The following is a 57,671-nucleotide window of genomic DNA, read 5'->3' as shown; positions in this document are numbered from 1 at the left end:
GAGCTGGACGCGTTCGTGCTGTTCTCCTCCGGCGCGGCCGTGTGGGGAAGCGGCGGGCAGGCCCCGTACGCGGCGGCCAACGCGTTCCTGGACGGGCTGGCCGCCCGCAGGCGGGCGCGCGGGCTGGTGGCCACGTCGGTGGCGTGGGGCGGCTGGGGCGGTGGCCTGGGCATGATCGGCGACGGGGACGCGGAGCGGTGGAGCCGCCTGGGCATCCGCACGATGGACCCGGAGGCGGCGCTGCGCGGGATGGCGCTGGCGGTCGGTTCGGGGCGGGCGGCGAGCGTGGTGGCCGACGTGGACTGGGCGCGGTTCGCCCCCGGCTACGCCCTGGCCAGGGAGCGACCGCTGCTGCGCGGGCTGCCCGAGGTGGTGGCGCTGCTAACCGAACCGGATGAGCCTGCCGCGGCAGCGGTGGACGCGCGGGGCGCGCTGGTGGCGCGGCTGACCGGGCTGGACGCGGCCGGGCAGGACGAGCTGCTCGCGGACCTGGTGCGAGCGCAGGCGGCGGCGGTGCTCGGGTTCGCCGACCCGGAGGCGGTGGCGGCGGACCGGGCGTTCAAGGACGCCGGGTTCGACTCGGTGACCGCCGTGGAGCTGCGGAACCGGTTGAACGCGGCCACCGGGCTGCGGCTGCCGCCGACGGTGGTGTTCGACCACCCGAAGCCGCTGGCGCTGGCGCGCGTGCTGCGCGCCGAACTGGCCCCCCGGCGGGGGAACGGGGTGACGGCGGCCCAGGTCGCGCACCGGGAGGACGCGATCCGGCGGGTGCTGGCGTCGGTGCCGCTGGCCCGGTTCGAGGAGCTGGGCGTGCTCGGCGCGCTCGTGGACCTCGCGCCCGCCGACAGCGCGGCGCGAGTGGCGCAGGACGACCAGGTGGACCTCGCGGACCTGGACCTGGACGGTCTGGTCCGCAGGGCGATGCGCGGCGCCGCCGCGGGGAACGACTGAGGTTGTCGATGATGCGGAGCGGAGAGAGCATGAGCGCGGGCACCTCGCCGGAGAGCGTCGTCCAGGCCCTGCGGACCACGCTGGTGGACAACGAGCGGCTGCGGCGGGAGAACGAGCGGCTGGTCGCCGAGGCCGGGGAGCCGGTGGCGATCGTGTCGATGGCGTGCCGGTTGCCCGGCGGCGTCACCGACCCGGAGTCGCTGTGGGAGCTGGTGCGCGAGGGGCGGGACGCCATCGGGCCGTTCCCGACCGACCGGGGCTGGGACCTGGCGTCGCTGTTCGACGACGACCCGGACACCACCGGGACCTCGTACGTGCGGGAGGGCGGGTTCCTGGCGCGGGCGGGTGGGTTCGACGCGCCGTTCTTCGGCATCTCCCCCCGCGAGGCGCTGGCGATGGACCCGCAGCAGCGGCTGCTGCTGGAGGTGGCCTGGGAGGCGGTGGAGCGGGCCGGGATGGACCCGCGCGCGCTGGAGGGCCGGGACGTCGCGGTGTTCGCGGGCGGCAACCCGCAGGGCTACGGCGGCGGTCCCGGTGACGCCCCGGAGGGGCTGGAGGGGTTCCTCGGGGTCAACGCGTCGTCGTCGGTGATCTCCGGGCGGGTCTCCTACGCGCTCGGGCTGACCGGCCCGGCCGTCACCGTGGACACGGCGTGCTCGTCGTCGCTGGTGGCGATCCACCTGGCGGTGCGGTCGCTGCGCTCGCGGGAGTGCTCGATGGCGCTGGCGGGCGGGGTGACCGTGATGGGGCAGCCGACCGCGTTCGTGGAGTTCTCGCGGCAGCGCGGGCTGGCCCCGGACGGGCGGTGCAAGTCGTTCGGCGACGGCGCGGACGGCACGGCGTGGGCCGAGGGCGTCGGCGTGCTGCTGCTGGAGCGGCTCTCGGACGCGCGGAGGAACGGGCACGAGGTGCTGGCGGTGATCCCCGGCTCGGCGGTGAACCAGGACGGGGCGTCGAACGGCCTGACCGCGCCCAACGGGCCGTCCCAGGAGCGGGTGATCCGGGCGGCGCTGGCCGACGCCGGGGTCGGCCTGGCGGACGTGGACCTGCTGGAGGCGCACGGCACCGGCACCAGGCTGGGCGACCCGATCGAGGCGCGGGCGCTGCTGAACACCTACGGCCGGGGCAGGCCGGGTGAGCGACCGCTGTGGCTGGGGTCGGTGAAGTCGAACCTGGGGCACGCCCAGTCGGCGTCCGGGGTGGCGGGCGTGATCAAGGTGGTGCAGGCGATCCGGCACGGCGTGCTGCCGCGCACGCTGCACGCCGAGCAGCCGAGTTCCCACGTGGACTGGGCGGCCGGGGCGGTGGAGCTGCTGGCGCGCGAGCGGGAGTGGCCGGAGACCGGGCGGGCCCGGCGGGGCGCGGTGTCGTCGTTCGGGGTGAGCGGCACGAACGCGCACGTGATCGTGGAGCAGGCGCCGGAGGCGGTCACGGCCGGGACCTCGGCGGTGGCCGGGCAGGCCGCAGCGGGGGCGGCGAACGGGCGGATCACGGGATCGGCGGCGGCCGGACGAGCCGCGCCCGAGTCGGCGAGCGGGCGGGCCACCGGGTCTGCGGCGGCATCCGGGCGAACCGCGCCCGGTTCCGCAGCCAACCCCACGCCCACGTCGGCGGCGGCGGCCTCCGCATCAGCCTCCGCGTCGGCCCCCGTGCCAGTGGCCGGTGTCGAACCCGGACCCGTCGCCACCGGCGGGGTCGTGCCGTGGGTGCTGTCCGGGCGGACCGCCGCCGCGCTGGCCGCCCAGGCGGCCCGGTTGCGCGCGCACCTCGCCGCGCACCCGGCGGCCCGCCCGGTGGACGTGGCCTGGTCGCTGGCCACGACCCGCTCGGTGCTGGAGCACCGGGCCGTCGTGCCCGCCACCTCCCTGGACGAGGCGCTGGCCGGGTTGGACGCGCTGGCCTCGGGCCGCGCGGACCGGTCGGTGGTCGTCGGCGAGGCGGCGCCCGGCCGGGTGGCGGTGCTGTTCACCGGGCAGGGCAGCCAGCGGGCCGGTGCGGGGCGCGAGCTGCGGGAGCGGTTCCCGGTGTTCGCGCGGGCGTTCGACGCCGCGTGCGCCGCCGTGGGCGAGCTGCCGACCGGTGACGGCGGGACGATCCCGCTCGCCGACGTGGCGCTCGCCGACCCCGGCACGCCCGCCGCCGCGCTGCTCGACCGGACCGCGTTCACCCAGCCCGCCCTGTTCGCGCTGGAGGTCGCGCTGTTCCGGCTGGTGGAGTCCTGGGGCGTGCGCCCGGCGGCGCTGGCCGGGCACTCGGTCGGCGAGATCGCCGCCGCGCACGTGGCCGGGGTGCTCTCCCTGGCCGACGCCGCCGCGCTGGTGCGCGCCAGGGGCGGGCTGATGCAGGAGCTGCCAGGGGGCGGCGCGATGGTGGCGGTGGAGGCGGCCGAGGACGAGGTCGTGCCGCTGCTCGGGGACGGGGTGTCGCTGGCCGCCGTCAACGGGCCGACCTCGGTGGTGCTCTCCGGCGACGAGGAGGCCGTCACCGCCGTCGCCGCGCGGCTGGCGCGGCGGGGCAGGCGCACCAGGAGGCTCGCCGTCTCGCACGCCTTCCACTCGCACCGCGTGGACCCGGCGCTGGCCGACTTCCGCGCCGTGGCCGAGAAGCTCGCCTGCTCCGCCCCCGCGATCCCGGTCGTCTCCACCCTCACCGGCCGCCCGGTCACCCCCGACGAGCTGCGCTCCCCCGACTACTGGGTGCGGCACGCGCGCGGCGCCGTCCGGTTCCTGGACGCCGTGCGGGCGCTGGGGGACGCGGGCGCGCGCACGTTCCTGGAGCTGGGCCCGGAGGGCGTGCTCACGGCGGCGGGCGCGGACTGCCTGCCGGACGCGGTGTTCGCGGCGACCCTGCGCGCCGACGTGCCCGAGGCGCGGGCCGTGCTGGCCGGGGTCGCCGGGCTGCACGTGCGCGGCGCGACGGTCGACTGGGGGGCGCTGTTCGCGGGGACGGGCGCGCGGCGGGTCGGGCTGCCGACCTACGCGTTCCAGCACGAGGACCACTGGCTGGTGCGCCGCGCCACCGCCGCCGACGTGGGCGCGGTCGGCCTGCGCGAGGCCGGGCACCCGCTGCTGGGCGCCGTCGTCGCGCTGCCGGAGACCGGCGGGGTGCAGCTGAGCGGCCGGTTGTCGGCGGCGGCGCAGCCGTGGCTGGCCGAGCACGTGGTGTCCGGGACCGCGCTGGTGCCCGGCGCGGCCCTGGTGGAGCTGGCGGTGCGGGCGGGCGACGAGACCGGCACGCCCGTGCTGGAGGAGCTGGTGATCGGCCGCCCGATGCCGCTGCCGGACGGGGCCGCGCTGAGCGTGCAGGTCGTCGTCGGCGCGGACGAGGGCGGGCGGCGGTCGGTGCGCGTCTACTCGCGCGCGGACGGTGCGGTGGACTGGGTCGAGCACGCGGCGGGCGCGCTGACCGCGCCGGAGGCCGCGCCGACCGGCGAGGCCGGACCGTGGCCGCCGGAGAACGCCGAACCCGTGGACGTGGCGGGGTTCTACGACGTTCTCGCCGAGGGCGGCTACGCCTACGGCCCGCTGTTCCGGGGCCTGACGGCGGCGTGGCGCGGCGACGGCGAGGCGTGGGCGGAGGTGGCGCTGCCCGGTGACGCGACCGGGTTCGGCATCCACCCCGCCCTGCTCGACGCCGCGCTGCACACCGCGCACTTCTGCCTGCCCACCGGGACCGGGCGGCGGGCCGGGCTGCTGCCGTTCGCCTGGACCGGCGTGCGGCTGCACGCGAGCGGCGCGACGACCGTGCGGGCGCACGCCCGCGCCACCGGCGGCGACGGCGACGGCGTGACCGTGCGCCTGCTCGACGGCGCGGGCAGGCCGGTCGCGGACGTGGCCGCCCTGACGTTCCGGGCCGCCGCCGACGTCCCGGCCGGCGAGGTCCCGGACGCGCTGTGGGCGGTGGAGTGGACCGAGCACCCGCTGCCCGCGCCCCCCGAGACCGGGGCCCTCGCGACTGCGGACTCCACGACCGAGGACTCCACGACCGCGCCCCTCACGACCGCGGCCTCGGCGACCGCACCCCCGACGACCGCGGTTTCCACGACCGCAGCCGCCGCGCAGGCGACCTTCGCCACCGCGGCCTCGGCGACCGCGCACCCCACGACCGCAGCCGCCACGCCCGCAGCCGCCACACCCGACACCACCCCGGCGACCGACACCCGTGCGACAGGCGCGATCGGGACCACCACAGGCGTGGTGGTCGTGGACACGCGTGCCGTGCCCGCCCCCGACGACGCGCCAGGTCGCGCCCGCGCGCTGACCGCCCACGTGCTCGCCGCCCTCCAGCGGCACGCCGACGACGACCGCCCGGTCGTGGTCGTCACCTCGGGGGCGGTCGCCGTGCACACCGACGGCGAGGTCACCGATCCCGCTTCCGCCGCCGTGTGGGGCCTGGTGCGGGCGGCGCAGGTCGAGCAGCCCGACCGGATCCGGCTGGTCGACGTCGAACCCGGCGTCGACCCCGTGCTCACCTCCCCCGAGCCGCAGCTGGCGCTGCGCGGCGGGACCGCGCACGTGCCCCGGCTGACCCGCGCGCGCCGCGCCCTCCCCGCGCCGAGCGCGACGGCGTGGCAGCTCGGCTCCACCCGTTCTGGTGTCCTGGACGCCCTCGCCCTGCTCCCGGACGACTCCGGCTCCGCCCCGCTCGCCCCCGGCGAGGTGCGGATCGAGGTCCGCGCGGCGGGACTGAACTTCCGGGACGTCCTGGTGGCGCTGGGCGTGCACCCCGGTCGCGCGGTGATCGGCGCGGAGGGCGCGGGCGTGGTCGTGGAGGTCGGCCCCGACGCGGGCGACCTGGCGGTGGGCGACCGGGTGATGGGCCTGTTCCCCGGCGCGTTCGGCCCGCTGGCCGTCGCCGATCACCGCATGGTCGTCCGGATGCCGCGCGGCTGGTCGTTCACCACCGGCGCGGGCGTGCCGATCGCGTTCCTCACCGCCCTCTACGGGCTGCGCGACCTCGGCGGCCTGTCCGCCGGGGAGACCGTGCTCGTGCACGCGGCGGCGGGCGGCGTCGGCATGGCGGCCGTGCAGCTCGCGCGGGCGTTCGGGGCCGAGGTGCTGGGCACCGCGCACCCGGCCAAGCACGCCGCCGTGACCCGCCTGGGCGTCGCCGCGTCCCACCTGTCCTCCAGCCGCGACACCGCCTACGCCGACCTGTTCGGCCCGGTGGACGTGGTGCTGAACTCGCTGACCGGCGAGCACGTCGACGCCTCGCTGGGGCTGCTGCGCTCGGGCGGCCGGTTCCTGGAGATGGGCAAGACCGACCTGCGCGCCGCCGACGAGGTCGCGCGGGCGCGCCCCGGCGTCCACTACCGCCCGTTCGACCTGGGCGGCGAGGCCCCCGCCGAGCGCGTCGCCGAGCTGCTGGCCGAGCTGGTCGAGCTGTTCGAGGCGGGCCGCGTCCACCCGCTGCCCACCACCGCGTGGGAGATCACCCGCGCGCCGGAGGCGTTCGGCTGGATGAGCAGGGGCAGGCACGTGGGCAAGATCGTGCTGACGATCCCGCGCCGCCCCGACCCGGACGGCACGGTGCTGATCACCGGTGGCGCCGGCTCGCTCGGCGCGGTCGCGGCCCGGCACCTGGTCGCCGCGCACGGGGCCAGGAACCTGCTGCTCGCGTCGCGCCGGGGCGAGGAGGCCCCCGGCGCGCCCGAGCTGGCGGCCGAACTCCGCGCGCTGGGCGCGGACGTGCGGGTCGCGGCGTGCGACGTCGCCGACCGGGACGCCCTCGCCGCGCTGCTCGCCACGATCCCCGCCGGGCGCCCGCTCACCGCCGTCGTGCACGCGGCGGGCGTGCTCGACGACGGCGTGCTCGCCGCGCAGACCCCCGAGCGCCTGGACTCGGTGTTCCGCCCCAAGGTCGACGCCGTCGCGAACCTGCACGAGCTGACCGACGACCCTGCCCTGTTCGCGGTGTACTCGTCGGCCTCGGGCGTGCTCGGCGGCGCGGGCCAGACCAACTACGCCGCCGCGAACGCCTGGCTGGACGGCCTGGCCCACGTCCGGCGCGCGGCGGGCCTGCCCGCGACCTCGCTGGCCTGGGGCCTGTGGGCGCGGGACGACGGCATGGCGGGCGGACGGGCGGGCCGGGGCGCCATCGCGCCGCTGTCCGCGACCGAGGGCATGGCGCTGTTCGACGCGGCGGTGGCGTCGGGTCGCGCGGTCCTGGCCCCGATCCTGCTCGACCCGGCCGCGCTCACCTCGGGTGGCGCGCAGCCGCCCGCCCTGCTGCGCGGCCTCGCCCGGCCCACCCGCCGCACCGCCGTCGCGGCCACCACCGACGACGGGCTGGTGGGCAGGCTCGCCGCGCTCGACGGCCCCGGCAGGCAGCGGCTCCTGGTGGAGCTGGTGCGCGAGCAGGCCGCCGCCGTGCTGGGCTTCGCCACCCCGGACGCGGTGTCGCCGGGCCGGGCGTTCCGGGACCTGGGGTTCGACTCGCTGACGGCCGTGGAGCTGCGCAACCGGCTCGCCGCCGCCACCGGGCTCACGCTGCCCGCGACCACGGTGTTCGACCACCCGACGCCCCTGGACGCGGCGGCCCACCTGCTCGACGCGCTGGGCGTCGCCCCCGCGCAGGCCGCACCGGTCACCCCGGTCGCGCCGCCCGCCGGGGAGGACGACCCGATCGCGGTCGTCGGCATGGGCTGCAGGCTGCCCGGCGGCGTGGCCTCCCCCGAGGACCTGTGGCGGCTGCTCGACGGCGGCGTCGACGCGATCGGCCCGTTCCCGGACGACCGGGGCTGGGACCTGGCGTCGCTGTTCGACGACGACCCGGACGCGGTGGGCAAGTCCTACGTGCGCGAGGGCGGGTTCCTGGCGGGCGCGGGCGGGTTCGACGCCGCGTTCTTCGGCATCTCCCCCCACGAGGCGCTCGCGATGGACCCGCAGCAGCGGCTGCTGCTGGAGGTCGCCTGGGAGACCGTGGAGCGGGCCGGGATCGACCCGACCTCGTTGCGCGGCGCGGACGTCGGCGTGTTCGCGGGCGCGGGATCGCAGAACTACGGCAGCGGCCCCGGCCCGGTCCCCGACGGCCTGGAGGGCTACCTGGGCGTGGGCGGCGCGACCAGCGTGGTGTCCGGCCGGGTCTCCTACGTGCTCGGCCTGACCGGTCCGGCGCTGACCGTCGACACCGCGTGCTCGTCGTCGCTGGTGGCGGTCCACCTGGCGGTGCGGTCGCTGCGCTCGGGCGAGTGCTCGATGGCGCTGGCGGGCGGGGTCGCGGTGATGGGCGAGCCGGGCGCGTTCGTGGAGTTCTCCCGGCAGCGCGGGCTGGCCCCGGACGGGCGGTGCAAGTCGTTCGGCGCGGAGGCGGACGGCACGACGTGGGCCGAGGGCGCGGGGCTGGTGCTGCTGGAGCGGTTGTCGCGGGCTCGGGCGCGCGGGCACGAGGTGCTGGCGGTGCTGCGCGGGTCGGCGGTGAACCAGGACGGGGCGTCGAACGGCCTGACCGCGCCGAACGGCCCGTCCCAGGAGCGGGTGATCAGGGCGGCGCTGGCGGACGCGCGGCTCACCCCGGACGGGGTGGACGCGGTGGAGGCGCACGGCACCGGCACCACGCTCGGCGACCCGATCGAGGCGCAGGCCGTGCTCGCCGCCTACGGGCAGGACCGCGAGCAGCCGCTGTGGCTGGGGTCGCTGAAGTCGAACATCGGGCACGCGCAGGCGGCGGCGGGCGTGGCGAGCGTGATCAAGTCCGTGCTGGCGCTGGGCCGGGGCGTGCTGCCCCGCTCCCTGCACGCCGCCAACCCGACCCCGCAGGTGGACTGGTCCTCGGGGGCGGTGGAGCTGCTGGCGCGGGCGCGGGAGTGGCCGGAGACCGGGCGTCCGCGCCGGATCGGGGTGTCCTCGTTCGGGGTGAGCGGCACCAACGCGCACGTGGTCCTGGAGCAGGCCCCCGACCCGGAACCCGCCGGGGAGTCCACGCCTGGGCCGGAGTCCGCTCCGCCGCTGACCGGCGCCACGCCGTGGCTGCTGTCCGCCCGCTCCCCGGAGGCGCTGGCGGACCAGGCCGCCCGGCTGGTGGACGCCGTGCCCGCCGAGTGGCGGGCCGCCGACGTCGGCTGGTCGCTGGCCACCACGCGGGCCGCGCTGGAGCAGCGGGCCGTGGTCGTGGCGCGGGACACCGCGCACGGGCTCGCCGCCGCCTCGGCGCTGGCCGCCGGGCGGCCCGACCCGCACGTGGTCACCGGGACCGCCGACGTGGACGGCCGGACCGCGTTCGTCTTCCCCGGCCAGGGCGCGCAGTGGGCGGGCATGGGCCGCGAGCTCCTGGACGCCTCGCCCGTGTTCGCCGAACGCCTGCGCGAGTGCGCGGCGGCCCTGCGCCCGCACACCGACTGGGACCTGGTCGAGGTGGTCACCTCGGGCGGCGCGCTGGACGACGTGGACGTCGTGCAGCCCACCAGCTGGGCGATCATGGTGTCGCTGGCCGCGCTGTGGCGCTCGCTCGGCGTCCACCCAGACGCGGTGATCGGGCACTCGCAGGGCGAGATCGCCGCCGCCACCGTCGCGGGCTGGCTCAGCCTCCAGGACGGCGCGAAGATCGTCGCGCTCCGCAGCCGGCTGATCGACGAGCACCTGACCGGGCTCGGCGGCATGATGTCCGTCGCCCTGCCCGCCGAGGACGTCGACCTGACCGGCTACCGGGGGCGGCTGTGGATCGCCGCCCACAACGGCCCCACCGCGACCGTGGTCGCCGGGGACGCCGACGCCCTGGCGGAACTGCGGGACGCGCTGGAGGGCGAGGCCCGCACCCGCGTGATCCCCGTCGACTACGCCAGCCACACCGGGCGCGTCGACGCCATCCGCGACCAGCTCGGCCGGGTGCTCGCCGACGTCACCCCGCAGCCCGGTGACATCCCCTGGCTGTCCACCGTCACCGGCGAGTGGATCACCCCCGGCGACGGCGCCCCCGGCTACTGGTTCGACAACCTGCGCCGCACCGTCCACTTCGCCGACGGGATCACCACCCTGCTCGACACCGGGCACCGGGCCTTCGTCGAGGTCTCCACGCACCCGGTGCTCACCCCGGCCGTGCAGGAGGCCGCCGAGGCGAACCCGGCGCTGCGCACCGTCGCCGTGGGTACCCTGCGCCGCGACGACGGCGGCGCGGAGCGGGTGGTGGCGGGCCTGGCCGAGCTGCTGGCGCGCGGCGTGGCCGTGGACCCGGCGGCGGTGTTCCCGAACGCCCGCCGGGTGGCGCTGCCGACGTTCGCGTTCCGGCACGAGACGTTCTGGCTCTCGCGGGCGCTGCCCGACGCGCGGCAGGCGCCGCAGGGCGGGCACCCGCTGGCCCCGGTGGTGGTGAGCGATCCGGGCACGGGCGGGGTGATCCTGTCCGGCCGGATCTCCACCGCCACCCACCCGTGGCTGCTCGACCACGCCGTCGCGGGCGCGGTGCTGCTGCCCGGCGCGGCGCTGGCTGAGCTGGCGGTGCGGGCAGGCGACGAGACCGGGACGCCCACCCTGGAGGAGCTGGTGATCGGCAGGCCGGTGGTGCTGCCCGAGGACGGGGAGCTGCGGCTCCAGGTGGTCGTGGGCGCCGAGGACGGGGCGCGCCGCGAGGTGCGCGCCTACTCCCGCGCCGACGACGCCGCGCCGTGGACCGAGCACGCGAGCGGCACGCTGTCGGCGAAGTCCTCGCTGCCCGCCGACGTCCCGGCCGCGCCGTGGCCCCCGGTGGGCGCGGAACCGATCGCGCTGGACGGGTTCTACGAGTCGATGGCGCAGGCCGGGTACGGGTACGGGCCCGCGTTCCGGGGACTGCGCGCGGCCTGGCGGGACGGGGACGACGTGGTCGCCGAGGTGGCCGTCCCGCAGGCGCAGGCCGAGGTGGCGAGCCGGTTCGGCATCCACCCGGCGCTGCTGGACGCCGCCCTGCACGCCGGGAACTTCTGCTTCCCGGCCCAGGACGGCGAGCGGGCCACGATGCTGCCGTTCAGCTGGAACGACGTGCGGCTGCACGCCACCGGCGCGACGTCGGTGCGGGTGCGGGCCCGCGCGGCGGGCGGCCCTGGCGCGCCCGCGCTGACCGTGGCGATCACCGATCCGAGCGGGGTGCCGGTGGCCGGGGTGGGCGCGCTCGGGATGCGCGCGGTCAGCCCCGAGCAGCTGGGCGCGCCGGTCACCGGCGGTGGCGCGCTGCGGGTGCTGGAGTGGGCGGGGGCTGCGGTCGAGCCCGCCGACCGGTGGGCCGTGCTCGGCTCCGGGCGGCACCCGGACGTGGACGCCTACGCGGCCGACCCCGACCGGCCGGAGGTGCTGCTGGTCGACGTGGCCGCGTGGCTGGACGGGGACGGCGCGGTCGCCCGCGCCCACGCACTGACCAGCGCGGCGCTCGCGCTGGTCCAGGACTGGGTGACCCGCGCGGACCTCGGCGGTGAGCGGCTGGTGCTGGTCACGACCGGGGCCGAGGACGTGCGCGACACCGCGCCCCGCGACCCGGCGCAGGCCGCCGTGTGGGGCCTGGTGCGGTCGGCCCGCTCGGAGCACCCGGACCGGCTGGCGCTGGTGGACGCCGACGACCGGGAACCGGCGACGCTGGCCCTGGCGGCGGGCGGGGCGGCCCCGGAGCTCGTGCTGCGCGGTGGTCGGGCGCACGCGCCGAGGCTGGCGCAGGCCACCCACGGCGAACCCGTGGCACTGGCCGCGGGGGGCACGGCGCTGATCACCGGCGGCACCGGTGCGCTGGGCGCGCTCGCCGCCCGGCGCCTGATCACCCGGCACGGCGTGCGGCACGTGGTGCTGGCCAGCCGCCGGGGACCGGACGCCCCCGGCGCGGCGGAGCTGGCCGAGGAGCTGCGCGGGCTGGGCGCGGACGTGCGGGTCGCGGCGTGCGACGCGACCGACCGGGACGCCCTCGCCGCGCTGCTCGCGTCGATCCCCGCCGGGCATCCGCTCACCGCCGTCGTGCACGCGGCGGGCGCGCTGGACGACGCCCTGGTCACCGACCTGACGCCGGAGCGGCTGTCCGCCGTGCTGGCCCCGAAGGTCGACGCGCTGGTGAACCTGGACGAGCTGGTCGGGGACGGGCCCGAGGTGTTCGCGGTCTACTCGTCGGCGTCGGGCGTGCTCGGCACGGCCGGTCAGTCCGCGTACGCGGCGGCCAACACGTTCGCGGACGCGCTGGTGCGCCGACGCCGCGCCGAGGGCCGCGCGGGCGTGTCGCTGGCGTGGGGCCTGTGGGCCGACACGAGCGAGCTGACCGGCGACCTGGCAGGCGACCGGCTGGCCCGCACCCGCCGGGGCGGGCTGGTGCCGCTGACCGCCGCCGAGGGCATGGCGCTGTTCGACGCGGGCGCGGTGACCGCGGGCGGCCCGGCGCTGGTGGTGCCGCTGGCGCTGGACCCGGTGGCGCTGCGGGCCTCCGCGCGCGACGAGTCGGTGCCCGCGCTGCTGCGCGCGCTCGTCCCGGCCGCGCGGCGCTCGCTCTCCCCCACCGCCGCGCGGGCGCCCGAGGCCGGGCTGCGGGCGCGCCTCGCCGGGCTGTCCGACGAGGAGCAGGAGGCGGTGCTCACCGAGCTGGTCCGCGACCTGGCCGCCGCCGTGCTCGGGCACGGCGGGAAGGGCGCGGTGGGCCCGGACGACGCGTTCTTCGAGATCGGCTTCGACTCCATGACGGCCGTGCAGCTGCGGAACCGGCTGAACGCGGCGACCGGGTTGCGGCTGCCCGCCGCGCTGCTGTTCGACCAGCCGACGCCCGCGATCGCCGCCGAGGCGCTGCGCGAGCGGCTGGGCGCAGGGCGGCAGGGCGCAGGGCAATCAGGCGCGGGGCGGTCCGCCGACCCGACCGACGAGAGGTGAGCACCAGCATGATCGACGTGGCCGAGTACCTGCGGCGCATCGGCGTGGAGGGCGGCGCGCCGCGCCCGACGCTGGAGTCGTTGCGGGCGCTGCACAAGCGGCACCTGATGGCCGTGCCGTACGACAACGGCGGCGCGGCCGACCGGTTGCCGCCGAACCGGGGGCTGGCGGAGATCCCGCTGTCGGCGGTGTTCGCGCGCGTGGTGACCGCCCGCAACGGCGGGGTCTGCTACGAGCTCAACCGGCTCTTCCACGCCCTGCTGACCGAACTGGGCTACGAGGTGCTGATGGTCGCGGCGGCGATCCGGCTGGCCGACGACCGGTTCGGCCCGGACGAGGAGCACTCGTTCAACCTGGTGCGCCTGGACGGGCGGACCTGGCTGGTGGACGTGGGGTTCGTCGGCCCGTCCTACCTGGAGCCGCTGGAGCTGTCGGACACCGAGCAGGAGCAGCACGGCTGCGCCTACCGGGTCGTGGAGCGCGGCGACGCGCACGTGGTGGAGCGCAGGCCAGGGGACGGGGCGTGGCGGGCGGTGTACCGGTTCCGGCCGGGGCGCGCGGACCGGGACGGCTGGGAGGCGGTGCGGTTGGACGGGCTGGACGACTACGCGCAGGACTCGGTGCTGGCGGGCACCACGTTCCGGGGCAGGGCGGTGGAGAACGGGCAGCACGTGCTGATCGGGCGCCGCTACTCCACCGTGCTGGACGGGGTGGAGAGCACGCGGGTGCTGGTGGAGAAGGACGAGTTCGCTCGCGTCACCGCGTCGATCCTGGCCAGGGGGTGAGGGGCGTGTCCGGTGGCGGGGTCGAGCACGACGTGGTGGTCGTCGGCCACGGGCCGGTGGGGCAGCTGCTGTCGGTGCTGCTGGCCCAGCGCGGGTGGCGGGTGCTGGTGCTGGAGCGCTGGCCGACGCCGTTCCGGCTGCCGCGCGCGGTCGGGTTCGACAGCGAGGCGACCCGCGTGCTGGCCTCGGCCGGGCTCGGACCGGCGCTCGCGGAGTTCGGGGAGCCCGCGGGCGACTACGAGTGGCGCACCGCGTCCGGGGAGACGCTGATCGCGTTCACCGTCCAGGAGGAGGGGCACTGCGGGTGGCCCGAGGCGACCTCGGCCTACCAGCCCGCGCTGGAGGACGCGCTGATCGCGCGCGGCGAGGCGCTGCCGGGCGTTGAGGTGCGGCGCGGCTGGGAGGTGACCGGGCTGACCGACCGGGGCGACCACGTGCGGGTGGTGGCCACCGACCCCGGCGGGGCGCGCGTGAAGCTGACCGCGCGGTTCGCGGTGGGCTGCGACGGGGCGAACAGCGTGGTGCGGGCCCGCACCGGCGCCGACGTGACCGACCTGGGCTTCTCGCACGACTGGCTGGTGTGCGACGTGCGGCTGCGCGACCGGCGCGCGTTCACGCCCAACAACCTCCAGGTGTGCGACCCGGCCCGGCCGCGCACCGCCGTGTCGGCAGGGCCGGGGCACCGGCGGTACGAGTTCATGCGGGTGCCCGGCGACGACCCGGAGCGGTTCGGCACGCCGGAGAAGGCGTGGGAGCTGCTGGCGCTGTTCGGCGTCGGGCCGGGGGACGGGGTGCTGGACCGGCTGGCCGTGTACACGTTCCAGGCGCGGTGGGCGCGGCGGTGGCGGGCGGGCCGGATGCTGCTCGCGGGGGACGCCGCGCACCTGATGCCGCCGTTCGCCGGGCAGGGCATGACCTCGGGGTTCCGGGACGCGGCGAACCTGGCGTGGAAGCTGGACCTGGTGCTGCGCGGCGAGGCCGGGTCGGCGCTGCTGGACAGCTACGCGCTGGAGCGCGGGGAGCACGTGCGGCACGCGGTGACGATCTCGGTGGGGCTGGGGCGGGTGGTGTGCGTGGCCGACCCGGAGGCGGCGGCGGACCGGGACGCGGCGATGCTGGCGGCGCGCGAGCGCGAGCTGACGCCCGGCGCGTCCGCCCGGCTGGTGCTCAAGCCGCTGGCGGACGGGGTGCTGCACCGGGGTCCCGGCGGCTCCCCCGCACCGCACGCGGGTGACGTTGGCCCGCAGTGGCGGGTGGGGCGCGGCGGGCGGGTCGGGCTGTTCGACGACGTGGTGGGGACCGGGTTCGCGCTGCTCACCAGGGGCGGGCTGGTGGCGGGGCCGGGGGTGCGGGAGCGGCTGGACGGGCTGGCCACGCGGTACGCGCACCTGGTTCCGGCGGGCGCGGCGCAGGACGGGCCGGACGACGTGGTGGACGTGAGCGGGAACTACCTGAAGTGGTTGGAGGAGCTGGGCGCGGCGGCGGTGCTGCTGCGGCCGGACTTCTACGTGTTCGGCGCGGCCGGGGACGCGGCGGGGTTGGAAGGGCTGGTGGCGGACCTGCGCGCCCAGCTGGCGTGACCCGCGCGGGCCCTGGCCCCGGCACGTGCTGCCGGGGCCAGGGCCCGCGCGTTCCGCGGTCAGCTGTCGTCGTCCACCAGGTTGGCCAGGCACCAGTCGAGCACCTGCGAGGGCTTGCGGACCGCCGCTGCCGGGTTCGCCGCCAGCAGCTCCGCCTCGTCCGTCTCACCCCACAGGGCGGCCAGCGCCGGGTACCCGGCGGCGCGGGCGCCTGCCAGGTCGGTGAGCGCGTCGCCCACCATCACCACCCGGTCGGCCGGGACGCCGAGCAGGCCGGTGGCCAGCAGGAGCATGTCCGGCGCGGGCTTGGGGTTCGCGACCTCGTCGGAGCCGATGATGTGGTCGAACAGCTCCGCCATGCCCAGGACGCCCAGCAGCGACCGGGCGCGCGGCCCGCTCTTGCCGGTGACCACGGCGGTGCCGAACCCGTGCCCGCGCAGGTCGGCCAGCAGCTCGGGGACGCCCTCGAACACCTCGACCTCACCGGCGAGCCGGTAGCTCTCGCGGACGAACGGCTCCTCCATCGCAAGCGGCAGGTCCATGATCCGCATGATGTCGGGGAAGTACCGGCCGAGGTGCCGGTTGTACTCCTCGAACGGCGGGGGCCCGTCGCCGACGACCTCGGCGTAGGCGATCTCGAACGCCTGCCGCATGACGGCGAAGCTGTTGACCAGCACGCCGTCGAGGTCGAACAGGACGGCGCGGTCGTAGGTCGCGCCGGGGACGTGGCGGTGGGGGGCGGAGGTCGGTCGGGCGGCGGGTGGTCGGGGAGCAACCGGTCGGGCGGCGGCCGAGGTGGCGGTGGGCGGGGCTGTGGCAGCCGAGGAGGTCGCGGCAGTCGGGTTCGTGGCCGCCTGCGCGGGCGCGGTCCGGTGGTTCGTCGGTCCGGTGGTCATCGCGGGGCTCCCGTCGGGACGAGGTCGACCGGCGCGTGCCGCCGCTCGGCGCACCGCACGGTGTCGGCGGCGCGGTAGACCCGTTCGATCGCGCCCGCGATCCAGCGCGCCCCGGACGCGGCCTCCCCGCGTGCGGCGGGGTCGGCCAGGCGGGCGGGCAGGCTCGCGAGCTGGGCGTCGTACTCGGCGCCGACCGGTTCGACGGGCAGCTCCACGGGCGTGGTGCGGCCGTCGGTGGTCAGCAGCAGCCGCGACGGGCCCTCGCGGTTCGGGCTGAAGCCGAAGGTGCAGCGCAGCTCCGCCGTGCCGCCGCTGCCCTCCACGCGCACGACGGTGGTGTCCAGCGCCTGGTGCGAGGCCCAGGCCGCGCGCACCCCGATGGAGATCCCCGACCGGGTGACGAGGAACCCCCTGGCGGTGTCCTCCACGTCACCGACCACCGGGTCCACCGGCGCCCCGTCACCGCGCCAGGCGGCCCGGAACGCGTGGTCGTTGACGAAGTCCGCGGACACCGCGCCGGTGACGTGCTCCAGCTCCGCGCCCTCCGGGTCGCCGGTGGCGCCGCGCAGCAGCACTCGGGCGGTGTCGAGCAGGTGCCAGCCCAGGTCCACGAGCGCGCCACCGCCGGACCGGGTCCGGTTGGTGAACCAGCCGCCCCGGTCCGGGATGCCCCTCGACCGCACCCAGGACACGTCGACGTGCCGCAGCGCGCCCAGCGACGCGGCCACCTCCCGCAGCGCCCGCACGTCGGCCCGGTGCCGCGCGGCGCTGCCGCCCAGCAGCACCGCGCCACCGGCCCGCTCGGCGTCGGCGAGCGCGGCGGCCTCGGCGGACCCCAGGCACAGCGGCTTCTCCAGGAACACCGGGATCCCCCGGCGCAGCAGGCCGCACGCGACCGGCGCGTGCAGGTGGTTCGGCACGGCGACCACGGCCAGGTCGACCTCGTCGCGCCGCAGGTCCTCCACGCGCTCCAGCGCGCTGACCCCGGCGAGGTCGCCGAGCGCGGCGGCGCGGGCCTGCTCGGACGGCTCGACCACGGCGACCACTCTGAATGCCGGGCCGCCCAGCAGCCGGGGCAGCCACACCTCCCGCGCCACCCACCCGAGCCCGACCACCGCGACCCGCACCGGACCAGCGCCCCCGGCGCTCCCCGCGCTCACGCCGCTCTCCGCACGCCCACCTCGCCCCGCACGCCCACCGTTCCCCACGCGCCCCGCGCCCCCGCGATCCCCGGCGCTCACGCGCCCGCGACCACGTCGGCCACGACGGCGGCCAGCCGGTGGATCTGCTCCTCGGCGCCCAGCAGGGTCCGGTGGTGCAGCCACACGCAGTCGCGGGTGATCTCCTCCGACACCGGGCAGCGCTCGGCCAGCTCCTCGCGGGTCAGGTCGGGCGCGCCGGTCTCCCAGAACGCCTCCGTGCGGTAGACCGCCCGGAACGCCATGAACGCCGGGATCCCGCGCCGGACCAGCTCGTCCACGACCGCGTTGCGCCGCTCCTCGGTGACGCCGGGCAGCCGGAACATCGCCATGTAGCCGGGGTTGCGGTCGCTGCGCGGGTCGACGGTCTGCGGCACCACGCCGTCGATCTTCGCCAGCAGCGCGGACAGCACCGGCCAGCGGGCCTGCCTGGTCTCGATCTGCGAGTCCAGCCTGCCGAGCTGGGCGCGCAGCACGGCGGCGGAGAACTCGTTCATCCGGAAGTTCGAGCCCGAGGTGAGGTGGAAGTAGCCCCGGTCGCCCTTGGGCCTGCCGCAGCTGTGCCGGACGAACGCCTTCTCCCACTGGGCCTCGTCGTCGAACAGCACGGCCCCGCCCTCGCCCGCCGTCATCAGCTTGCCGTTCTGGAAGCTGAACGCGGCGATCGAGCCCAGCTCGCCGACCCGCTTGCCGCGCCAGTGCGCGCCGTGCGCGTGCGCGGCGTCCTGCACCACCGGCACGCCCGTGCCCGCCGACAGCTTCGCCAGCCGGTCCATGTCGGCGAACTGGCCCGCCATGTGCACGGGCATGATCGCCGAGGTGCGGGAGGTCACGGCCGCCTCGGCGGCGCCCACGTCCAGGCAGTAGGTGTCGGGGTCGACGTCCACGGGCACGGCGACCGCGCCGAGGCGCTGCGCGGCCTGCGAGGACGAGATGAAGGTGAAGGCGGGCACGATCACCTCCGTGCCGGGGCCGACGTCGAGCACTTGGAGCGCCAGCTCCAGCGCGTGCGTCCCGGTGGTGACCGCGAGCGCGTGGCGCGCGCCGTGGTACTCGGCGAACTCGCGCTCGAACTCGTCGACCTCGCTGCCGCCGACCCGCCACCACTGGCCCTGGTCCAGCGCGCGCAGCAGGGCCGTGCGCTCGGCTTCGTCGTGCTGCGGCCAGGCCGGGAACTCGATTCCTGCGTCCGAAGAATTGCCCATGACCCCTGTCCCCGTCGTTCTCGGAAATGGCGCGGGGGAATTCACCGCGGCCTGCGTTCGGAATTCGACGCTACCGATTCCCGACACCCCGCCCAACCCCCTTGACCTCCCCCTCATCCCCCCTGTTCCCGGACCGTTCCCGCAGCGAGCGGGCATCGGGACGGGCTCGTGCGCACAATGGGGGCGGACGGGGAGCCGGGGCGCTCACGCGCTTCGGCGGCGCTTTTGAGGAAAGGGGTCCGACGTGGGCGAGCTGCTGCTGGTGAACGGTCCGAACCTGGGCATCCTGGGTCGCCGGGAGGTGTCCGTGTACGGGACCGACACGCTCGCGGACGTCGAGAAGGCGGTCGCGGAGGAGGTGGCGGAGCGGGGGTGGTCGGTCCGCTCGGTGCAGCGCAACGGCGAGGGCCAGCTGGTGGACGAGATCGAGGACGCCTACGACACGGTCGGCGCGATCGTGAACCCCGGCGCGCTGATGATGGCCGGGTGGAGCCTGCGGGACGCGCTGGCGAACTACCCGCGCCCGTGGATCGAGGTGCACCTGTCGAACGTGTGGGCGCGCGAGAGCTTCCGGCACGAGTCGGTGCTCGCGCCGCTGGCGAGCGGCCTGATCGCGGGGCTGGGCGCGCGCGGCTACCGCTTGGCGGCGCGGGCGCTGCTGGACCTGGCGCCCTGAGCGCGGGCCAGCTCGGCCGCGTGCACGGCCCCGCGCAGCGAGGACAGTCCGCCGAGCAGCGCGGGCAGCACGGGGGCGGTCGCGTGACCGGGCCGGGCGAGCGCGGCGCAGCGCTCGGCGACGGCGTCCACGAAGCCGGGCACGGCGACCGCGAACCCGCCCCCGACGACGTGCAGCGAGGGCCGGACCAGCTCGCCGACCCCGACGAGCGCGGCGGAAAGCGCTTTCACCCCCCGCTCGACCGCCGACCGCGCCCACCGACGGCCGTCCCCGAGCGCCCGCACGAGCTCCGGCCCGGTGACGGGCGCGCCCGCGAGCCGACCGGCCTCGGCGAGGACGGCGGCGCCGGACGCGAACGCCTGCACGCACCCGTTCCGCCCGCACGGGCAGGCGGGCCCGTCGAGCGCGACCACGACGTGCCCGAGCTCGCAGGACCCGCGCGCCGGACCGGGGAACGGCGTGCCGCCGGAGACGACACCACCGCCGATCCCGGTCCCGACCCCCGCGTAGACGAGATCGGCGCACCCGTGGGCGCGCGCTTCGGCGAGCGCGGCGAGGTCGCCGTCGTCGGCGACGAGCACCGGGGCGCCCACCCGGTCGAGGAAGTCCCCGAGGTCGAGGCCGACCCAACCGGGACGACTCGGCCACGCGGTGACGACGCCGTCGTGGACGGTGGCGGGCAACGCGATCCCCACCCCGGCGAGCGGCGCCCCCGCACGCCGGACGAGGTCGGCCACGGCGCGGGCGAGCAGCCCGAGATCACCGAGCGGATCACCGTCGACGGGCCACCGGAAGCTCTCCCGCAGCACCAGCGCCCCGCACTCCAGCAGCAGCGCGACCTTGGTCCCGCCGACGTCCACCCCGAGCAGCGCCCCGCTCACCCCGCCCCACCCTTCCGAACCCCGCTCACCCGAGCACCGCACCCCGCACCACCCACACCTTCCGCACCGCTCCACGTCCCGCAGCACCACCACCGCAGGCGAACGACCACAGCGCGCGAACCACCGGGGGGGGCGCGCCGACCACCCACGACACCACGACGTCGGCCCGGCGGTCCCGGCGGTCTGCGGCTCGGCGCGGCCCGGCGGAACGGCGAACCCAGCGCCCTCCGACTCGACGCCGATCCCATCGCAGCCCGACGCGGCCCCCTTCGCGGCATGGGGAGCCCGGCAGCCTGCGGCCCGACGCGGCCAGGCGGAACAGCGAACCCAGCGGCCTCCGACTCGACGTCGGGCCCGGCGCGGCCAGGCACAAATTCCTTCGCGGCGTGGCAGGTCCGACAGCCTGCGGCCCGGTACCGATCCCGTGGCAGCCCGGCGCGGTACGACGAGCCCGGCGGTCAGCGGCCCGGCGCTCGCGACCACAGCGCGCCGCGCCGCGCGGACCACGCCGGTGTCCGTGGCGATCACCCGCCCGGCCACAGGTGTCGGGCGGGGCCGATACCTGCCCGCCCCGCCCCACGCGCCGACGCCTGCGCGGCGCGGATCGCTCCCCACCGGGACCTGCCGCCCCGTCCCCATGCCGGGAGCGGCCGACCCGGCGCCACCACCGGGACCGGCCGCCCCGCTTCCACCGGAGACCGCCCCCGCTCCCCCCGTCACGGCGCCCCCTCCCAGCACAACGCCGACGCCCGTCACAACACCGACGCCCGTCACGAAGCGGCCTCCCGCCAGGCCTCCACCGCCGCCGCCCGGCGGGCGTCGCCGTTCTCCACCAGCGCGAACCGGATCGCCCGCGTCGCCGCGTTCGCCGCCTGCAGGGCCTCGTGCACGCCCGGTTCCGGGTCGCACCGCCCGGTCGCCACCTCGGTGATGCTGCGCGCCGCCTCCAGGCAGGCCAGGCAGGCCGCGACGTACGCGTCCGCCCCGCCTCCCGCGCCACCGAGCTTCTCCAGCAGCCGGGTGACGTCGGAGTGGACCTCGCGCACGGCGTCCTCCACCCGGTCCGGGGCGGGTGGTGTGCCGGGGATCGGGGTCACCGCTGCCTCCCGGTGCGTCGATCAGGGCTCAGGTCCGGGCTCGGGTGCGGCGGTCAGCCGACGGCCGGGGTCAGTTCCACGAACCGCCCCTCCCACAACCGCCGCAGCTCGCGCGCCAGCCCCTCCGACAGCGCGCCGCCCGCCAGCTCGGCCAGCGTCGCCACCCCGTCCACCCGGCCGAGCAGCCCGTGCGCCTCGGCCGTGGTCGCCGTGACCGGCCCGTGGTCGTAGTCCAGCGACACCTCGTGCACCGGCTCCCCGGCCCCCGCGCCACCGGGCACGGGCGTCGTGCGGGTGGCCAGCCGGGTCACCGGGCGCAGCCTCGGCACCAGCGCGCCCAGGTCCGGCTCGGGACGCGCCCGCACCAGGAAGCCCTCCACCACCAGCCCGTCCAGGTCGGTGGTCAGGAAACTCGTCAGCACGTCGTCCAGGCTCTGCGCGATCGGCTCGGCGTTGTTGTTGAACGAGGTGTTGAGCAGCACCGGCGTCCCGGTCAGCTCGCCGAACCGCGCCACCAGCCGGTGGAAGCGCTCCCCCGACCCTGGCGTGACGACCTGCACGCGCGCGCTGCCGTCCACGTGCGTCACCGCGCCCAGCTCCGCCCGCTTCCCCGGCAGCACCGGCACCACGAACGACATGAACTCGTGGTGCCCCACCGCCCCCGACAGGTCGAACCAGTCCTCGGCGGCCTCGGCGGTGACCACCGGCGCGAACGGCCGGAAGCTCTCCCGCTTCTTCACCATCGCGTTGATCCGCGTCTGGTTCCCGGCGGGCCGGGCGTCGGCGATGATGCTGCGGTGCCCGAGCGCGCGCGGCCCGAACTCGGAGCGGCCGTGCGCCCAGCCCAGCACCTCGCCGTCCGCGAGCAGCTTCGCGGCGGTCTCCACCGGGTCCACCAGCGGCGTCACCTCCACCACCGGCGACCAGTCCGCGAGCCGCGCGGCGACCTGCTCGTCCGTGCCGAGGTCCGGCCCGAGCGCGGCCGACACCAGCCGCGCCGACGGCCGCTCCAGCGACCCCAGCGCGGCGGCTGCGGCGTACGCGGCGCCCTCACCGGCGCCCGCGTCGTGCGAGGCGGGGTGGATGAACACCTCGTCGAACAGCCCGGCCTTGAGGATGCGGCCGTTGAGCGTGGAGTTGTGGGCGACGCCGCCGCCGAACGCGAGCGCGCGCAACCCGGTGACCTCGGCCCAGTGCCCGAGCACGTGCAGCGCGATCCTCTCGGTCGCCTCCTGCAGGGCGGCGGCGAAGTCCCGGTGCGCCCGGCTGAACGGCTCGTCCTTGCGGCGCGGCCGGAACCCGGCGGCGACCAGCGCGGGCGTGACCAGGTTCGGCACCTTGGTGTTGCCGATCAGGTCGTACTCGCCCTTGTCGCGCAGCGCGTACAGCCCGGAGAAGACGTCCCGGTAGGTCGACGGGTCGCCGGACGGCGCGAGCCCCATGACCTTGTACTCGTCGCCGAAGCCGTAGCCGAGCAGGAACGTGGCGTTCAGGTACAACCCGCCGAGCGACTTCTCGACCGGGTAGTCGTGCAGCTTCTCCAAGTGGGCGCCGCGGGCGTGGTAGACCGTGCCGGAGTTGTCCTCGCCCCGACCGTCGAAGATCACCACCAGCGCCTCGTCCAGACCCGAGTGCAGGTACGACGAGTACGCGTGCGCCTCGTGGTGCGGCACGTAGACGAGCTTGTCGTCGGGCAGCTCCCAGCCGAGGTCCTCGCGCAGCCGCTGCTTGATCAGCTCGCGGGACCGGCGCAGCGGCACCCTCGGGTGCTCGGTGTAGACGTGGTCGAGCACCAGGTCCAGGTGGTCCTCGGGGAAGTAGAACCCGACCGCGTCGACGTCGTCGGTGCTCGCGCCCGCCAGGGCGAGGCACTCGCGGATCGCGGTCGACGGGAACTTGGTCGTCTTCTTGATCCGGTTGAGCCGCTCCTCCTCCACGGCGGCCACGAGCTCGCCGTCGCGCACCAGGGACGCGGCCGCGTCGTGGAAGAACAGCTCCGACATCGACGGGACGAGGTCGGTCTCGGCGGGCGAGAAGTTCCCGTTGATCCCGAGCACGAGCATGGGGCACCACCTTGATCCGGGAGGAGAGGGCTGGCGGGCGCGGTCGAGCGGGCGAGGTCAGGCGCGCGGCGAATCGGCGGCGAGGTCGGGCGAGGTCAGCCGCAGCGCGGTGGGCGCGGGCCTCGCGGTCGGCACGAGGTGGAAGCGCTCGACGCCCTCGGCGGTCGGCGCGGGCAGCCCGGCGAGGCAGGCGCAGTCGTCGGGCGCGAACCCGGCGAACCGGTAGGCGATCTCCATCATCCGGTTGCGGTCGGTGCGCCGGAAGTCGGCCACCAGGTGCACGCCCGCGCGCGCCGCCTGGTCGGTGAGCCAGTTCAGCAGCGTCGACCCGGCGCCGAGCGAGACGACGCGGCACGAGGTGGCCAGCAGCTTCAGGTGCCACACCGCGCCGTGCCGCTCCAGCAGCACGATGCCGACCGCGCCGTGCGGCCCGAACCGGTCGGACATGGCCACCACCAGCACCTCGTGCGCGGGGTCGGCGAGCAGACCGCGCAGCGCCCGGTCGTCGTAGTGCACGCCGGTGGCGTTCATCTGGCTGGTGCGCAGGGTCAGCTCCTCGACGCGGGCCAGGTCGGCCTCACCCGCCCGGCCGACGACCACCTCCAGGTCCAGGGTGCGCAGGAACTCCTCGTCGGGGCCGGTGAAGCCCTCGCGGCTGGCGTCGCGCTCGAAGCCGGCGCGGTACATCAGCCGCCGCTGCCGCGAGTCGGCGGTGATCGTGGCGGGGGTGAACTCGGGGCGCTCCGGCAGGGAGGCGACGTCGGCCTCGGTGTACAGGCGCACCTCGGGCAGGTGGCGGGCCACCTCGGCGCGCTCGACCGGGCTGTCGTCGACGAACGCGATCGTGCGGTGGGCGAAGCCCAGCCGGTCGGCGATGGCGCGCACCGACTCCGACTTCGGGCCCCAGCCGATCCTCGGCAGCACGAAGTAGTCGGCGAGGCCGAGGCGTTCGAGCACGGGCCAGGCGTGGTCGTGGTCGTTGCGGCTGGCCACGGACTGCAGTACGCCGCGCCCGTCAAGCGCGGTGATCACCTCGCGGACCCGCTCGAACGGCACGACGTGCTCGCCCTCCAGCAGGGTGCCGCGCCACAGCGTGTTGTCCAGGTCCCAGACCAGGCACTTGACCGTGGGCATCGGGGTCTCGGTCACGGCTGCGGCTCCCTGCCTGGGACTCGGCTGCGCCGGGCCCCGGCCCGCGGCGCCCGGCTGCGGACGTGCTGGGCGAGGACGAGCTGGCAGATCTCGGAGGTGCCCTCGATGATCTCCATGAGCTTCGCGTCCCGGTGCGCCCGCGCCACGACGTGCCCGTCCGAGGCGCCTGCGGACCCCAGGAGCTGCACCGCGCGCGCGGCCCCGGCGGCGGCCTCGCGCGAGGCCAGGTACTTGGCCTGCACGGCCGCCACGGCCCCGTCCGGCGAGCCCGCGTCCCACAGCGCGCTGGCGTGCTCGCTGGCGCGGGCGGCGATCTGCTCGCCGACGTGCAGCTCCGCGAGGTGCCTGGCGACGAGCTGGTGGTCGGCCAGGACGCCTCCGCCCTGCTCGCGGGTGGTGGTGTGCTCGACGGCGGCGGCCAGGCAGGCGCGCAGGATGCCGACGCAGCCCCAGGCCACCGACACCCGCCCGTAGGTCAGGGCGGCGGTCACCACCAGCGGCAGCGGCAGGCCGGTGCCGCCGAGCACGTGGTCGGCGGGCACGCGCGCCCCGTCCAGGGTGATCCCGGAGTGCCCGGCGGCCCGGCACCCGCTGGGGTCGGGCACCCGCTCCACGCGCACGCCGGGCGCGTCGGCGGGCACCACGACGGCGCTCGCGCCACCCCGGTAGTGGCCGAAGACGACGAGCAGGTCGGCGTAGCGCGCGGCGGTGATCCACGACTTGCGGCCGGTCACCACGACCTCGCCGTCACCGGTGTCGGTGATGGTGGTGGTCATCGCGGCCAGGTCGCTGCCCGCGCCCGGCTCGCTGAACCCGGCGGCGGCCAGCTCGCCCGAGGTGAGCCTGCGCAGGAACCGCTCGCGCTGCCCGGCGCCGCCGAGCCTGCGCACGGTCCAGGCGGCCATGCCCTGGGAGGTCATGACGCTGCGCAGCGAGCCGCACAACTCCCCCACCGACGCGGTCAGCTCGCCGTTGGCCCGGCTGTCCAGCCCGAGGCCGCCGTGCTCGGGGGCGACCTGGGCGCACAGCACCCCGAGCCCTCCGAGCTCGACCAGCAGCTCGCGGGGCAGCTCGCCCGCCAGGTCCCACCCGGCGGCGCGGTCGCCGACCCGCTCGGCGACCAGCCCGGCCAGTCCCGCCGCGTCGCTCACCGCTGGTCCTCCCGCAGTCGCAGCACCAGCGCGGTCATGGTGTTGACGGTGCGGAAGCTGTCCAGGCCGAGGTCCGGCCCGTCGATCACGACGTCGAAGGTGGACTCCAGGTGCACCACCAGCTCCATCGCGAACATCGACGTCACGGTGCCGGACGCGAACAGGTCGGTGTCCGGGTCCCAGGTCTGCCTGGTGCGCTCGGCGAGGAACGCCTGCACCCGCTCGGCCACCGATTCGGCGGTGAGCGCGCCGGGCTGGGAGGAGGTCGTCACGGCTGTGCCTTCCCGTAGTCGTAGAAGCCCCGGCCGGACTTGCGCCCGAGGTGCCCGTCCCTGACCTTGCGCAGCAGCAGCTCGCAGGGCGCGGACCGGGGATCGCCGGTGCGCTCGGCCAGCACGCGCAGCGAGTCGGCCAGGTTGTCCAGGCCGATCAGGTCGGCCGTGCGCAGCGGTCCGGTGCGGTGGCCGAGGCAGTCCTGCATGAGGGCGTCCACGGCCTCGACGGAGGCCGTGCCCTCCTGGACGACGCGGATCGCGTCGTTGATCATCGGGTGGACGATCCGGCTGGTCACGAAGCCCGGCCCGTCGCCGACGACGACCGGCGTGCGGGCCAGCTCGCCCAGCACGCCCACCAGGGTCTCCAGCGCGTCGGGACCGGTGCGCGCGCCCCGGACCACCTCGACCGTGGGGATCAGGTAGGGCGGGTTCATGAAGTGCGTGCCGATCAGCCGCGCCGGGTCGGGGACGTGCCCGGCCAGCTCGTCGATCGGGATGGACGAGGTGTTGGACACCAGCGGCACGCGCGCGCCGGTGAGCGCGGCGGCCCCGGCGAGGACCTGGGCCTTGAGCGGCAGCTCCTCGGTGACCGCCTCCACCACCAGCGTGGCGCCCGCGACGTCGGCGAGCGCGGTGGTGGTGAGCAGCTCGCCCCGCTCACGGCCGTCGGGCAGCGCCCGCATCAGCCTGGCCATGCGCAGCTGGGCGGCCACCGCCTCGCGCGCCCGCCCGACCTTGGCCCGGTCGGTCTCGACCAGCACCACCGGCACGCCGTGCCCGACGGCCAGGGAGGTGATCCCCAGGCCCATCGTGCCCGCGCCGAGAACGGCGAGCACCGTCCTGCCGCCCTGCTCTCCCATCGCGCTCCCCCGCCGCCGCCACCGCGGCCGCCGTCCGGTCCGCGCGCCGTCCCGGCACGCGCATTCCACCCTCGATCGTGTGCCAGGAAATGGGTTCCCGCCCCCCTGAACTGCCCCCCTGGACCCCCCTCAACGGAACGGGAAAACGAATGTTCTCGGCGCGGTCTCGAATCGTCGATTGACAGCCGCAGAATTGTTCATAGACTGTGGCGGCAGTACCGATCTCCGAATTCCACGGAAGAGTCCTCGCCTATGGCTCAGCAGATCAGCGCGACCTCGGAAATCCTCGACTACGTCCGCGCGACCTCGTTGCGCGACGACGACGTGCTGTCCGGCCTGCGGGAGCGGACCGCGATTCTCCCGGCTGCCTCCGCGTTGCAGGTGGCGCCGGAGGAGGGGCAGTTGCTCGGCCTGCTCGTGCGGCTGGTCGGCGCGCGCTCGGTGCTGGAGGTCGGCACCTACACCGGGTACAGCACGCTGTGCCTGGCTCGCGCCCTCCCGGCCGACGGCAAGGTCGTGACCTGCGACGTCGTGGCGAAGTGGCCGGAGATGGGCAGGCCGTTCTGGGAGCGCGCGGGCGTGGCGGACCGGATCGACGTGCGGGTCGGCGACGCGCGCGCCACGCTCGCCGGGCTGCGCGCCGGGAACGCCGTGTTCGACCTGGTGTTCATCGACGCGAACAAGTCGGATTACCCGCACTACTACGAGCAGGCGCTCGCGCTGCTGCGCCCCGGCGGTCTGGTGGTCGTGGACAACACGCTCTTTTTCGGGCGGGTCGCCGATCCGTCCGCGACCGATCCGGACACCACCGCCGTGCGCGAGCTGAACGCGCTGCTGCACGCCGACGAGCGGGTCGACATGTGCCTGCTGCCGATCGCGGACGGAATCACGCTCGCCGTGAAGCGGTGACCGCACCGGAATCGCACCGAATTCCCCCGGAGAGAAAGGCCGCCGCAGTGTTCACCGAGGACGTGGCCACCGACCTGCCCGCCTACCCGTTCCAGCGGGACCGGGGGGACTGCCCGTTCGCACCACCCCCGCGCTACGGCAGGCTGCGGGAGACCCGGCCCGTCACCAGGGTCCGCCTGTGGGACGGCAGCACGCCGTTCCTGCTCACCGGCCACGAGGTGTGCCGCACCGCGCTGACCGACCCGCGCTTCAGCTCGGACGGCACGAACCGGGCCCAGCCGCGCTTCGTGAAGTTCGACATCCCGGACGACGTGTTCAACTTCGGCAAGATGGACGACCCGGAGCACGCGCGGCTGCGGCGCATGGTCGCCGGGCACTTCGCGAGCCGCCCCGTGGACGCGATGCGCCCCGCGATCACCACGATCTGCCACGCCCAGCTCCGGCAGCTCGTGCAGGCCGGTTCCCCCGCCGACCTGGTGGCCCACTACGCGTTCCCGATCCCGTCGCTGGTGATCGGCGGGATGCTCGGCGTGGCCGGTCCAGGCCTGGACGAGTTCGCCCGCGACTCGACCCGCGCCCTGGACCCGTCGCTGTCTGCGGAGGAGATGGGCGCCGCCATCGGCTCGATGGTGGAGTTCGTGGACGGCCTGTGCGCGGCCAAGCGCGCCGACCCCGGCGACGACCTGATCAGCCGCCTGGTGGTGGACTTCGAGCGCACCGGCGAGCTGACCTCGCAGCAGCTCGTGGCCACCGTGATGGTCGTGCTGCTCGCGGGCTACGAGACCACCGCGAACATGATCGCGCTGGGCGCGACCGCGCTCCTGCGCGCCCCCGAGCAGCTGGCGTTCCTGCGCGCCGAACCCTCCGGTTTCGCCAACGCGGTCGAGGAGCTGCTGCGCTGGCACACCATCGTCCAGGACGGCACCGGCCGGGTGGCCCTGGAGGACGTCGAGCTGGACGGCGTGCTCGTGCCCGCGGGCTCAGGCGTGATCGTCAACCTGCCCGCCGCCAACCGCGACCCCGAGGTCTTCCCCGACCCCGACCGCCTCGACGTGACCAGGCGGGGCGCCCGGCGGCACTTCGCGTTCGGCTACGGCGTCCACCAGTGCGTCGGCATGACGCTGGCGCGCGTCGAGCTGCAGATCGCGCTGGAGACCCTGCTGCGCGGCCTGCCCGGCCTGGCGCTGGCCACGCCGTTCGAGGACCTGGACTTCGCCCTGGAGTCCATGAACCTCGGCCTGCGCTCGCTGCCGGTCACGTGGTGAGCGCCGACCGTCCACCAGGGGAGAGCCGATGACCCGCACCACCCCCCGCACCGACGGGGCCCCGGAGTTCCCGATGCCCAGGTCGCCCGAGCACCCGTTCGACCCGCCCCCTCGACTCCGGGAGGCGCAGGAGGCGGGCGGCCTGTCGCGGGTGCGCCTGTGGGACGGCAGCACCCCGTGGCTGATCACCAAGCACGCCCACCAGCGCGAGCTGCTGCGCGACCCCCGGCTCAGCGCGGACTTCCTGCGCCCCGGCTACCCCAGCCCGATCCGCATCGAGGACAAGTCGACGTTCATCAGCAGCTTCCCGCTGATGGACGACCCCGAGCACAACCGGCAGCGCCGGATGGTCCTCGGCCCGTTCACCGTCCGCAAGGTGGAACGCCTGCGCCCGTTCGTGCAGCGGATCGTCGACGAGAAGATCGACGAACTCCTCGCGGGCCCCAACCCCGTCGACCTGGTCACCGCGTTCGCGCTGCCCATCCCGTCACTCGCGATCAGCGCCGTCCTGGGCCTGCCCTACTCCGACCACGAGGTGTTCGAGCGCAACAGCGCCGTGCTGATCCGCCAGGACGTGCCCCCGCAGGAACGGGCCGAGGCCAGCGAGGAGCTCCAGCACCACCTCGACCGCGTCCTGGGCGACAAGATGACCCACCCCGCCGACGACCTCCTCTCCGACCTGGGCGCACGGGTGCTGGCAGGCGAGATCAGCAGGCCGGAGGCGGTCGACATGACCGTCCTGGTGCTGGCGGGCGGGCACGAGACCACCGCGAACATGATCGCGCTCGGCACCCTCGCGCTGCTCCAGCACCCCGACCAGCTGGCGCTGCTCCAGGCGGGCGACGACCCCGCCCTCGCCGAGACCGCCGTCGAGGAGCTGATGCGCTACCTGACGATCTCGCACACCGGGATGCGCCGGGTGGCGACCGAGGACGTGGAGATCGCCGGGCAGGTGATCCGCGCCGGTGAGGGCGTGGTGCTGGCGACCTCGATCGGCAACCGCGACCCCGACGTCTACGACGGCGACCCGCACGTGCTGGACCTGCGCAGGCCGGTGAAGCAGCACTTCGCGTTCAGCTTCGGCACCCACCAGTGCCTCGGCCAGTCGCTGGCCCGCATGGAGCTCCAGGTCGTCGTGAACACCCTCTACCGCCGCCTCCCGACCCTGCGGCTGGCGACCACGCTGGAAGAGGTCCCGTTCAAGCACGACGGGATCGTCTACGGCGTCTACGAGCTGCCCGTCACCTGGTGACGCCCGCCCACCGCGCAGACCTCCCGCAAGCCGAACCCGAAAGGCCGTTCCCATGAGCGACACCACGCTGTCCGTGCCCGTGCCCGAGGAGGTCGGCAAGCTCTACGACCAGATCCTGCGGGACGAGCACACCTACGAGCAGTTCGAGAAGTTCAACCACCAGCTGCACATCGGCTACTGGGACGACCCGACCTCGGCCGTGCCGATGCGCGAGGCGGTGGTGCGGCTGACCGAGCTGATGGTCGAGCGGCTGAAGGTAGGCGCCGAGGACCGCGTCCTGGACCTGGGCTGCGGCATCGGCGGCCCGGCCACCCAGATCGTGCGCACCACCGGCGCGCGGGTCGTCGGCGTGAGCATCAGCGAGGAGCAGGTCAAGCTCGCCACCAGGCTCGCGGACGAGGCCGGGGTCGGCGACCGCGCGACGTTCCAGCGGGCCGACGCGATGCGGCTGCCGTTCGAGGACGAGTCCTTCGACGCGGTGATGGCCCTGGAGTCGATCCTGCACATGCCGTCCAGGGAGCAGGTCCTGTCCGAGGCGCGCAGGGTCCTGCGCCCCGGAGGCCGCCTGGTCCTCACCGACTTCTTCGAACGCGCCCCGCGCACGCCGGGGATGCACCCCGCGATCGAGGGCTTCTGCCGCACGGCCATGACGACGATGGCGGACGTGGACGACTACGTGCCGATGCTGCACCGGGTGGGCCTGCGCCTACGAGAACTCCTGGACATCACCGAGCAGACCATGGAGCGCACCTGGCGGGAGACCCTGGAGATCGTCAGCCAGAACGACCGCCCGGTCGACTTCGACCTGGCGGAACTGTTCGGCGTGGACGAGTTCGGCTGCCTGCTGGTGGCCGCCGAGCGCCCGTGAGGCCCGTCCCCGAGGCCGTGGGCCGCCTGTACGACGACCTGCTGGAGGCCGAACTGGAGGGCGGCGCAGCCGACCCGAACCTGCACATCGGCTACTGGGACCCCCCGGACTCACCAGCGCCACGCGCCGAGGCGGTAGTGCGCTTCACCGACGAGCACGTCCGCCGCCTGCACGCAGCCCCAGGCGACCGGGTGCTGGACATAGGCTGCGGCGTAGGCGGCCCAGCCCTGCGCGCGGTGGACCTGACCGGCGCCCACGTGACCGGAATCAGCATCAGCGCCGCCCAAATCACCCACGCGACCCACCTGGCCAAGTCCGCAGGCCACACCAACAACACCAAGTTCCTCCACGCGGACGCGATGGCCCTCCCCTTCCCGGACTCCTCGTTTGACGCGGTCATGGCAATCGAGTCCCTGATCCACATGCCCGACCGCGAACAGGTCCTGAACGAGGCAAGGCGCGTACTGCGCCCAGGCGGCCGACTGGTCCTCACCGAACTGTTCGAACGCGCCCCAAGACCCACCCACCGCCACCCGGCGATAACCGAATTCTGCCGAGCATCAATGGTGTCCCTGCCCAACGCAGACGACTACGTCCCGATGCTGCACCGAGCAGGCCTACGCCTACGAGAACTCCTGGACATCACCGACCACACCGTCCAACGCAACTTCCGCGAACTGGCCGATCTGGTAGACGACGCGGAAGGCCTCCTGTTCCACCCGCGCGACCTGGTGGGCGTCCCAGAATTCGGCTGCTTCCTGGCAGTGGCCGAACACCCATAACCACGCGGTGGCGTCCCCACGGACGCCACCGCCTCGCGGGCTGCGGGGCGAGCGCAGCGAGCCCGCAGCCAGCCCATCCCGCGTCCCTCTTCTCCGTGTGGCCTGGCGCAGCCCGAGCGCAGGTGTCAAGACGCCGCCGCACTATCCGGCAGACCGCACAGTCAAACGGCGTCTTGACGCCTGTGCTTGCCTGAAAGGAGGCCACACGGAGAAGAGGGACCCGGACCACCGCAGTGGTAAACCGGCACCGAGCACCAACAGCCACCGGCCGACAGAGCCCGTGTCCCCTCTTTTTTGGAGGTCTGCCCCGCCGGCGAGGCGAGCTTGTGGCTTGTAGCTCTTCAGCTCTTCCCCTCCCCCTCCTTCTCCCCTCCCCCTCCCCCCTCCCCTCCACTCTCGATCTTGTGGTCTGAACACCCCCACGCCCCCACTACGATCCCCTCATGGGGGCTCTGATCATCGCGCTAGTGCTGCTGCTCGTCTTCCTCGTGCAACTCAAGCGGGAACCCAGACGACTGGGCAACGGTGTCTACCTGCTGATGAGCCTGGCGTTCTTCGCCCTCTGGCTGCTCACCCTCGCCACCCCCCAGACCAGGACCCTGGTGGTAGGCGCGGTAGTCCTGATCGCCCCGGTGTTCGTCACCGTCATCGCCCTCTTCCTCATCGCCAACGGCGTCACCCTGCTGCGCCGCGAGGGCTTCAAACCAGGCAACGCCCTCTCCTTCGGCGCAGGCACCGCCATCCTGTGCGTCGTGGGCGGCCTGCTCCTGGTCCTGCTCTCCGCCCTGCGCGAAGGCTCTCCCGACCCCTGGGTGCTGGCAGCAGCCGGTTCCCTGGTCCTCCTGGCCGGCTACCTGGGCTTCGCCTTCACCCTCTTCCTGCTCTACTCCGTGCTCTACGGCCGAGTCCGCAAGCGCACCGGCCACACCGCGATCATCGTCCTGGGCGCAGGCGTCCCCGGCGGCCGAGTGACCCCACTCCTCGCAGGCCGCCTGGACCGCGCCCTGAAGCTCTACCGCCGCGCCGCGGCCAAGGGCGCTTCCCCCGTGGTGGTGGCCTCCGGCGGCCAAGGCCCGGACGAACCAGCCTCCGAAGCCGAGGTCATGGCCAACTACCTCCGCGAACGCGGCATCCCGGACGAGGCCCTCCTGGAAGAACGCGAGTCCACCTCGACCTGGGAGAACCTCCGCCTCTCCTCCGCCCTCCTCGCCGAACGCGGCGTAACCGGCAGACTCCTGGTGGTCACCAGCAGCTACCACGTCCCCCGAGCCGCGATCCTCTCCCGCCGCGCAGGTCTGAAGGCAGACGTCCGAGGCGGCCGAACCGCCTGGTACTTCGTCCCCAACGCCTTCCTCCGCGAGTTCGCCGCCCTCCTGGTCCAGTACCGCACCCTCAACGCCCTGGCAGCCTGCACCGCCCTGTCCGTCTTCCCGCTCCTGGCGTACGGCGTCTAAAAGCACGACCCGACAGACCGACCGGACGCCACGTCACAGGTCCAGCGGCGCCGACCCGAAGGCCACGTTGAACCGGTCGCACCACACCACGACGCTGCGCAGCCCCGACAGGTCCACGTCCTCCGGGATCGGGTAGTTCTGGTTGCCGTCGGTGGCCTTCATCGGACCAAGCGGCAGGTAGCGCCCGTCGTCGTACTTGCCCCACTCCCCACCAGCGGTCGCGTCGGAAAGCCAGATGTGCAGGTCGGGCCCGTCCGAGGTGGAGAACCCCTCCAGCCGCAGCACGCGCGCGGCCCCGCTGCGCAGCACGGTGGCGGTGCCCCGCGTCTCGTGCTCCTGGGTGACGAACCCACCCGTGGCCAGCACCGTCGGCTGCTCGACGGTCGCCGACGACGTCCCGGCGGGCGCGGAACCGGCGCTCGCCTCCCCCGAACCGCCCACCGCCGCCGCGCCGGTCGAGGTGGTGAACCCGGCGGGCAGCGCCTCGTCCGCCTCGCTGCGCGTCCACAACCGCCACGGCTGGAACACCCACAACCCGACGATCGCGGCCACCACCACGACCCCCGTCACCGCCCAGACCGCTCTCCCGCGCAACGGACCGCGCACCACGTCCCCTTCCCCCTCCGACGAACCAACGCCGCACCGACGCCGCACCGACGCCCGGTCGGCGCTCTCCCCGCCACAATGCCGGCGGCACGGCGGTCGCGGGGACCCGCAGGCCACCGAATCCCCCGCGATCGCGGCCGAGCACGGCCTGCCCACCGCTCGGGCACCCGCAGCGCCGCGCGGGCCGCGACCAACGACTAGGCTGCGCACCGGGTTGAACAGCCAGCCCACCGCAGTTCAGACGATCAGGACGAGAGGAACGGGCCGGTGTCCGGACTGGATGCAGCCGCGGTGGTCAGGGTGGGTTCCAGCGCGGTGCGGGGCGTGCCGGTGCTGCACGTCGCCGGGGAGATCGACATCAACGTGGCCGACGTGGTGCGCGAGGCGCTGCTGCCGTGGTTGGCCGGGCTGCGCGCGCCCGCCGTGCTGGACCTGACGGGGGTGCGGTTCATGGCCTCGGTCGGGCTGTCGCTGCTGGTGGAGGCGGTCAGGCGCAGCGAGGTGCCCCTGGCGCTGGCCACCGACCAGCGCGGGGTGCTCAGGACGCTGCAGCTGACCGGGATGAGCGCGCTGCTCCCCACCCACCCCACGCTGGACCTGGCCGTCGACGCGCAGCTCGGGGCCGACCTGAGCGGGATGCCCAGCACGGCCTGACCACCCACCGGTCTGCGGGCGACCTGTCCGCAGACCCCCAGCACGGCGCCGAGGGGGACGAGATCACAGCTGGTCGAGGACGCGGTCCGGGTTCGTGCGCGACGCCGCCGGTCGACGTTGGCCGTCCGGCGGCGGTCGCGCCACCGTCGCCCCGAGGCGCGGGAGCGGCGGCCGTCACGGGCGGGGCGGAGAACCCGACCGCCGAGGCGGCGCTGGACCTGGTGGGCCGCCCGCCGCTGGCCGAGGTGCGCCGCTGGACCGGGGCGCTGCTCGTGGACGCGGACGAGGAGGCGGCCGACGACGTGCTGCTCGTGGTCAACGAGCTGGTCGCCAACGCCTACGACCACACCACCGCCCCGCTCGCGCTGCGCGTCACGACCACTCCCGAGCACGTGCGCGTCGAGGTGGAGGACGGCTCCCCCGACCCGCCGCGCCCGGACCTGACGGCGGGCCTGCGCCAGATCGGCACGCGCGGCCGGGGCCTGCTGCTGATCCGCCAGCTGACCGACCGCTGGGGCAGCACGCCGCTGCCGGGCGGGAAGGTGGTGTGGGCGGAGCTGCCGAACGTGCCTGCGAGCTGAGCTGCGGCCCGAGGGCACGCGGGCGGTGCTCCCCGCCCGCGCGTCGACGTCCGGCCGAGGCCGCAGTGGCGCTACCAGCGGCGCACGAAGCCCCGGAACCCCCCGAGCAAGCCCCACACGCACCCCTCAGCGCCCGCCCTCACCACTTCATTCCACACCCACCCGTGGAAGAACGCCTGCTGCGCCGCTCCGCTCAAAGCGCCTAGAGCGCACCCGCGCAGGGCATTCGCCATGACGAAGGTGAACGCCACCACGAACGCACCGAGGACGACCGCGGGATCGGCGGTGATCGGGTAGGCGACCGGCTCGCCCCAGTGGTTCACGATCAGGTCGACGCCGGACGCCCCGTCGGTGAGGAACTGGGTCCACACGCGGTTGCCACGAGCGTTGAAGGCCCACGGCGCTTGGATGATCCCCTGCCCCTGCGGAGTGGAGACGATCAGATTCCCACCCTTGTCCTTGACGGTGGAAGACCCTTCCGGCAAATCGAGTTCGTAGTGGTACTCCTCCGGCGCGGCAGAACCATTGATCACGGTGAGCAGGCGCACGGCGCCTTGTTCATCAGCTTGGACACCGTTGGCGTGCGTCGTTCCGGTGGGATAAGCGACGATGCCCGGCGCAACCGAAACGCCGCCGGGCGAGGCGGCTCCCGGATCGGGCAGTTCGAGTCCCAGGTCCAGCCGCGCGCCGGATTGGCCCTCCGACGACACCCGGACGACGCCGTCAGCGGCACGGGGGATGTCGACCGTCGTCCCCGAGTTGATCGTGACCGCGACGGAATCGGCATCATCGCTGGCCACGACTCCTGCCGACGCTCTCAGGAGGTCAAGCGGCACCGCGTCGATCGCGGCGGCCACCACGTTCGCCGGAGTACCTCCAGCCGCCACCGCCTCGGACGACCCGCTCACCAGCAGAACGACGACCAGAGGGGCCGCCACGAACAGGTCACGCCTTTTCCCCATGCGTCCGCCTTATTTTGCGCCAAGGTCACGTCCTGCCCACCCGAGGCAGAACAGGGAAAAAGTATCGCACCGCAAGCGCGCCGTTAACTAAAAACCCCCTTCCGGGCGAACTCAACAAAATAGGTGCGCATTGAATGCGACCGTCGAAATGCGGTCGACGAAAGATGGGAAGCTCCGCGCTCCTTGCCGCTGCCCCACAGCCTCGCAGCGGTCCGGCCGTCCGCCTGCCGCAGCACGTCGCCCCACCCCTCACACGTCCCGCCGCAGCAGGTCCTCCTCCGTCTCCCGCCGCACCAGCACCCGCGCCACCCCGTCGCGCACCCCCACCACCGGCGGCCTGCCCACCGCGTTGTAGTTCGACGCCAGCGCGTGGTGGTACGCCCCCGTCACCGGAACCGCCAGCAGGTCCCCCGCGCGCACGTCCACCGGCAGCGGCACGTTCTCGGCGAGGACGTCGCCCGCCTCGCAGTGCCTGCCCACCACCGTCACCGGCGCCCGCCGACCGCCCCGGCCGACCAGGCGCACCGCGTACCGGGCCCCGTACAGCGCGGGCCTGGGGTTGTCGCTCATGCCACCGTCCACGGCCACGAACACCCGCGTCGTGCCCCGCTTCACCGCCGCCACCCGGTACAGCGTCACCCCCGCGCCCGCCACCACCGACCGCCCCGGCTCGACCAGCAGCCTCGGCACCGGCACGCGCCGCAGCGCGCACTCGTGGCTCAACGCCACCCGCACCCGGTGCGCGAACCCGCCCAGGTCGAACTCCCCCTCCCCCGGCAGGTAGGGCACCGCGAACCCGCCGCCGAGGTCCAGCTGCTCGACGCGCACCCCGCACGAGGCGATCAGCCCGACCATCCGCCGCGCCGCCTCCTCGTACACCGCGACGTGCCGCACCTGCGACCCGACGTGGCAGTGCAGCCCGACCAGCCTCAGCGACGGGTGCTCGACCACCCGCAGCACCGCCTCCAGCGCGTCCCCGCCCGCCAGGGAGAAGCCGAACTTCTGGTCCTCCACCCCGGTCGCCACCGCCCGGTGGGTGCGCGGGTCGACACCGGGGGTGACCCTGACCAGCACGTCCTGCGGCCCCCCGGCCAGCGCGCCCAGCTGCTCGATCTCGTCGAACGAGTCCACCACCACCCGCCCGACCCCGTACCCGAGCGCGGCCTTGAGGTCCTCGGGGGTCTTGACGTTGCCGTGCAGCAGGACGCGCTCGGCCGGGAACCCGACCGACCGGGCGATCGCCAGCTCGCCCGCCGAGCACACGTCCAGCGACAGCCCCTCGTCCGCCACCCACCGGTACACCTCGCGGCACGGCAGCGCCTTGCCCGCGAACACCACCTCCGCCTCCGGCAGCACCTCCCGGAACCCGCGCGCACGCGCCCGGACCGTGCCCTCGTCGAGCACCTGGCAGGGCGTGCCGAACCGGGCGGCGAGCTCGGTCGCGGGCACCCCGCCCAGCAGCAGCTCGCCCCGGTCCAGCCGGGTCCCGAGGGGCCACAGCCCCGCCTCCAGCGCCGGTTCGCCGGTCATGCCGACGCTGGGCAGCAACTCCGCGAGTGTCATGCCCGCCAGCACACGCCCGAACCCCGCCGGGCGACAGCGGCGCGTACGCGTTCCCAACGGTGCGCGACGCCGGATTGACGCCGCCCTGATCCGCCGGGGGTCCGCCCGCGAATTCCCCCGAACCGCGACCGCACGGCGATTTTGATGCTTTTTTTACGCCCTCCCACCGCGATATTCACTCCTCCGGACCGCACGGGGACGTTGACTTCTCATGCCCGACGCCGTGATCTCCGAGGAGAGACCCCGAATGTCCGAAACACCGGTTTTCGCCGTTCCACCCAGGGTGGAAAGCCCGGTACGCCCGGCCGCGCCCGCGAACCGGGTGGGGCGCTGGCTGCTGGAGCACCGGGTGCAACCGGCGGGACCCGCGGGCACCGACCAGCACAGCACGCCGCAGGCGTGGTGGAAGGTCATGTGCCTGACCGGCGTCGACTACTTCTCGACCCTGTCCTACCTGCCGGGCATCGCGGCGCTGGCCGCCGGGGCGGTCTCGCCGCTGGCGACGCTGCTGATCGTCGCGCTGACCCTGTTCGGGATGCTGCCCATGTACCGGCGGGTCGCGCACGAGTCGCCGCACGGGCAGGGCTCGGTGGCGATGCTGGAGGACCTGCTGCCGTTCTGGCGCGGGAAGCTGTTCGTGCTGGTGCTGCTGGGCTTCGTGGCCACCTCGTGGATCATCACGATCACCCTGTCGGCGGCGGACGCGTCGGTGCACGCGCTGGAGAACCCGCACGCGCCCGCGTTCCTGCACGGGCACGAGGTGCTGGTCACGGTGGTGCTGCTGCTCGTGCTGGGCGGGGTGTTCCTGCTCGGCTTCACCGAGGCGGTCAGCGTCGCGATCCCGCTGGTGGCGGTGTTCCTGCTGCTCAACGCGGTGGTCGTGGTGGCGGGCGTGCTGGAGGTGGTGGCGAACCCCGCCGTGCTGGACGGCTGGTTCGCGGCGCTGACCTCCACCGGCGGCGGCGGGGTGCTGGGCGTGGTCGGCCCGGCCCTGCTGGCGTTCCCGCTGCTCGTGCTCGGCCTGTCCGGCTTCGAGACCGGCGTCAGCATGATGCCGCTGGTGGCCGCGAAGGGCGCCGACGACGCCGAGCGCCTGGCGAACCGCATCCGCAACACCCGCAAGCTGCTCACCGCCGCCGCGCTGATCATGTCGGTGTACCTGGTGGCGACCAGCTTCGTCACCACCCTGCTCGTGCCGGTCGAGCAGTTCCGCCCCGGCGGCGAGGCGAACGGGCGCGCGCTCGCGTACCTGGCGCACGAGCTGATCGGCGAGTGGGTCGGCACGGCCTACGACATCAGCAGCGTGCTGATCCTGTGGTTCGCGGGCGCGTCCGCGATGGCCGGGCTGATCAACATCGTGCCGCGCTACCTGCCCGCGTACGGCATGGCCCCGGACTGGACCCGCGCGGTCCGCCCGGTCGTGCTGGTCTACACGGTGATCTGCGTCGGCATCACGGTGATCTTCCAGGCCGACGTGGACGCCCAGGCGGGCGCGTACGCGACCGGCATCCTGGCGATGATGGTGTCGGCGTCGGTGGCGGTGACCCTGTCGGTGGCGCGCGCCCGGCGGCGGGGCGCGGCGACGGCGTTCGCGGTGCTGACCCTGATCCTGGTGTACGCGCTGGTGGAGAACGTGATCGAGAAGCCGGACGGCATCACGATCTCGTTCGTGTTCATCGTCGGCATCATCGCCGTCTCGCTGGTCTCGCGGATCTCGCGCACCACCGAGCTGCGCGTGGAGCACATCGAGTTCGACGAGACCGCGCGCAGGCTCATCACCGACTCGATCGCCCACGACGGCGCGCTGACCGTGATCGCGAACCGCAGGCAGGCCGGTGACGTGGCCGAGTACGCGGACAAGGAGGCCGAGCAGCGCGGGGTCAACCCGGTGCCGGGGCAGGCGGACGTGCTGTTCCTGGAGATCGACGTGGTGGACCCGTCGGACTTCAGCGACGTGCTGGAGGTGCGCGGCGTGGAGGTGGGCGGCCACCGGGTGCTGCGCGCGGACAGCCCGGCGGCGCCGAACGCGATCGCCGCGATACTGCTGGCGCTGCGCGACTGCACCGGGGTGCGCCCGCACTGCCACTTCGCGTGGAGCGAGGGCAGCCCGCTGGGGCACCTGTTCCGCTACCTGCTGGTGGGGCGCGGCGACACGGCCCCGGTGGTGCGGGAGATCATCCGGGCGCACGAGTCCGACCCGGAGCGCAGGCCCGGCATCCACGTGGGGGCCTGAGCGGGCACGGCGACGGGGTGGTCCACGTCGGCGGCGTGATCCAGGTCAGCGGAGTGCTCCCGGCCAGCGGAGCGCTCCCGGCCTGCGGAGTGGCCCAAGCCTGTGGGGTGCTCCTGGGCGCTGCGGCGGCCGATCGCGCGGGCGTGGTCGGCGAACCGCTCGCAGTGGCCGCTGAGCAGCGCCGCGTCGACGGCGGCGGGCACGCCGTGCCGCCAGGCGCGGTGCTCCAGCACCGGGAACAGCGACTCGTGCAGCGCGTCGACCTGCGCCTCGGCGCGGGCCAGCTCGCGCTCCAGCGCGGGACCGCCCTCGCGCACCAGGCGCGCGGCGATCCCGGCGGTGGCGGCGGCCAGCGCCCCGAGCCGCTCGAACCGGTCGCGCAGCACCTCGGGCAGCACCGGCTCGGGGTGCCTGCGCAGCACCGCCTCGGCCACGTGCCGGGCCAGGTCGCCCATGCGCTCGGCGTCCTCAACGCCGCGCAGCACGGCCAGCACGGACCGCAGGTCGCCCGCGACCGGGGACTGGGTCGCGAGCAGCACCTGGCCGCCGTGCCGCGCGGCGCCCCGCGCCCGGTCCAGCTCCCGGTCGCCCGCGACGACCCGCCGGGCCAGTCCGGCGTCACCGTCCAGCAGGGCGCGGGTCGCGTCCAGCAGCGCCCGCCCGGCCAGGTCGCACATGGCGGCCAGGTCCAGCACCAGCGCGTCCCGCCGGTCGTGGAACACGTCGCGCATCGCTCTCCCTCGGAGGATCGGATCGGAAGGCCCCGATCCCATCCGGGCGCGCGCCCCGGCGACAAGCCCGCGCCCGCCGAACTTGCGCTTTCCTCGCGCCACCGCCCGCCCGCGTCAACGCCACCCGGTCACCGTCCGCAACGAAGATCACCCGAAACCACTCCCCCGTTCGTGACCTGCACTGATACCCAGATCACCCCGCCCGTCAACGACGCGTAAATCCCCCTGTTCACCCCGTCAAAGACCCATCAGCAACCCGCTCACGCCGTTTCCCCCGATGCACCCTTCTGGCGTCGCGGTCCCCACGAACGGGGGCCGCTCGAAGTGGGGAAGGGAGCACGCTCATGGCCGACCTGGCCTACGCGTCGCTGCTCGTCGCTGTGTTCGGACTGCTCGCCCTCGGGGTGCGCGGACTGGAGCGGCTCTGATGGGCGGCACGGGAGTCGTGGCCAACGCCGTCGGTGGCGTGCTGGCCCTGCTGCTCATCGGTTACCTGTTCGTCGCGCTGATCAGGCCGGAGAAGTTCTGATGTCCTCGACCACGGCGGGCCTGCTCCAGGTCGGCCTGCTCATCGTCGCGCTGGCCGCCGCCTACCGGCCCTTCGGCGACTACATGGCCCGCGTCTACACCGACGCGAAGCACACCAAGGTCGAACGCGCGCTCTACCGCGTCGCCCGGATCGACCCCGAGTCGCAGCAGCGCTGGGGGACCTACGCGCAGGGCGTGCTCGGGTTCTCCTTCGTCGGCGTGGTGCTGCTCTACGTGATGCAGCGCGTGCAGCCCTGGCTGCCGTTCGACCACGACCGGGGCGCGGTCACGCCCGGCATGGCGTTCAACACCGCCGCCTCGTTCGTGGCCAACACGAACTGGCAGTCCTACGTCCCGGAGACCGTGCTCGGCCACACCGTGCAGATGGCCGGGCTGACCGTGCAGAACTTCGTCTCCGGCGCGGTCGGCATGGCCGTCGCCGTCGCGCTGGTGCGCGGCTTCACCCGCGCGGGCACCGACCGGCTCGGCAACTTCTGGGTCGACCTCACCAGGGGCACCCTGCGAATCCTGCTGCCCGTGTCGTTCGTGTTCGCCATCGTGCTGGTCGCGACCGGCGTGGTGATGAGCCTGAAGGCAGGCGTGGACGTCGACGGCCAGCAGGTCGCCATCGCCCCGGCCGCCTCGCAGGAGGCCATCAAGGAGCTGGGCACCAACGGCGGCGGCATCTTCAACGCCAACTCCGCCCACCCGTTCGAGAACCCCAACGGCTGGTCGAACCTGGTCGAGGTCTTCCTGATCCTGCTGATCCCGGTCTCGCTCACCCGCACCTTCGGCACCCTGGTCGGCAACCGCAAGCAGGGCTACGTGCTGCTGAGCGTGATGGGCGCGCTGTGGACCGCGATGCTCGCGGTGATCTGGGCGGCCGAGGCGCACGGCCTGCGCCCCCTGGAGGGCAAGGAGCTGCGGTTCGGCATCCCCGGCAGCGCCCTGTTCGCCAACACCACCACCGCCACCTCCACCGGCGCGGTCAACGCCATGCACGACAGCCTCACCGGCCTGGGCGGCGGCGCGACGCTGCTGAACATGCTGTTCGGCGAGATGACCCCCGGCGGCGTCGGCACCGGCCTCTACAGCATCCTGGTGATGGCGGTCATCGCGATGTTCCTGGCCGGTCTGATGGTCGGCCGCACCCCGGAGTACCTGGGCAAGAAGCTCGGCCGCCGCGAGGTGACCTGCGCCGCGCTGTCCATCCTGGCCATGCCCGCGCTGGTGCTGGTCGGGGCCGGGATCGCGGCGGTGCTCCCGTCGACCGCCGGGTACCTGAACAACCCCGGCGAGCACGGCCTGTCCGAGATCCTCTACGCCTACGCGTCGGCCTCGAACAACAACGGCAGCGCGTTCGCGGGCATCACCGTCACCAGCGACTGGTTCCAGTCCTCGCTCGGCGTGTGCATGCTGCTCGGCCGGTTCGTCCCGATCGTCGCGGTGCTGTGCCTGGCGGGCTCGCTCGCCGCGCAGAAGCGCGTCCCGCAGACCGCGGGCACGCTCCCGACCGACAGCCCGCTGTTCGCCTCGCTGCTGGTCGGCGCGATCGTGCTCGTCGCCGCCCTCACCTTCGTCCCCGCCCTCGCCCTCGGCCCCATCGCGGAGGCACTGCTGTGACCACCACCGACACCCCGCAGCTCGCTCCGCAGGAGACCGGGCCCGCGCCGAAACCCGTCCCCACGGGCGTGTTCTCCCCGCGCCAGCTCCTCACGTCCCTGCCGGACGCACTGCGCAAGCTCCACCCCCGCCACCAGCTCCGCAACCCCGTGATGTTCGTGGTGTGGGCGGGTTCGGCGCTGGTCACGGTCTTCGCGGTCACCGACCCGAACCCGTTCACGATCGCGGTCGCGCTGTGGCTGTGGTTCACCGCCCTGTTCGCCAACCTGGCCGAGGCGGTCGCCGAGGGCAGGGGCAAGGCCCAGGCGGACTCGTTGCGCAGGACCAAGACCGACGCGCTGGCCCGCCTCACCGACGGCCGCACCGTGCCGGGCACCGAGCTGAAGGTCGGCGACCTGGTCGTGGTCGAGGCCGGTGAGGTGATCCCCGGCGACGGCGACGTGGTCGAGGGCATCGCCACCGTGGACGAGTCGGCGATCACCGGCGAGTCCGCGCCGGTGGTGCGCGAGTCCGGCGGCGACCGGTGCGCGGTCACCGGCGGCACCACCGTGCTGTCCGACCGGATCGTCGTGCGGGTCACCAGCAAGCCGGGCGAGACCTTCGTGGACCGGATGATCGCGCTGGTGGAGGGCGCGCAGCGGCAGAAGACGCCGAACGAGATCGCGCTGACGATCCTGCTGTCCACGCTCACGATCATCTTCCTGCTGGCGGTGCTCGCGCTCCAGCCGTTCGCGGTGTACTCCGGCGGCGAGCAGTCGGTGATCGTGCTGACGGCGCTGCTGGTGTGCCTGATCCCCACCACGATCGGCGCGCTGCTGTCCGCGATCGGCATCGCGGGCATGGACCGCCTGGTGCAGCGCAACGTGCTGGCCACCTCGGGCCGCGCCGTGGAGGCGGCCGGTGACGTGGACACGCTGCTGCTGGACAAGACCGGCACGATCACCTGGGGCAACCGCCGCGCCACCGAGCTGATCCCGGCTCCCGGCGTGACGCTGGACGAGCTGGTGGACGCCGCCCGGCTGTCCTCGCTGGCCGACGGCACGCCCGAGGGCCGCAGCGTGGTCGAGCTGTGCGCGACCGGGCACGGCCGCTCCCCCGAGCCCACCGACGCGGAGAAGACCGGCGAGTTCGTGCCGTTCACCGCCCAGACCAGGATGAGCGGCATCGACCTGGACGGCCGCAGCGTCCGCAAGGGCGCCGCGACCGCGTTCACCCTCACCGACTCGGTCAAGTCCACCGTGGACGAGATCAGCGGCGACGGCGGGACCCCGCTGGTGGTCGCCGACGGCGAGCGCGTGCTCGGCGTGATCCGGCTGTCCGACGTGGTCAAGCCGGGCATGCGGGAGCGGTTCGCCGAGCTGCGCGCCATGGGCATCCGCACGGTCATGGTCACCGGCGACAACCCGTTGACCGCCAAGGCGATCGCGGCCGAGGCCGGGGTGGACGACTACCTCGCCGAGGCCAAGCCCGAGGACAAGATGGCCCTGATCCGGCAGGAGCAGGAGGGCGGCAAGCTGGTCGCGATGACCGGCGACGGCACCAACGACGCCCCGGCGCTGGCCCAGTCCGACGTGGGCGTCGCCATGAACACCGGGACCTCGGCCGCCAAGGAGGCCGGGAACATGGTGGACCTGGACTCCGACCCGACCAAGCTCATCGAGATCGTGGAGATCGGCAAGCAGCTGCTGATCACGCGGGGCGCGCTGACCACGTTCTCGGTCGCCAACGACCTGGCGAAGTACTTCGCGATCCTGCCCGCCATGTTCGCCGCCATCTACCCGCAGCTGGACCAGCTCAACGTCATGGGCCTGGCCACGCCGCAGTCGGCGATCCTGTCGGCGGTGATCTTCAACGCGCTGATCATCGTGGTGCTGATCCCGCTGGCGCTGCGCGGCGTGCGCTACCGGCCGTCCAGCGCGAGCTCGCTGCTGCGGCGCAACCTGCTGGTGTACGGCGTCGGCGGCATCATCACGCCGTTCATCGGCATCTGGCTCATCGACCTGCTCGTCCGCCTCATCCCCGGAATCGGGTGAACTCCGTGAACGCGTTCGTGAAGCAGGCCCTGGCCGGTCTGCGCGTCCTGCTGGTGCTGACCGTCATCACCGGCGTGCTCTACCCCGCCGCCGTCTGGCTCGTCTCGCGCGTGCCGGGCCTGCACGGCAACGCGGAGGCGACCGGCACCGAGCTGGTCGTGGTGCCGCGCGAGGGCGGTGGCTGGTTCCAGCCGCGCCCGTCGATGGCGACGCTGCCGGCGTCGGGCGGGTCCAACAAGGGCGAGCGCAACGCCGACTACGACGCGGTGATCGCCGAGCGGCGCGCCGAGGTCGCCGAGCGCGAGGGCGTGGCCGAGGACGCCGTGCCGCAGGACGCGGTGACCGCCTCGGCCTCCGGCCTGGACCCGCTGATCAGCGCCGAGTACGCGGCGATCCAGGCGCCGCGCGTGGCGCGGGAGCGCGGGCTGTCGGAGGACGCCGTGCGGGCGCTGATCGCCGAGGCCTCGGTGGGCCGCTCGCTCGGGTTCGTGGGCGAGCCGGGCGTCAACGTCACCGCCCTCAACCGGGCCGTGGACGCGGCGGAGTGACACCGACCGGGGGCCGTCTTCAGGGCGGCCCCCGGTCTTCCCCTTTTTCTGATCTCGGGAGCGGGCGGGACCGTGGACAAGCGCAAGCGCGGCGAACTGCGCATCTACCTGGGCGCGGCCCCTGGCGTCGGCAAGACCTTCGCGATGCTCGGCGAGGCGCACCGGCGGCGGGAGCGCGGCGCGGACGTCGTCGTCGCCCTGGTCGAGACGCACGGCCGGGAGCGCACCGCCAGCATGGTCGACGGCCTGGAGGTGCTGCCGCGCCGCGAGGTCCAGCACCGGGGGACCACGATCACCGAGATGGACGTGGACGCGGTCCTGGCGCGCGCGCCCGAGATCGCCGTGGTGGACGAGCTGGCGCACACCAACGCCCCCGGCTCCCGCAACGCCAAGCGCTGGCAGGACGTGGAGGAGCTGCTGGACGCCGGGATCGACGTGCTGTCCACGCTCAACATCCAGCACCTGGAGTCGCTCAACGACGTGGTGCGCCGCATCACCCGCGTCGAGCAGCGCGAGACCATCCCCGACGAGGTGGTGCGCCGCGCCGAGCAGGTCGAGCTGGTCGACCTGACCCCGGAGGCGCTGCGGCGCCGCCTGGCGCACGGCAACGTCTACGCCGCGCACAAGATCGACGCCGCGCTGGGCAACTACTTCCGGGTCGGGAACCTGACCGCGCTGCGCGAGCTGGCGCTGCTGTGGGTGGCCGACCAGGTGGACGTGGCGCTCCAGCGGTACCGCACCGAGCAGCGCATCACCGACACCTGGGAGGCCCGCGAGCGGGTCGTGGTCGCGGTGACCGGCGGCGCGGAGAGCGAGACGCTGATCCGGCGCGCCCGCCGCATCGCCGCCCGCGCCGGGGCGGAGCTGCTGGTGGTGCACACCATGCGCGGCGACGGCCTGGCCGGTTCCGCGCCCGAGTCGATCGCGGCGCTGCGCAAGCTGACCGAGGACGTCGGGGCCACGTTCCACATGGTCGTCGGCGACGACGTGCCCGCCGCGCTGCTGGAGTTCGCGCGCGGCGTCAACGCCACCCAGCTCGTGCTGGGCACCTCCCGCCGCACCCGCCTGGCGCGGGTGTTCGACGAGGGCATCGGCGCGGCCGTGATCGGGCAGTCCGGCAGCATCGACGTGCACATGGTCACCCACGACGAGTCGCGCCGCGCCCCGCGCTGGAAGGTCGACCGCAACCCGCTGACCGCGTCCCGCCAGGTCCTCGGCTGGTCGCTGGCGCTGCTGCTGCCGGTGCTGGTGACCGGGATCGGCATGGCGCTGCAGGAGGAGCTGGACTTCTCCACCGACCTGGTCGGGTTCTTCCTGGCCACGGTGGTGGTCGCGCTGGTCGGCGGGCTGGGGCCCGCGGTGGTGGCCGCGCTGGTCGGGGCGGTGCTGCTGAACTACTTCTTCACCCCGCCGTTCTACAGCCTCACCATCGCCACGCCGGAGAACATGCTGACGCTGGTGGTGATGGTGACCGTGGCGGTGCTGGTGGCGCTGGTGGTCGACCGGGCCGCCCGGTTGGCCGCGCAGGCCGCGCGCGCCCGCACCGAGGCCGCGCTGCTCGCCTCCTACGCGCGCACCGTGCTGACCAGCCCGCACCCGCTGGTGCGGCTGCTGGAGAAGGTCAGGGAGAACTTCGGCATGGAGTCGGTGGCGATGCTGGAGCGGGTGGACGGGGAGTGGCGGCGGGTGGCGTGCGTTGGCCCGAGGCCGTGCGACGAGCCGGACGAGGCCGACGCGGACGTGCCGGTCACGGCGGACGTGCACCTGTCGCTGCGCGGGCGCCCGCTGCCCGCCGCCGACCAGCGCGCGCTGGAGACCGCGGCCGGTCAGGCGCTGCTGGCGCTGCGGCAGCAGCGGATGGCGGTCGAGACGGCGGACGCGCAGCGGCGGGCGGCGACCACCGAGCTGCGCACCGCGATCCTGTCCGCCGTGGGCCACGACCTGCGCACCCCGCTGACCTCCATCAAGGCCGCGATCGGCAGCCTGCGCGACCCGGCGCTCGCACTGTCCGAAGAGGACACCGGCGAGCTGCTGGAGGCCGTGGAGGTGTCGGCGGACCGGTTGGCCGGGCTGATCGACAACCTGCTCGACTCCTCCCGCCTGGCCACCGGGGCGGTCGCGCCGCTGCTGCGGCCGGTGACCTACGACGAGGTGGTCGCGCGGGCGCTGTCCGGGCTGGACGACCGCGCGGCGGTGTCCGCGGACGTGCCGGAGGACCTGCCACCGGTGCTGGCGGACAGCGGCCTGCTGGAGCGGGTGGTGGCCAACGTGGTGGACAACGCGCTGCGGCACGGCAGGCTCTCGCCCCGGCGGGTGGTGGACGTGGACGGCGACGGGGTGATCACCGAGCACGAGCCGGAGGTGGTGGTGCGGGCCAGCGCGCACGACGACCGGGTGGAGCTGCGCGTGGTGGACCACGGCAGCGGCGTGCCGGAGAAGTCCGCGCGGGCGGTGTTCACCCCGTTCCAGCGGCTCGGGGACCGGGACAGCACGCCCGGCGTGGGGCTGGGTCTCAGCGTGGCCAAGGGTTTCGTGGACGCGATGGGTGGCACGATCAACGCCGAGGACACGCCGGGCGGCGGGCTGACGATGGTGATCTCGCTGCCGGTGGCCGACGGGTGGGTGGCCGACGCGTGAAAGATAGGCGCGTGAAGGGCGGGCGCGTGAGGCCGGACCCGTCGCGGGGACGGGGTCACCGCGCCCGCAACCGGTCGAACGCCGCCTGGCTGGCGGGGTCGGCGGCACGCATGATCACCAGCAGCTGATCGGGGTCCTGCACGGGCTTCAGCGTCTCGTACTGCACCGACAGCACCCCCAGCTCCGGGTGCCGCAACGCCTTGCTGCCCCGGCCGGTCGCCAGCACGTCCCGCTCCGCCCACACCCTGGCGAACTCCGGGTTCCGCGCGGTGAACTCGGCGATGAGCCCGCTCAGCGCCACGTCGTCCGGGTGCGCGGCCCAGGCCGCCCGCATGTGCGCCACGCCCTCCCGCACCACCCGCTCCCGGTCGACGTAGAACTCGCGCACCTCGGGGTGCATCAGGCACAGCCACATGGAGTTGCGCCGGGAGGGCGGCAGGGTGTCGACGTCCACCAGCAGCGCGGCCAGCTCCGGGTTCCAGGCCAGGATGTCGAACCGGTGGTTGAGCAGCATCGCGGGCAGCGGCGACAGGTCGGCCACCAGCCCGGCCAGCGGCGCGACCGCCTCGGTGGTCAGCCCGCCGCGCTCGGGGGGCCGCCGCCGCGCCAGGTCGAACAGGTAGGTGCGCTCGTCGGGGGCGAGCCGCAGCGCGCGGGCCAGCGCCTCCACCACCTCCACCGAGGGCCGCAGCCCGCGCGCCTGCTCCAGCCGCACCACGTAGTCCACGCTCACCCCGGCCAGCTCGGCGACCTCCTCCCTGCGCAGCCCTGGGGTGCGCCGGGCCCGCTCGCGCGCGGGCAGCCCGAGGTCGCCGGGGTCCAGGCGCTCCCTGCGGTTGCGCAGGAAGGCGGCCAGCTCGCGGTTCCGGTCCACAGCGGGGGTCGTCATGATCGCCTCAACGGCGGAGGGTGGGAAGGCTGTTCCCAGGAAGCGCTCTCCCTTACCGCGCCGGACCGCCGTGAGCAGACTCGTCCCGGCACGAGGAACACGACCACCGGAGACGTCACATGCCACTGACCCTGGACACCTACCGCCTGCTGGGCCGCTCCGGCCTGCGGGTCTCCCCGCTCGCGCTGGGCACGGCCACGTTCGGCACCGAGCACGGCTGGGGGGCGGAGAAGGCGGAGGCGCGGCAGCTGTTCGACGCCTACGTCGAGCGCGGCGGCAACTTCGTCGACACCGCGAACACCTACACCGACGGCACGTCCGAGCGCTGGCTGGGCGAGTTCACCCGGAGCACGCGGGAGAGCCTCGTGCTGTCGACGAAGTACACGACGCTGCGCAGGCCGGGTGACCCGAACTCGGCGGGCAGCCACCGCAAGAGCCTGGTCTCGTCGCTGGAGAGCAGCCTGACCCGGCTGGGCACCGACCACGTGGACCTGCTGCACCTGCACGTGTGGGACCTCACCACACCGGTGGAGGAGGTCCTGCGCGCGCTGGACGACCTGGTGCGCCAGGGGAAGGTGCTGCACGCGGCGATCTCGAACGCGCCCGCGTGGGAGGTGTCCCGGATGCAGGCGATCGCCGACCTGCGCGGCTGGTCGCCGCTGGTGGCGCTGCAGGTCGAGTACAACCTGGCCAACCGGGCGGCCGAGCGCGACCTGATCCCGATGGCGCGGGCGATGGGCCTGGGCGTGACCCCGTACTCGCCGCTGGCGGGCGGGCTGCTGACCGGCAAGTACGGGAGGGGCGGCGCGGCGGACAGCGCGCGGGAGGGCTTCAACACCGCGCTGGGCCTGGTGACCGAGCGGAACCTGGCGATCGCCGAGGAGGTGAAGCGGGTGGCGGGGGAGCTCGGGCGCACCCCGGCGCAGGTGGCGCTGGCCTGGACGTTGGCCAACCCCGCCGTGGTCGCCCCGGTGCTGGGCGCGCGGACCCCGGCGCAGCTGGCGGACAACCTGGGCGCGCTGGAGGTGGAGCTGGCGGCGGAGCACCTGGCCCGCCTGGACGGGGTGAGCCGGATCGAGCTGGGCTACCCGCACGACCTGCTGGCCAGCGACCACATCCGCGCCGTCATGCGCGGCGACCTGAAGCTGGCGCGGTGAGCGCCCCGACCGCCGTCCTCCTCGGCGTGGGCACCGGCCTCGGCCCCGCACTGGCCAGGCGCTTCGGCCGCGAGGGCTACCGGGTGGCCCTGGTGGCGCGCGGCGGCGACCGCCTGGCCGCGCTGGCGGGCGAGCTGGCCGGGGAGGGCGTGGAGGCCGAGCCGTTCACCGCCGACCTGTCCCGGCCGTCGCTGGTCCCGGAACTGGTCGAGCGGGTCAGGGCCCGGTTCGGCCGGATCGACGTGGTGGTGTGCGCGCCGCTGGACCTGTCCGGCTTCACCCCCGCAGCCGAGCTGACCGCGCAGGCGGCGGGCAGGCTGGTGGACCTGTACTACCTGACCCCGGTGGCGGTGGTGCGGGCCGTGCTGGGAGAGCTGCGCGAGCGCGGCGGCGGCAGCGTCCTGATCGCCCAGAGCGTCTCCGCGACCGAGCCCGCCCCCGACCTGAGCGGCATCGGCCCCGCGATGGCCGCGACCCGCAACTACGTGCTCAGCCTGGCGGCGGAGGTGGCGCGGCACGGCGTGCACGTGGCCGCGCTCCAGATCGGCGGGATGATCACCGGGAGCGCCGTGCACGCCGCGCTGCGGTCCGGCGCGATCGACCCGGACGTGGACTTCCCGGAGCTGGACCCGGCCGACGTGGCGGAGGAGCTGTGGCGCTCGCACACCGCGCGCGACCGCCCGGACGGCCGGTTCCCGCCGCTCGGGTAGCGCTCACCCGCCGGTCGGGACGGCCGCCCCGACCGGCGGGTGGGCCGCGCGCCGCAGCTCCCGCCAGGCCAGCAGCACCAGGAGTCCCAGGCCCAGCAGCGCGTAGGCGTCGCCCACGAGGTGCTGCCACCACGCCCAGGTCAGCTCGACGTCCCCGGTCCTGGGCAGCAGCCAGTGCGGCCCCACCAGCAGCACCACCCCGACCGCGACGCGGGCGTGGCCGTGCAGCAGGAGCAGCGCGGGCGCGGCCCACACCCAGTGGTGCGACCAGGACACCGGCGACACCAGCACCCCGGCGGCGGCCGTGGCCACCACGGCGGTGAGGTCGTCGCGCACCCCGCGCAGCACGACGACCAGCAGCGCCAGCACCACCGCGCACGCCGCGAACCACAGCGGTCCGTCGAGCCCGAGCCGCACCAGCACGCCCTTGACCGACTGGTTGCCCGCGTAGGGCAGCCCGCCCACCCGGTGCGGGTCGAGCACGGCGGAGGTCCAGAACACCACCGAGTCGCGCGGCGCGAGCAGCCAGCCCAGCACCGCGCACCCGGCGAAGGTCGTCCCCGCCGTCGCCGCGGCCCGGAAGTCCTTGCGGGACAGCAGGAACAGCACGAAGATCGCGGGCGTGAGCTTGACCGACGCGGCGATCCCGAGCAGCAGCCCGCGCGGCCACGGCGTGCGGGGCAGCAGGCAGTCCGCCGCCACGAGGGCGAGCAGGAGCAGGTTCACCTGCCCCAGCTCCAGGGTCCCGCGCACCGGTTCCAGCAGCAGGCACGCGGACGCCAGCCACAGCCCGCGCTCCCGCTCCCCCGCCGCGAGCACGCACACCCACCCGAGCAGCGCGACCCCGGCGGCGGTCCACAGCCCCACGACCACCGGCCACGGCAGCAGCGCGAGCGGCGCGAACAGCGCGGCGGCCAGCGGCGGGTAGGTGAACGGCAGCCCGTCCGGTCCGGGGAACGCGGACCCGTACAGGTCGGAGCCCTCCAGCCACACCCGCCCGCCGGTCAGGTAGACCCGCAGGTCCAGCAGCGAGGCGCCCACCCCGCGCCAGAGGAAGACGACGACCACGACCGCCGCGCACCCCGCCCACACCCGCCCTGCCGTGAACCCCTTGCGGGCCAAGGCGTTCCGCACGCTCACACCGACACCCCGGACCGCCGCGCGGCCCGCTCCCCCGCCAGCGCCACCGCCCCGAGCACGACCGCGATCGCCGCGCCGAGGGAGTTGTTCAGCAGGTCCTGGGTCTCGCAGACGCCGCGCTCGGTGAGCGGCTGCACCAGCTCGATCACCGCGCTGAGCCCGACCGCCGCCCCGAGCACCCGCCACGTCGCGCCGGTGGCCAGCACCGCGAAGAACGCGGCGGGCGCGAGCAGCAGCACGTTCAGCATCTCGTTGCCCAGGTCGAACGAGAACCCCCTGACGGTGCAGAACTCCGCGTGCGGGCTCCCGCTGTAGATCGACGCCCACTCCGGCACCTGCCTGGACAGCGTCACCCCGAGCACGAGCCCGACCCCGAGCCCGGCGAGCGCGCCAGGAACCCGCCGCCACCCCCACCGCCGCGCGGCCCACCACCCGGCGGCCCCGAGCAGCACCGGACCCACCACGACCCCGACCAGCATCGACGGCGTGTCCAGCAGGTGCAGCGCGCTGTCCACCAGACCACCCAGCGACCCCATCACGTCGCCCACCCCTCTCCTCCGATGTGGACGATCATCACGTCGGAGGGGGTCGCGCCGGATCGGTCGCGGGGCCGGGAAACGTTGCCGCTGGGCCGATCCCGCCTCGGCCGATCGACCGAGGGGCGCCCCCGGACGTGCCGGGGCCCGGACGTGCCGGGGCCCCGGCGGTGCGAGCACCGCCGGGGCCGGGAGGGGAAACCGCTGCCGCTGCCCGCTACCGGGCGCGGGCCATCAGCCGCTCGCGCAGCCGAGCACCGGTTTCCCCGGCGTGCCGGGCGTGGTCCCGAGGAAGCCGAACGTCGTGCTGCCCCCGGCCGCCACCGCGCCGTTGTGCGCGGCGTTCCTGGCGGTCACCGAGCCGCCCTGGCTGGTCACGGTCGCGTTCCAGGCCTGGGTGATCGACTCGCCCGCGCCCGCGCTCCAGGTCACCGTCCACGAGCTGATCGGCGCGCTCCCGGCGGTCACCTTCACCTCGCCCTGGAACCCGCCCTGCCACTGGTTGGTGACGGTGTAGGTCGCGGTGCACCCGGCCCCGCCCGGCGGGTTGTCCGTCCCACCGCCCCACCCGGCCGGGGAGTCCAGCCAGGCGACCCTGCGCAGCAACCAGTCCCGCACGTGCTGCACCTGCCCCTGCCAGGTGGGCGCGGTCGGCGTGACGAAGAACCCGACGGTGGGCGCGGACAAGTTGGGCCAGCGCTGGAAGTTGCGCGCCGCGCCGTTCGCGAGCGGGCGCGTCAGCGCGTCGATCCGGCTCTGCAGCGCGGAGTCCGACAGCGGCCCCCGGCGCAGCTCCTGCCAGCGCGCCTTGACCTGCGCGACGAACGCCGGGTCGCGCAGCAGCTGCGGGAACCAGTCGTTCGGCATCGGCTGGCGGGTCTGCTGGTGCTGCCAGCCCGCGACCTGGTCGTTCTGGAAGTAGCCGCCCACGCCGAAGGTCAGGTCGAAGTCCCAGAGCGGTCCGGCGACGATCTTGCCGTCGCGGTCCTTGTGGAAGTAGGAGCTGCGGACGTAGGCGTCCATGTTGCGGCTGACCTCGTTGACGATCAGGTGGCCGACGAACGAGGGCACGTCGAGGTACGCCCGGTACCCGGTGGCGGGGTCGGCGGAGTTCGGGGCGCGCAGGACGTCGTTGAACGCCTTCAGGTGCGCGCGCAACCAGTCCTTCTGCGCGGGGTTCGGCGCGGACGGGTCGACCAGCTCCAGGTAGTTCCAGCACGCGCTGCCGGTGCAGGGCAGCGTGGGCTCCTCGGCGGCCATCCACTCGAACTTCCAGATGTAGCCGCCCTGGATCTTGGGCGTGGTGGTGTCGTCCTCCTTGAGCTTCTTGAGGTCCAGCCGGTTCTTGGTGTTCTTGATCGTCTCCACGATCATGTACACGCCCTGGTAGTCGTTCGCCCCGACCGGTCCGGCGTCGGTGTTGACGTACAGCTCGACGAACGCGTGGCGCGGCGCCTTCAGCCCCATCTCCCGGCCGAGGTCGTAGACCAGCGCCTCGCGGACCAGCGACTTGTCCGGGAACGGGCCGCGCAGCACCCAGTCCGAGTCGGCGGGCATCCCGAGCACCGGGTGGTCGGCGTCGTCGTCCGCGTTGTCGTGGAACTCCAGGCGGTACGGGGTCTTGTCGAACGAGGCCGAGGACTGGCCGCGCAGCTTGGCCCCGGCGCGGGTGGCGACGGCGGGGGCGGACGCGAGGGAGGTCGTGCCGCCTGCTCCGGGCTGGAAGATCATGGTGGTGGAGTCGAGGTACTCCCGGCCGGGTTTGCCCGCGCCGTAGGTGTCGACCAGGACCACGGGCAGGTCGTGGGCGGTGGCGGTGTCGCGGGCGACGTACATGGCCGTTCCCGTGGCGCCGGAGGGGGTCGCGCCGGTGAAGGGCCGCGCGCGCAGCTGGGTGGTGCGGGTGAAGCGCAGCGGGGTTCCCTGGTACAGCGGGGATTGCGCGGTGGGGAGGGCGCCGTCGGTGGTGTAGCGCAGCTGCGCGCCGGACACCGGGGTCGACAGCGACACCGAAATCTGGCCCTGGAAGGTGCCGCTGGGCGCGGAGAACACCACGTCGCCGACCAGGTCGTCGGCGGCGGTCGAGGAGGTGGCGGGCGCGGCCGAGGAGGCGGACCCGGTTGCGGTGGCGAGTGGCGCGGCGGCGGCGGGGTGCGGGAGCGCGAGTGCGGCGAGCAGCACGAGCGCGGTGGTGGTGCGGGCGGTGGCCGTGGCGGCGCTGCCACGGGAGGTCACGCGCACGATGCCTCCTGTTCGGCGTGGTCGTGGTCGGCGCGGTCGATCCGGTCGCGGTCGACGTGGTCGGTGGGCGCGGCGTGGAAGTGGCGGCGCAGGGTCCTGCGCCACGGTGCGGCGGGCAGGTCGACGCGCAGCGCGGCCAACCCGGTGGCGTACTTGGAGATCCGGGCCGGTCGGGTGCCGTCCTGCCACAGCGCGCGGTCGACGGCGGTGGCGGCCGAGGCGGTCTTCGTCTCGACCACCGCGAGCCCCGGCAGCCGCAGCTCGCGCTCCGCGGTGCGCCAGCGCAGCCCGGTGTCGATGGTGACGCGGCTGGCCCCGCCGGGCAGCAGCAGGGTGGTGCGGTCGTAGTCGGTGACCAGGACCGGGTCGAGCGCGCCGCCGTCGCGCAGCTCGAACGACTCGCGGGCCAGCGCCTCGTCGACGAAGGCGCGGCCGGGGCGCACGGCGCGGCGGTCGCCGGGCAGGTAGGGCAGGCGGTGCTTGGTGGTGCTGCCGCGCGCGCCGCTGACCTTGACCTCCAGCCAGCACTGCGCGGAGTCCAGGTAGGTGCGGGTGCGGATCTTGAACCGCCTGCGCCTGCGGTGCGCCGCGCGGTGGTAGCTGAGCAGGCCGGGGGTGTCGAAGTACACCGACTGGTAGCGGAAGGAGCGCGCGCCGTCGACGTCGAGGACTCTGGCGTCGGCGGCGAACCGCTCCAGCAGGCGCGGCAGCGCGGCCGAGGGGACGAGGTACTTGCGGTCGACCCTGGTCTGGAGGGCGGCGCGGTCGACCAGCTCGGCGAGCCCGACCGGGGCGAGGCGGGCGAGCGCGCCCTCCGGGGACGTGGCGGTCACCGGCGTGCCCCGGCCCTGGCGGCGAGACCGGCGGCGGGCTCGGAAGCGGGCTCGGGCTCGGTCACCGCGTAGCGCACGTCCACGACGGTGGTCTCGTTGACCAGGTCGAGCCGCTGCACGAACACGGTGTGCACCCGCGCGCGCAGCAGCCGCTCCAGGTGGGAGACGAGCGCGGCGCGGTCGGTGAACGCCGAGTCCAGGACGAGCACCTGGTGCCGGTAGCCGCGGAACAACCGCCGGTGGTCGGCGAGGAACATGACGGCGACGATGAGGGCCATCAGGCCGCCGTTGAGCCAGGCCGAGGTGGTGCCGAGCGCGCCGAGGATGCCCAGCGCCAGCGCGCAGAAGTAGTAGGCGACCTCGTGCTGGTCCAGCTCGGTGGAGCGCAGGCGGATGATGGACAGCACGCCGAACAGCGCCATGCCCAGGCCGAGGCCCGCGCCGACGTCGCTGGAGCTGAGCGCGCTGGCCACGGCGAGCACGCCGATGTTGACGCCCAGGTAGGCGACGACCAGGTCGCGGCGGCGGTAGCGCGGGAAGTACAGCCCGAAGACGAGCAGCGCCACCGCGCAGAGGTCGATCGTGAACAGGATCAGTCGTGGCATCTCGTGCGCTCCTCCTGAGCCGCTGCCGGGTCCGCAGGGTGGTCGCTAAAGTTTCGATTGTTCATGGAAACTTTCGACACGTGGCGGAAACGATAGGGCGCGCCGAGGTGTCCCGTCAATGAACGCGAAACGGCTGCCGCCTATCAAAAGGCGCAGCACACCGCCGCTGCGGAAGGATCTTAGGCCAACAGGAGCACGGTGCGCCGAAGCACGAACCAGTCTTCGATCATGCTAAAACTTCCGAAAGTTTCGAGCGCATTCGGCGGTTGACGCGGGGGGCGCCACAATCCTGCTAGGGCTCGACCAGCCGGGCGCGGAACGCCCAGGCCGCCAGCTCCACCCGGTTCCGCGCCCCGAGCTTGCCCTGCGCCGCCGCCAGGTGCGTCTTCACCGTGGACAGCGACAGGTGCAGCGCGTCCCCGATCTCCCGGTTGCCCAGCCCGCGCGCCACCTCCCGCACCACGTCCCGCTCGCGCGGCGTGAGCAGCCCGACGTCCACCGAGGCCGAGGGCCGGGTCCAGCTGCGCAGCACCCGCAGCGTCACGTCCGGCGAGATCAGCACGTCCCCGCGCGCGGCGGCCCGCACCGACTCCACCAGCAGCGCGGGCCCGGCGTCCTTGGTGAGGAACCCGCTCGCCCCGTTCTCCAGCGCCCGGTGCAGGTTCTCGTCGGTGTCGAACGTGGTCACCACGACCACCTTCGCCTGCGGCGCCAGCAGCTCGGTCACCCGCAGCCCGTCCAGCCCCGGCATCCGGACGTCCACCAGGCACACGTCCGGCCGCAGCTCGCGCGCCCGCCGCACCGCCGCCTCCCCGTCCGCGACGTCGGCCACGACGGTGATGTCGTCCTGCGCGTCCAGGATCATCCGGAACCCGGCGCGCACCATCTCGTGGTCGTCCGCGACCAGCACGCTGATCACGCCCGCACCACCAGCGGCAGCTCGGCGGACACGACCCACCCGGTGGGCGTGGGCCCGGCGTGGAACCGCCCGCCCAGCAGCTCCACCCGCTCGCGCATCCCCTCGATCCCGAACCCGCCCCTGCCGAAGGAAGCGGGCTCGCCGCAGTCCACGACGGACACCGTGACGGCCGTCGGCTCGCGCACCACCTCCACCACCACCTCACCGGGGTCGCGGGCGTGCTTGCGCACGTTGGTCAGCCCCTCCTGCACCAGCCGCAGCACCGACCTCCCCAGCTCCGGCGGCACGGGAGCGGGCAGCTCGACCGCCACCCGCACCGGCAGCCCGGACTCGCGCGCCCGCGCCACCAGCGCCCGCAGGTCGGCCTCCAGGTCGGCGGTGGCCGACTCCTCCTTGCCCCGCAACGCCCCCACGAGCCTGCGCATCGCGCCGACCGCGTCCGTCCCGCCGTCCACGATGCCGGGCAGCGCGCGCCGGGCGGCGTCCGGGTCCCGCTCCCCCACCACGAGCGCGGCCTGCGCCTGCACCAGCATCCCGGTCACGTGGTGCGCCACCACGTCGTGCAGCTCGCGCGCGATGTCGAGCCGCTCCTCCACCCGCAACCGCTCCAGCGCGACGGCGCGCTCGCGGTCGTGCGAGCGCAGCAGGAGCCCGACGAGCACCGCCAGCGCGCCCAGCAGCGCGGTGACCCGCCACCCGCCGGACGGCTCGGCCAGGTCGTTGTAGTAGCGGTGCTGCTCCGCGTGCGCGAAGGCCAGCGCGACCGCCACGACGCACCCCACCGCGACGCGCGGCCCGGCGGTCCTGGCCAGCACAGCCAGCAGCACCCCGAACGCGACC

Annotated in this window: 43 protein-coding genes (2 of these 43 running past the window's edge); 21 read left to right on the top strand and 22 right to left on the bottom strand. The window is 74.7% G+C overall.

Annotated elements, in window-relative coordinates; all coding sequences use genetic code 11:
• The 4 genes in view from LV78_RS28420 to mhpA are tightly spaced (at most 2 nt apart) and all read left to right on the top strand, a layout consistent with a single transcriptional unit that may run on beyond the window.
• On the top strand, positions 1-951 hold the 3' end of the coding sequence (locus tag LV78_RS28420; protein WP_425546871.1) for an SDR family NAD(P)-dependent oxidoreductase. 9,327 nt of this gene lie to the left of the window's left edge; only the last 951 of its 10,278 coding nucleotides appear in the window; the start codon falls outside the window, past its left edge; it ends in the stop codon at positions 949-951.
• Between the two features lie 2 nt (positions 952-953).
• Entirely contained in the window at positions 954-12,752 is an 11,799-nt protein-coding gene (locus LV78_RS28415; RefSeq protein WP_344621287.1) for an SDR family NAD(P)-dependent oxidoreductase, read from the top strand.
• The gene (locus LV78_RS28410; protein ID WP_253848735.1) at positions 12,749-13,537 is read left to right on the top strand and encodes an arylamine N-acetyltransferase family protein; all 789 of its coding nucleotides are present in this window, start codon (positions 12,749-12,751) and stop codon (positions 13,535-13,537) included. The genes LV78_RS28415 and LV78_RS28410 overlap by 4 nt, the downstream gene beginning before the upstream one ends.
• Complete coding sequence (gene mhpA / locus LV78_RS28405) at positions 13,534-15,117, top strand: bifunctional 3-(3-hydroxy-phenyl)propionate/3-hydroxycinnamic acid hydroxylase MhpA (RefSeq protein ID WP_372495004.1); 1,584 nt, start codon at positions 13,534-13,536, stop codon at positions 15,115-15,117. The genes LV78_RS28410 and mhpA overlap by 4 nt, the downstream gene beginning before the upstream one ends.
• Positions 15,118-15,176: 59 nt before the next feature.
• Here the strand turns inward: mhpA and LV78_RS28400 are convergent, their stop codons facing one another.
• The 3 genes from LV78_RS28400 to LV78_RS28390 all read right to left on the bottom strand — a co-directional run bounded on the left by LV78_RS28400 (position 15,177) and on the right by LV78_RS28390 (position 18,417).
• On the bottom strand, positions 15,177-16,013 hold the full coding sequence (locus LV78_RS28400) for an HAD-IA family hydrolase (RefSeq protein ID WP_308208768.1): 837 nt from the start codon (positions 16,011-16,013) through the stop codon (positions 15,177-15,179).
• The gene (locus tag LV78_RS28395; RefSeq protein ID WP_253848733.1) at positions 16,010-17,173 is read right to left on the bottom strand and encodes a Gfo/Idh/MocA family protein; all 1,164 of its coding nucleotides are present in this window, start codon (positions 17,171-17,173) and stop codon (positions 16,010-16,012) included. The genes LV78_RS28400 and LV78_RS28395 overlap by 4 nt, the downstream gene beginning before the upstream one ends.
• 77 nt (positions 17,174-17,250) lie before the next feature.
• The gene (locus tag LV78_RS28390; RefSeq protein WP_253848732.1) at positions 17,251-18,417 is read right to left on the bottom strand and encodes a DegT/DnrJ/EryC1/StrS family aminotransferase; all 1,167 of its coding nucleotides are present in this window, start codon (positions 18,415-18,417) and stop codon (positions 17,251-17,253) included.
• A gap of 244 nt (positions 18,418-18,661) precedes the next feature.
• Between LV78_RS28390 and LV78_RS28385 the strand changes: the two genes are divergently transcribed.
• Entirely contained in the window at positions 18,662-19,093 is a 432-nt protein-coding gene (locus LV78_RS28385; RefSeq protein WP_253848731.1) for a type II 3-dehydroquinate dehydratase, read from the top strand.
• On the opposite strand, the gene LV78_RS28380 is transcribed toward LV78_RS28385, so the two are convergent.
• The 7 genes from LV78_RS28380 to LV78_RS28350 all read right to left on the bottom strand — a co-directional run bounded on the left by LV78_RS28380 (position 19,051) and on the right by LV78_RS28350 (position 26,572).
• Entirely contained in the window at positions 19,051-19,974 is a 924-nt protein-coding gene (locus LV78_RS28380) for an ROK family protein (RefSeq protein ID WP_253848730.1), read from the bottom strand. The two genes, LV78_RS28385 and LV78_RS28380, sit on opposite strands and share 43 nt — an antisense overlap.
• Before the next feature lie 770 nt (positions 19,975-20,744).
• Positions 20,745-21,071, bottom strand: coding sequence for an O-linked N-acetylglucosamine transferase (locus LV78_RS28375; RefSeq protein ID WP_253848729.1), 327 nt, complete (start codon positions 21,069-21,071; stop codon positions 20,745-20,747).
• Positions 21,072-21,124: 53 nt separating this feature from the next.
• Positions 21,125-23,134: a carbamoyltransferase family protein gene (locus LV78_RS28370; protein WP_253848728.1), complete on the bottom strand. Its 2,010-nt coding sequence runs from the start codon at positions 23,132-23,134 to the stop codon at positions 21,125-21,127.
• 57 nt (positions 23,135-23,191) lie between these two features.
• A complete protein-coding gene (locus LV78_RS28365; protein ID WP_253848802.1) occupies positions 23,192-24,268 on the bottom strand; it encodes an HAD-IIIC family phosphatase in 1,077 nt (358 codons plus the stop codon).
• Positions 24,269-24,279: 11 nt separating this feature from the next.
• Positions 24,280-25,437: an acyl-CoA dehydrogenase family protein gene (locus LV78_RS28360; protein ID WP_253848727.1), complete on the bottom strand. Its 1,158-nt coding sequence runs from the start codon at positions 25,435-25,437 to the stop codon at positions 24,280-24,282.
• Complete coding sequence (locus LV78_RS28355) at positions 25,434-25,709, bottom strand: acyl carrier protein (RefSeq protein WP_253848726.1); 276 nt, start codon at positions 25,707-25,709, stop codon at positions 25,434-25,436. Before LV78_RS28355 ends, LV78_RS28360 begins: the two co-directional genes overlap by 4 nt.
• On the bottom strand, positions 25,706-26,572 hold the full coding sequence (locus LV78_RS28350) for a 3-hydroxyacyl-CoA dehydrogenase family protein (protein WP_253848725.1): 867 nt from the start codon (positions 26,570-26,572) through the stop codon (positions 25,706-25,708). Before LV78_RS28350 ends, LV78_RS28355 begins: the two co-directional genes overlap by 4 nt.
• Positions 26,573-26,824: 252 nt before the next feature.
• Here LV78_RS28350 and LV78_RS28345 point away from each other — a divergent pair, with 252 nt between their 5' ends.
• From LV78_RS28345 to LV78_RS28320, 6 genes are all read left to right on the top strand, one after another.
• Positions 26,825-27,481, top strand: a complete 657-nt coding sequence (locus tag LV78_RS28345) for an O-methyltransferase (RefSeq protein ID WP_253848724.1) — start codon at positions 26,825-26,827, stop codon at positions 27,479-27,481.
• A gap of 47 nt (positions 27,482-27,528) precedes the next feature.
• A complete protein-coding gene (locus LV78_RS28340) occupies positions 27,529-28,746 on the top strand; it encodes a cytochrome P450 (RefSeq protein WP_253848723.1) in 1,218 nt (405 codons plus the stop codon).
• 28 nt (positions 28,747-28,774) lie between these two features.
• Positions 28,775-29,998 carry a cytochrome P450 gene (locus LV78_RS28335; protein ID WP_253848722.1) on the top strand — a complete coding sequence of 408 codons (1,224 nt, stop codon included), beginning with the start codon at positions 28,775-28,777 and terminating at the stop codon, positions 29,996-29,998.
• A gap of 52 nt (positions 29,999-30,050) precedes the next feature.
• The gene (locus LV78_RS28330; RefSeq protein ID WP_253848721.1) at positions 30,051-30,866 is read left to right on the top strand and encodes an SAM-dependent methyltransferase; all 816 of its coding nucleotides are present in this window, start codon (positions 30,051-30,053) and stop codon (positions 30,864-30,866) included.
• A complete protein-coding gene (locus LV78_RS28325) occupies positions 30,863-31,648 on the top strand; it encodes an SAM-dependent methyltransferase (RefSeq protein ID WP_253848720.1) in 786 nt (261 codons plus the stop codon). The genes LV78_RS28330 and LV78_RS28325 overlap by 4 nt, the downstream gene beginning before the upstream one ends.
• A 443-nt stretch (positions 31,649-32,091) precedes the next feature.
• Positions 32,092-33,102: a YdcF family protein gene (locus LV78_RS28320; RefSeq protein ID WP_253848719.1), complete on the top strand. Its 1,011-nt coding sequence runs from the start codon at positions 32,092-32,094 to the stop codon at positions 33,100-33,102.
• Positions 33,103-33,135: 33 nt separating this feature from the next.
• Here the strand turns inward: LV78_RS28320 and LV78_RS28315 are convergent, their stop codons facing one another.
• A complete protein-coding gene (locus LV78_RS28315) occupies positions 33,136-33,696 on the bottom strand; it encodes a DM13 domain-containing protein (RefSeq protein WP_253848718.1) in 561 nt (186 codons plus the stop codon).
• Positions 33,697-33,975: 279 nt separating this feature from the next.
• Here LV78_RS28315 and LV78_RS28310 point away from each other — a divergent pair, with 279 nt between their 5' ends.
• Together LV78_RS28310 and LV78_RS28305 are read left to right on the top strand one after the other, a co-directional pair.
• Positions 33,976-34,362, top strand: a complete 387-nt coding sequence (locus tag LV78_RS28310; RefSeq protein WP_253848717.1) for an anti-sigma factor antagonist — start codon at positions 33,976-33,978, stop codon at positions 34,360-34,362.
• Between the two features lie 221 nt (positions 34,363-34,583).
• Positions 34,584-34,943 (top strand): ATP-binding protein, encoded by a 360-nt coding sequence (locus LV78_RS28305; RefSeq protein ID WP_253848716.1) that lies wholly within the window; start codon positions 34,584-34,586, stop codon positions 34,941-34,943.
• Between the two features lie 71 nt (positions 34,944-35,014).
• Here LV78_RS28305 and LV78_RS28300 read toward each other — a convergent pair whose 3' ends face one another.
• Together LV78_RS28300 and lysA are read right to left on the bottom strand one after the other, a co-directional pair.
• Positions 35,015-35,905 (bottom strand): hypothetical protein, encoded by an 891-nt coding sequence (locus LV78_RS28300; protein ID WP_253848715.1) that lies wholly within the window; start codon positions 35,903-35,905, stop codon positions 35,015-35,017.
• A 249-nt stretch (positions 35,906-36,154) separates the two neighbouring features.
• The gene (gene lysA / locus LV78_RS28295; RefSeq protein ID WP_253848714.1) at positions 36,155-37,468 is read right to left on the bottom strand and encodes a diaminopimelate decarboxylase; all 1,314 of its coding nucleotides are present in this window, start codon (positions 37,466-37,468) and stop codon (positions 36,155-36,157) included.
• Between the two features lie 247 nt (positions 37,469-37,715).
• On the opposite strand from lysA, the gene LV78_RS28290 reads away from it, so the two are divergent.
• Positions 37,716-39,701, top strand: coding sequence for an APC family permease (locus LV78_RS28290; protein WP_253848713.1), 1,986 nt, complete (start codon positions 37,716-37,718; stop codon positions 39,699-39,701).
• Here the strand turns inward: LV78_RS28290 and LV78_RS28285 are convergent.
• Positions 39,596-40,432 (bottom strand): phosphate signaling complex PhoU family protein, encoded by an 837-nt coding sequence (locus tag LV78_RS28285; protein ID WP_253848712.1) that lies wholly within the window; start codon positions 40,430-40,432, stop codon positions 39,596-39,598. The genes LV78_RS28290 and LV78_RS28285 overlap by 106 nt on opposite strands.
• A 427-nt stretch (positions 40,433-40,859) precedes the next feature.
• On the opposite strand from LV78_RS28285, the gene kdpF reads away from it, so the two are divergent.
• The 5 genes from kdpF to LV78_RS28260 all read left to right on the top strand — a co-directional run bounded on the left by kdpF (position 40,860) and on the right by LV78_RS28260 (position 47,801).
• Positions 40,860-40,961, top strand: a complete 102-nt coding sequence (gene kdpF / locus LV78_RS28280) for a K(+)-transporting ATPase subunit F (protein WP_015802029.1) — start codon at positions 40,860-40,862, stop codon at positions 40,959-40,961.
• Positions 40,961-42,583 carry a potassium-transporting ATPase subunit KdpA gene (gene kdpA / locus LV78_RS28275; protein WP_253848711.1) on the top strand — a complete coding sequence of 541 codons (1,623 nt, stop codon included), beginning with the start codon at positions 40,961-40,963 and terminating at the stop codon, positions 42,581-42,583. The genes kdpF and kdpA overlap by 1 nt, the downstream gene beginning before the upstream one ends.
• Positions 42,580-44,616, top strand: coding sequence for a potassium-transporting ATPase subunit KdpB (gene kdpB, locus LV78_RS28270; RefSeq protein ID WP_372495003.1), 2,037 nt, complete (start codon positions 42,580-42,582; stop codon positions 44,614-44,616). Before kdpA ends, kdpB begins: the two co-directional genes overlap by 4 nt.
• Before the next feature lie 5 nt (positions 44,617-44,621).
• A complete protein-coding gene (locus tag LV78_RS28265) occupies positions 44,622-45,164 on the top strand; it encodes a potassium-transporting ATPase subunit C (protein WP_253848710.1) in 543 nt (180 codons plus the stop codon).
• 72 nt (positions 45,165-45,236) lie between these two features.
• On the top strand, positions 45,237-47,801 hold the full coding sequence (locus LV78_RS28260; protein WP_253848709.1) for a sensor histidine kinase: 2,565 nt from the start codon (positions 45,237-45,239) through the stop codon (positions 47,799-47,801).
• Positions 47,802-47,856: 55 nt separating this feature from the next.
• On the opposite strand, the gene LV78_RS28255 is transcribed toward LV78_RS28260, so the two are convergent.
• Complete coding sequence (locus LV78_RS28255; protein ID WP_253848708.1) at positions 47,857-48,690, bottom strand: helix-turn-helix transcriptional regulator; 834 nt, start codon at positions 48,688-48,690, stop codon at positions 47,857-47,859.
• 119 nt (positions 48,691-48,809) lie between these two features.
• On the opposite strand from LV78_RS28255, the gene LV78_RS28250 reads away from it, so the two are divergent.
• A complete protein-coding gene (locus tag LV78_RS28250; RefSeq protein WP_253848707.1) occupies positions 48,810-49,847 on the top strand; it encodes an aldo/keto reductase in 1,038 nt (345 codons plus the stop codon).
• On the top strand, positions 49,844-50,557 hold the full coding sequence (locus LV78_RS28245) for an SDR family NAD(P)-dependent oxidoreductase (RefSeq protein ID WP_253848706.1): 714 nt from the start codon (positions 49,844-49,846) through the stop codon (positions 50,555-50,557). Before LV78_RS28250 ends, LV78_RS28245 begins: the two co-directional genes overlap by 4 nt.
• A gap of 3 nt (positions 50,558-50,560) precedes the next feature.
• Here LV78_RS28245 and LV78_RS28240 read toward each other — a convergent pair whose 3' ends face one another.
• From LV78_RS28240 to LV78_RS41795, 7 genes are all read right to left on the bottom strand, one after another.
• Positions 50,561-51,697, bottom strand: coding sequence for a glycosyltransferase 87 family protein (locus LV78_RS28240; RefSeq protein WP_253848705.1), 1,137 nt, complete (start codon positions 51,695-51,697; stop codon positions 50,561-50,563).
• Positions 51,694-52,245: a VanZ family protein gene (locus LV78_RS41800; RefSeq protein ID WP_253848704.1), complete on the bottom strand. Its 552-nt coding sequence runs from the start codon at positions 52,243-52,245 to the stop codon at positions 51,694-51,696. Before LV78_RS41800 ends, LV78_RS28240 begins: the two co-directional genes overlap by 4 nt.
• A gap of 222 nt (positions 52,246-52,467) precedes the next feature.
• Positions 52,468-54,474 (bottom strand): CotH kinase family protein, encoded by a 2,007-nt coding sequence (locus LV78_RS28230; RefSeq protein ID WP_253848703.1) that lies wholly within the window; start codon positions 54,472-54,474, stop codon positions 52,468-52,470.
• On the bottom strand, positions 54,465-55,307 hold the full coding sequence (locus LV78_RS28225; RefSeq protein ID WP_253848702.1) for a polyphosphate polymerase domain-containing protein: 843 nt from the start codon (positions 55,305-55,307) through the stop codon (positions 54,465-54,467). Before LV78_RS28225 ends, LV78_RS28230 begins: the two co-directional genes overlap by 10 nt.
• Positions 55,304-55,912, bottom strand: coding sequence for a DUF4956 domain-containing protein (locus LV78_RS28220; RefSeq protein WP_253848701.1), 609 nt, complete (start codon positions 55,910-55,912; stop codon positions 55,304-55,306). The genes LV78_RS28225 and LV78_RS28220 overlap by 4 nt, the downstream gene beginning before the upstream one ends.
• 292 nt (positions 55,913-56,204) lie before the next feature.
• Positions 56,205-56,831 (bottom strand): response regulator, encoded by a 627-nt coding sequence (locus tag LV78_RS28215; RefSeq protein ID WP_253848700.1) that lies wholly within the window; start codon positions 56,829-56,831, stop codon positions 56,205-56,207.
• Positions 56,828-57,671 carry the 3' portion of a sensor histidine kinase gene (locus tag LV78_RS41795; protein ID WP_253848699.1) on the bottom strand. It continues 302 nt past the right edge of the window, so 844 of the gene's 1,146 nt are visible here — the last part of the coding sequence; the start codon falls outside the window, past its right edge; its stop codon occupies positions 56,828-56,830. Before LV78_RS41795 ends, LV78_RS28215 begins: the two co-directional genes overlap by 4 nt.

Origin of the sequence: Actinosynnema pretiosum, from assembly GCF_024171695.1 — a bacterium.
Taxonomy (GTDB): domain Bacteria; phylum Actinomycetota; class Actinomycetes; order Mycobacteriales; family Pseudonocardiaceae; genus Actinosynnema; species Actinosynnema pretiosum.
Note: the sequence above shows the minus strand (reverse complement) of the source record. Positions and strands in the feature narration are given on the sequence as shown.

Excerpts from the sequence above, each read along its gene's own strand:
- LV78_RS28285 (WP_253848712.1), bottom strand. The coding sequence starts at position 40,432 with ATGCGCGACGTGTTCCACGACCGGCGGGACGCGCTGGTGCTGGACCTG.
- LV78_RS28350 (WP_253848725.1), bottom strand. The coding sequence starts at position 26,572 with ATGGGAGAGCAGGGCGGCAGGACGGTGCTCGCCGTTCTCGGCGCGGGC.
- LV78_RS28335 (WP_253848722.1), top strand. The coding sequence starts at position 28,775 with ATGACCCGCACCACCCCCCGCACCGACGGGGCCCCGGAGTTCCCGATG.
- LV78_RS28370 (WP_253848728.1), bottom strand. The coding sequence starts at position 23,134 with ATGCTCGTGCTCGGGATCAACGGGAACTTCTCGCCCGCCGAGACCGAC.
- LV78_RS28345 (WP_253848724.1), top strand. The coding sequence starts at position 26,825 with ATGGCTCAGCAGATCAGCGCGACCTCGGAAATCCTCGACTACGTCCGC.
- LV78_RS28220 (WP_253848701.1), bottom strand. The coding sequence starts at position 55,912 with ATGCCACGACTGATCCTGTTCACGATCGACCTCTGCGCGGTGGCGCTG.
- LV78_RS28290 (WP_253848713.1), top strand. The coding sequence starts at position 37,716 with ATGTCCGAAACACCGGTTTTCGCCGTTCCACCCAGGGTGGAAAGCCCG.
- lysA (WP_253848714.1), bottom strand. The coding sequence starts at position 37,468 with ATGACACTCGCGGAGTTGCTGCCCAGCGTCGGCATGACCGGCGAACCG.
- LV78_RS28250 (WP_253848707.1), top strand. The coding sequence starts at position 48,810 with ATGCCACTGACCCTGGACACCTACCGCCTGCTGGGCCGCTCCGGCCTG.
- LV78_RS28255 (WP_253848708.1), bottom strand. The coding sequence starts at position 48,690 with ATGACGACCCCCGCTGTGGACCGGAACCGCGAGCTGGCCGCCTTCCTG.
- kdpF (WP_015802029.1), top strand. The coding sequence starts at position 40,860 with ATGGGCGGCACGGGAGTCGTGGCCAACGCCGTCGGTGGCGTGCTGGCC.
- kdpA (WP_253848711.1), top strand. The coding sequence starts at position 40,961 with ATGTCCTCGACCACGGCGGGCCTGCTCCAGGTCGGCCTGCTCATCGTC.
- LV78_RS28330 (WP_253848721.1), top strand. The coding sequence starts at position 30,051 with ATGAGCGACACCACGCTGTCCGTGCCCGTGCCCGAGGAGGTCGGCAAG.
- LV78_RS28400 (WP_308208768.1), bottom strand. The coding sequence starts at position 16,013 with ATGACCACCGGACCGACGAACCACCGGACCGCGCCCGCGCAGGCGGCC.
- LV78_RS28365 (WP_253848802.1), bottom strand. The coding sequence starts at position 24,268 with ATGCCCACGGTCAAGTGCCTGGTCTGGGACCTGGACAACACGCTGTGG.
- LV78_RS28300 (WP_253848715.1), bottom strand. The coding sequence starts at position 35,905 with ATGGGGAAAAGGCGTGACCTGTTCGTGGCGGCCCCTCTGGTCGTCGTT.
- LV78_RS28320 (WP_253848719.1), top strand. The coding sequence starts at position 32,092 with ATGGGGGCTCTGATCATCGCGCTAGTGCTGCTGCTCGTCTTCCTCGTG.
- LV78_RS28390 (WP_253848732.1), bottom strand. The coding sequence starts at position 18,417 with ATGGGCAATTCTTCGGACGCAGGAATCGAGTTCCCGGCCTGGCCGCAG.